Annotated in this window: 51 protein-coding genes and 2 tRNA genes (1 of these 53 running past the window's edge); 39 read left to right on the top strand and 14 right to left on the bottom strand. The window is 68.1% G+C overall.

The window, feature by feature from the left end; all coding sequences use genetic code 11:
- Positions 1-120, bottom strand: the beginning of a protein-coding gene (locus L3V18_RS15510; RefSeq protein ID WP_237056072.1) for a helicase HerA-like domain-containing protein. It extends 1,407 nt beyond the left edge of the window; the window shows 120 of its 1,527 coding nt (coding positions 1-120); it begins with the start codon at positions 118-120; its stop codon lies beyond the left edge, outside the window.
- A 144-nt stretch (positions 121-264) separates the two neighbouring features.
- Here L3V18_RS15510 and L3V18_RS15505 point away from each other — a divergent pair, with 144 nt between their 5' ends.
- Together L3V18_RS15505 and L3V18_RS15500 are read left to right on the top strand one after the other, a co-directional pair.
- Entirely contained in the window at positions 265-1,818 is a 1,554-nt protein-coding gene (locus L3V18_RS15505) for a transglycosylase SLT domain-containing protein (protein ID WP_237056070.1), read from the top strand.
- Positions 1,815-2,522 carry a lysoplasmalogenase gene (locus L3V18_RS15500; RefSeq protein ID WP_343226348.1) on the top strand — a complete coding sequence of 236 codons (708 nt, stop codon included), beginning with the start codon at positions 1,815-1,817 and terminating at the stop codon, positions 2,520-2,522. The genes L3V18_RS15505 and L3V18_RS15500 overlap by 4 nt, the downstream gene beginning before the upstream one ends.
- Positions 2,523-2,580: 58 nt before the next feature.
- On the opposite strand, the gene asd is transcribed toward L3V18_RS15500, so the two are convergent.
- Positions 2,581-3,432 (bottom strand): archaetidylserine decarboxylase, encoded by an 852-nt coding sequence (gene asd, locus L3V18_RS15495; protein WP_237056068.1) that lies wholly within the window; start codon positions 3,430-3,432, stop codon positions 2,581-2,583.
- On the bottom strand, positions 3,429-4,073 hold the full coding sequence (locus L3V18_RS15490) for an SCO family protein (RefSeq protein ID WP_237056067.1): 645 nt from the start codon (positions 4,071-4,073) through the stop codon (positions 3,429-3,431). Before L3V18_RS15490 ends, asd begins: the two co-directional genes overlap by 4 nt.
- Before the next feature lie 93 nt (positions 4,074-4,166).
- On the opposite strand from L3V18_RS15490, the gene prmB reads away from it, so the two are divergent.
- The 12 genes from prmB (at position 4,167) to L3V18_RS15430 (ending at position 18,086) form a co-directional block, all read left to right on the top strand.
- Positions 4,167-5,138 (top strand): 50S ribosomal protein L3 N(5)-glutamine methyltransferase, encoded by a 972-nt coding sequence (prmB, locus tag L3V18_RS15485; protein WP_255784041.1) that lies wholly within the window; start codon positions 4,167-4,169, stop codon positions 5,136-5,138.
- A 92-nt stretch (positions 5,139-5,230) separates the two neighbouring features.
- Positions 5,231-6,343 (top strand): chorismate synthase, encoded by a 1,113-nt coding sequence (gene aroC / locus L3V18_RS15480; RefSeq protein WP_237056065.1) that lies wholly within the window; start codon positions 5,231-5,233, stop codon positions 6,341-6,343.
- Complete coding sequence (locus L3V18_RS15475) at positions 6,336-7,358, top strand: 2-hydroxyacid dehydrogenase (RefSeq protein WP_237056064.1); 1,023 nt, start codon at positions 6,336-6,338, stop codon at positions 7,356-7,358. Before aroC ends, L3V18_RS15475 begins: the two co-directional genes overlap by 8 nt.
- Before the next feature lie 117 nt (positions 7,359-7,475).
- The gene (locus L3V18_RS15470) at positions 7,476-8,531 is read left to right on the top strand and encodes an aspartate-semialdehyde dehydrogenase (protein ID WP_237056063.1); all 1,056 of its coding nucleotides are present in this window, start codon (positions 7,476-7,478) and stop codon (positions 8,529-8,531) included.
- 80 nt (positions 8,532-8,611) lie between these two features.
- On the top strand, positions 8,612-10,414 hold the full coding sequence (locus tag L3V18_RS15465) for a FimV/HubP family polar landmark protein (protein ID WP_237056062.1): 1,803 nt from the start codon (positions 8,612-8,614) through the stop codon (positions 10,412-10,414).
- 51 nt (positions 10,415-10,465) lie between these two features.
- Positions 10,466-11,299 (top strand): tRNA pseudouridine(38-40) synthase TruA, encoded by an 834-nt coding sequence (gene truA, locus L3V18_RS15460; protein ID WP_237056124.1) that lies wholly within the window; start codon positions 10,466-10,468, stop codon positions 11,297-11,299.
- Position 11,300: 1 nt separating this feature from the next.
- Positions 11,301-11,951: a phosphoribosylanthranilate isomerase gene (locus tag L3V18_RS15455; protein ID WP_237056061.1), complete on the top strand. Its 651-nt coding sequence runs from the start codon at positions 11,301-11,303 to the stop codon at positions 11,949-11,951.
- A 241-nt stretch (positions 11,952-12,192) separates the two neighbouring features.
- Positions 12,193-13,392 carry a tryptophan synthase subunit beta gene (gene trpB, locus L3V18_RS15450; RefSeq protein ID WP_237056122.1) on the top strand — a complete coding sequence of 400 codons (1,200 nt, stop codon included), beginning with the start codon at positions 12,193-12,195 and terminating at the stop codon, positions 13,390-13,392.
- Positions 13,389-14,183, top strand: a complete 795-nt coding sequence (trpA, locus tag L3V18_RS15445; protein ID WP_237056060.1) for a tryptophan synthase subunit alpha — start codon at positions 13,389-13,391, stop codon at positions 14,181-14,183. Before trpB ends, trpA begins: the two co-directional genes overlap by 4 nt.
- A gap of 611 nt (positions 14,184-14,794) precedes the next feature.
- Positions 14,795-15,682: an acetyl-CoA carboxylase, carboxyltransferase subunit beta gene (accD, locus tag L3V18_RS15440; protein ID WP_237056058.1), complete on the top strand. Its 888-nt coding sequence runs from the start codon at positions 14,795-14,797 to the stop codon at positions 15,680-15,682.
- 69 nt (positions 15,683-15,751) lie between these two features.
- Positions 15,752-17,101 carry a phosphoglucosamine mutase gene (gene glmM / locus L3V18_RS15435; RefSeq protein WP_237056057.1) on the top strand — a complete coding sequence of 450 codons (1,350 nt, stop codon included), beginning with the start codon at positions 15,752-15,754 and terminating at the stop codon, positions 17,099-17,101.
- A gap of 31 nt (positions 17,102-17,132) precedes the next feature.
- The gene (locus L3V18_RS15430; protein WP_237056056.1) at positions 17,133-18,086 is read left to right on the top strand and encodes an isopenicillin N synthase family dioxygenase; all 954 of its coding nucleotides are present in this window, start codon (positions 17,133-17,135) and stop codon (positions 18,084-18,086) included.
- A 110-nt stretch (positions 18,087-18,196) separates the two neighbouring features.
- Here L3V18_RS15430 and L3V18_RS15425 read toward each other — a convergent pair whose 3' ends face one another.
- A complete protein-coding gene (locus tag L3V18_RS15425; protein ID WP_237056054.1) occupies positions 18,197-18,757 on the bottom strand; it encodes a DNA-deoxyinosine glycosylase in 561 nt (186 codons plus the stop codon).
- 200 nt (positions 18,758-18,957) lie between these two features.
- Between L3V18_RS15425 and tpiA the strand changes: the two genes are divergently transcribed.
- The 25 genes from tpiA (at position 18,958) to pnp (ending at position 45,250) form a co-directional block, all read left to right on the top strand.
- On the top strand, positions 18,958-19,716 hold the full coding sequence (gene tpiA / locus L3V18_RS15420; RefSeq protein WP_237056053.1) for a triose-phosphate isomerase: 759 nt from the start codon (positions 18,958-18,960) through the stop codon (positions 19,714-19,716).
- A gap of 47 nt (positions 19,717-19,763) precedes the next feature.
- Entirely contained in the window at positions 19,764-20,225 is a 462-nt protein-coding gene (gene secG, locus L3V18_RS15415) for a preprotein translocase subunit SecG (protein WP_237056050.1), read from the top strand.
- 115 nt (positions 20,226-20,340) lie between these two features.
- Positions 20,341-20,425, top strand: a tRNA-Leu gene (locus tag L3V18_RS15410).
- 110 nt (positions 20,426-20,535) lie between these two features.
- Positions 20,536-20,892 carry an NADH-quinone oxidoreductase subunit A gene (locus L3V18_RS15405; RefSeq protein WP_237056048.1) on the top strand — a complete coding sequence of 119 codons (357 nt, stop codon included), beginning with the start codon at positions 20,536-20,538 and terminating at the stop codon, positions 20,890-20,892.
- An 85-nt stretch (positions 20,893-20,977) separates the two neighbouring features.
- Entirely contained in the window at positions 20,978-21,532 is a 555-nt protein-coding gene (locus L3V18_RS15400) for a NuoB/complex I 20 kDa subunit family protein (protein WP_237056120.1), read from the top strand.
- Positions 21,529-22,254 carry an NADH-quinone oxidoreductase subunit C gene (locus L3V18_RS15395; protein WP_237056046.1) on the top strand — a complete coding sequence of 242 codons (726 nt, stop codon included), beginning with the start codon at positions 21,529-21,531 and terminating at the stop codon, positions 22,252-22,254. The genes L3V18_RS15400 and L3V18_RS15395 overlap by 4 nt, the downstream gene beginning before the upstream one ends.
- 20 nt (positions 22,255-22,274) lie before the next feature.
- A complete protein-coding gene (locus L3V18_RS15390) occupies positions 22,275-23,570 on the top strand; it encodes an NADH-quinone oxidoreductase subunit D (protein WP_237056118.1) in 1,296 nt (431 codons plus the stop codon).
- A 121-nt stretch (positions 23,571-23,691) separates the two neighbouring features.
- Positions 23,692-24,219, top strand: coding sequence for an NADH-quinone oxidoreductase subunit NuoE (nuoE, locus tag L3V18_RS15385; protein ID WP_237056044.1), 528 nt, complete (start codon positions 23,692-23,694; stop codon positions 24,217-24,219).
- 8 nt (positions 24,220-24,227) lie between these two features.
- A complete protein-coding gene (gene nuoF, locus L3V18_RS15380; protein ID WP_237056042.1) occupies positions 24,228-25,592 on the top strand; it encodes an NADH-quinone oxidoreductase subunit NuoF in 1,365 nt (454 codons plus the stop codon).
- Positions 25,589-27,838, top strand: a complete 2,250-nt coding sequence (gene nuoG / locus L3V18_RS15375) for an NADH-quinone oxidoreductase subunit NuoG (protein ID WP_237056040.1) — start codon at positions 25,589-25,591, stop codon at positions 27,836-27,838. Before nuoF ends, nuoG begins: the two co-directional genes overlap by 4 nt.
- Before the next feature lies 1 nt (position 27,839).
- Positions 27,840-28,901 (top strand): NADH-quinone oxidoreductase subunit NuoH, encoded by a 1,062-nt coding sequence (gene nuoH, locus L3V18_RS15370; protein WP_237056039.1) that lies wholly within the window; start codon positions 27,840-27,842, stop codon positions 28,899-28,901.
- Positions 28,902-28,910: 9 nt separating this feature from the next.
- Entirely contained in the window at positions 28,911-29,399 is a 489-nt protein-coding gene (gene nuoI / locus L3V18_RS15365; RefSeq protein WP_237056038.1) for an NADH-quinone oxidoreductase subunit NuoI, read from the top strand.
- A gap of 6 nt (positions 29,400-29,405) precedes the next feature.
- Positions 29,406-30,056, top strand: coding sequence for an NADH-quinone oxidoreductase subunit J (locus tag L3V18_RS15360; RefSeq protein WP_237056037.1), 651 nt, complete (start codon positions 29,406-29,408; stop codon positions 30,054-30,056).
- Positions 30,053-30,403, top strand: coding sequence for an NADH-quinone oxidoreductase subunit NuoK (gene nuoK / locus L3V18_RS15355; protein WP_237056036.1), 351 nt, complete (start codon positions 30,053-30,055; stop codon positions 30,401-30,403). The genes L3V18_RS15360 and nuoK overlap by 4 nt, the downstream gene beginning before the upstream one ends.
- A gap of 13 nt (positions 30,404-30,416) precedes the next feature.
- Complete coding sequence (gene nuoL, locus L3V18_RS15350) at positions 30,417-32,480, top strand: NADH-quinone oxidoreductase subunit L (protein WP_237056116.1); 2,064 nt, start codon at positions 30,417-30,419, stop codon at positions 32,478-32,480.
- Between the two features lie 67 nt (positions 32,481-32,547).
- Positions 32,548-34,068 (top strand): NADH-quinone oxidoreductase subunit M, encoded by a 1,521-nt coding sequence (locus tag L3V18_RS15345; RefSeq protein ID WP_237056114.1) that lies wholly within the window; start codon positions 32,548-32,550, stop codon positions 34,066-34,068.
- 16 nt (positions 34,069-34,084) lie between these two features.
- On the top strand, positions 34,085-35,545 hold the full coding sequence (gene nuoN, locus L3V18_RS15340) for an NADH-quinone oxidoreductase subunit NuoN (RefSeq protein WP_237056035.1): 1,461 nt from the start codon (positions 34,085-34,087) through the stop codon (positions 35,543-35,545).
- A gap of 128 nt (positions 35,546-35,673) precedes the next feature.
- A tRNA-Met gene (locus tag L3V18_RS15335) sits at positions 35,674-35,750 on the top strand.
- 228 nt (positions 35,751-35,978) lie between these two features.
- Complete coding sequence (rimP, locus tag L3V18_RS15330) at positions 35,979-36,527, top strand: ribosome maturation factor RimP (protein ID WP_237056112.1); 549 nt, start codon at positions 35,979-35,981, stop codon at positions 36,525-36,527.
- Positions 36,528-36,794: 267 nt separating this feature from the next.
- Positions 36,795-38,282: a transcription termination factor NusA gene (nusA, locus tag L3V18_RS15325; protein WP_237056033.1), complete on the top strand. Its 1,488-nt coding sequence runs from the start codon at positions 36,795-36,797 to the stop codon at positions 38,280-38,282.
- Positions 38,283-38,462: 180 nt separating this feature from the next.
- Complete coding sequence (gene infB / locus L3V18_RS15320; RefSeq protein WP_237056032.1) at positions 38,463-41,048, top strand: translation initiation factor IF-2; 2,586 nt, start codon at positions 38,463-38,465, stop codon at positions 41,046-41,048.
- Between the two features lie 5 nt (positions 41,049-41,053).
- Complete coding sequence (gene rbfA / locus L3V18_RS15315) at positions 41,054-41,434, top strand: 30S ribosome-binding factor RbfA (protein ID WP_237056031.1); 381 nt, start codon at positions 41,054-41,056, stop codon at positions 41,432-41,434.
- An 84-nt stretch (positions 41,435-41,518) separates the two neighbouring features.
- A complete protein-coding gene (gene truB, locus L3V18_RS15310; RefSeq protein ID WP_237056030.1) occupies positions 41,519-42,451 on the top strand; it encodes a tRNA pseudouridine(55) synthase TruB in 933 nt (310 codons plus the stop codon).
- Between the two features lie 280 nt (positions 42,452-42,731).
- Positions 42,732-42,992, top strand: a complete 261-nt coding sequence (gene rpsO, locus L3V18_RS15305; protein ID WP_237056029.1) for a 30S ribosomal protein S15 — start codon at positions 42,732-42,734, stop codon at positions 42,990-42,992.
- 149 nt (positions 42,993-43,141) lie between these two features.
- On the top strand, positions 43,142-45,250 hold the full coding sequence (pnp, locus tag L3V18_RS15300) for a polyribonucleotide nucleotidyltransferase (protein ID WP_237056028.1): 2,109 nt from the start codon (positions 43,142-43,144) through the stop codon (positions 45,248-45,250).
- A 513-nt stretch (positions 45,251-45,763) separates the two neighbouring features.
- Here pnp and L3V18_RS15295 read toward each other — a convergent pair.
- The 10 genes from L3V18_RS15295 to L3V18_RS15250 all read right to left on the bottom strand — a co-directional run bounded on the left by L3V18_RS15295 (position 45,764) and on the right by L3V18_RS15250 (position 57,286).
- Positions 45,764-46,882, bottom strand: coding sequence for an MvdC/MvdD family ATP grasp protein (locus L3V18_RS15295; protein ID WP_237056027.1), 1,119 nt, complete (start codon positions 46,880-46,882; stop codon positions 45,764-45,766).
- A gap of 180 nt (positions 46,883-47,062) precedes the next feature.
- Positions 47,063-47,239: a hypothetical protein gene (locus tag L3V18_RS15290; protein WP_237056026.1), complete on the bottom strand. Its 177-nt coding sequence runs from the start codon at positions 47,237-47,239 to the stop codon at positions 47,063-47,065.
- Between the two features lie 136 nt (positions 47,240-47,375).
- Positions 47,376-47,537 (bottom strand): hypothetical protein, encoded by a 162-nt coding sequence (locus L3V18_RS15285; protein WP_237056024.1) that lies wholly within the window; start codon positions 47,535-47,537, stop codon positions 47,376-47,378.
- A 107-nt stretch (positions 47,538-47,644) separates the two neighbouring features.
- A complete protein-coding gene (locus L3V18_RS15280) occupies positions 47,645-49,804 on the bottom strand; it encodes a peptidase domain-containing ABC transporter (protein ID WP_237056023.1) in 2,160 nt (719 codons plus the stop codon).
- The gene (locus tag L3V18_RS15275) at positions 49,801-51,090 is read right to left on the bottom strand and encodes an HlyD family secretion protein (RefSeq protein ID WP_237056022.1); all 1,290 of its coding nucleotides are present in this window, start codon (positions 51,088-51,090) and stop codon (positions 49,801-49,803) included. Before L3V18_RS15275 ends, L3V18_RS15280 begins: the two co-directional genes overlap by 4 nt.
- 415 nt (positions 51,091-51,505) lie before the next feature.
- The gene (locus L3V18_RS15270; protein ID WP_237056021.1) at positions 51,506-52,828 is read right to left on the bottom strand and encodes an APC family permease; all 1,323 of its coding nucleotides are present in this window, start codon (positions 52,826-52,828) and stop codon (positions 51,506-51,508) included.
- Positions 52,821-53,681, bottom strand: coding sequence for a L,D-transpeptidase family protein (locus L3V18_RS15265; RefSeq protein ID WP_425493543.1), 861 nt, complete (start codon positions 53,679-53,681; stop codon positions 52,821-52,823). Before L3V18_RS15265 ends, L3V18_RS15270 begins: the two co-directional genes overlap by 8 nt.
- A 28-nt stretch (positions 53,682-53,709) precedes the next feature.
- The gene (locus L3V18_RS15260; protein WP_237056020.1) at positions 53,710-54,558 is read right to left on the bottom strand and encodes a MurR/RpiR family transcriptional regulator; all 849 of its coding nucleotides are present in this window, start codon (positions 54,556-54,558) and stop codon (positions 53,710-53,712) included.
- A 52-nt stretch (positions 54,559-54,610) separates the two neighbouring features.
- Positions 54,611-55,708 (bottom strand): dipeptide epimerase, encoded by a 1,098-nt coding sequence (locus L3V18_RS15255; protein ID WP_237056019.1) that lies wholly within the window; start codon positions 55,706-55,708, stop codon positions 54,611-54,613.
- Between the two features lie 129 nt (positions 55,709-55,837).
- The gene (locus L3V18_RS15250) at positions 55,838-57,286 is read right to left on the bottom strand and encodes a C40 family peptidase (protein ID WP_237056018.1); all 1,449 of its coding nucleotides are present in this window, start codon (positions 57,284-57,286) and stop codon (positions 55,838-55,840) included.
- Positions 57,287-57,671: the final 385 nt, after the last annotated feature.

Here is a 57,671-nt window from a genome sequence, read left to right as displayed (position 1 = left end):
GGTCGCGCCGGCGATCAGGCCGTGGCGATTGCCGAGTCGCGGCTGCAGCACCACGTGGCCGCGGTTGTCCGCGAGTGCGTCGGGGGTGGTGATGGCCTTGCCGATGAGGATAGGGTCCATGCTCGACTCCGTTCAGGTTGATCGCGATTCTAGAGCCTGTTCATGCACTCTGCGCAGTTGGGCGAAGCCATGGGTCTAGGAGCGGTTGTGGTCTCGAACGCGCTGAGGCTACCCTGCGCGTTCGTTTTTCATTCATCGTCATTCATGTCCCTGTCCGCTTTCCTGCCTGGCCGCGTGTCCGCCCGCGCCATCCTTCCGGCGCTGTCGCCGGCCGTCTTCATCGCCCTGCTGCTGCCGGTCGATGCCGCCGCGTTGTCGCGTCGTGACCAGGCAGCGGTCGATGGCATCGGCCAGCGCATGCTGGCGGCCGAGGCGAAATACCGTGAGGCGATGGTGATGGCCGGCAATGCCGATCCGGAAGGCACTCGCCTCGGCGACGAGGCGCTGGAGGACATGGAGGATGCGATGGCCGACTGCGCGAAGCAGCGCGGCTGCTCGCCGACCACGCTGCTGGCGACCTACAAGCGCCTGCTCAAGCTCAACACCGACGCGCAGGAACCGTTCGCGGGCGAGCACGGTCCGGATGACGCCGATCCCGATCATGTCGACCTGGCCCAGGGCGAATCCGATCCGTTCGCCGCCGACGTGCCGGAAGCCGCCCGTGCCGCCGCGCTGCTCGATGACCGCCGTCACCGCTTCGACGAGATGGTCAAGTACAACCCGGCGGTGCAGGCCGGCATCCGCCGTTGGCTGACCGACATGCGGCCGTCGCTGATGAACAGCTACGAGAACTACCAGTACATGCGCCACCTGATGTGGCCGCACTACGAGCGCGCCGGCCTGCCCGAGGCGCTGTTGTTCGGGATCATGGCCAAGGAATCCAACGGCAAGGTGCATGCGCGTTCGCGCGCGGGTGCGGCCGGGCCGATGCAGTTCATGTACGCGACCGGCCAGCGCTTCGGCCTGGGCAAGGACAGTCACGGCTTCGACACCCGCTTCGATCCATATGCGGCATCCGAGGCGAGCGTCCGGTACCTGAACGAGCGCATGGGCGAGCTCAACCGCAACATCGAGCTGGCGCTGGCCGCCTACAACGGCGGCGAGGGGCGCGCACGCCGGATCCATCAGGCGCATCCCGGCAAGGACTTCTGGGACGAGGCGGTCTACAACGAGTTTCCTGCCGAGACCCGCGACTACGTGCCGATGGTGATCGCGGCGGCCTGGCTGTTCCTGCACCCGAAGCAGTACGGCATCGAGTTCCCCAAGGTCGATCCACGGCCGGCGGCGCTGACGCTGTCGCAGCCGAGTTCGATCTACCAGTTGACGATCTGCCTCGGCAACGGCGGCACCCGCGATGGCTACATGCGGGCGCTGCGCAACCTGAATCCACGCTACGAGGCCGACAGCGTGCTGCCGTCCGGAACCGTCCTCAATGCCACCACCCGCATCGCCGGCCTGTACAACCGCTGGTGCAGCCGCGGCGCCCGGGCCGAACTGGCCCGCACCCTGGTGCTCAGCGATCCCGACCGCGCGATCGTGCGTACCGGCGCGGTGACTCCCGTTGCAGCGGCGCCGGCCGCCTCGGACGGGGGCGTACGCCCCCGCGTTTACAAAGTGCAGCGCGGCGAGACCCTGACCTCGATCGCGCGCAAGTTCTCGTGCGGCACCGGCCAGCTGGCGCGCACGAACAACATCCGCCCGCCGCGCTACACGATCCGTCCCGGACAGCAGCTGAGCCTGGAGGGTTGCGACGGGTGAACGCCGCTGCGGGACAGGATGTCCGCCGGTCGCGCTCCGTCGTTCCCCTGCCGGTCTGGGCGGCGGTCGCCGGCAGCGCCGCCCTCGCGATGGCCGGTGCCGCGACCGGCGAGCCCGCGCTGCACTATCTGTTCAAGCCGTTGACGACCCTTCTGATCGCCGCCTGCCTGTGGCGTTGCCGCGCTGCTGCGGGCGATGGGTATCCGCGCCGCCTGCTGGCGGGATTGCTGATGTCGGCCGTCGGCGACGTCTTCCTGATGTTCTCCGGCGACGCCTGCTTCATCGCAGGGCTGGGGGCTTTCCTGCTCGCGCACCTGGCCTACTGGTCGGCGTTCCGGCTCCGCCTGGTGGCCGGCAGCCGCGGCCCGATCTGGCCCTGGCCGGCCTATGCCGCCGTCGCCATGGCAATGCTGGTAACGCTGTGGCCGCACCTGCCGACGGCGATGCGGATTCCCGTCGTGGCCTATGTCGCGGTGCTGGTCGCGATGGCGTCGACCGCGGCGGTCGCGTGGCGACGGGGCTGCGGCCCCGCGGCCGGTTTCGCCGCGCTGGGCGGCCTGTGTTTCGTGGTCTCGGACGCGACCCTGGCGTTCGATCGCTTCGTCGCGCCACTTCCGGCGTCGACCGTCGCGGTGCTGGCCAGCTACTGGCTTGCGCAGGCGCTGATAGCGCGTTCCGGCATGGCCGCGCAAGGCGTCCACTGAGTGCGGCGCCAGCGCATGCAACGCCTCTTGCCGGGTGGCGGGGGCAGCCGCGGGCCGGTCAGGTCCGGCTCGCCAGGCGCTGGCCCAGCCGCACCGGCGTTTCCGCCGCCAGGCCGGGCGCCAGCTCGGCCACACCGGGCGGCAGCAGCACGATCACCGTCGAACCGTAGTTGAAGCGGGCCATCTCCTCGAAGCGTTCGAGGCGGATGTCGTGCCCGCGGTAGTCCTTGCGGGTGACGATATCGGCGTAGGCCGGGATCTCTTCGCCGCTCCAGACCGTCTCCACGCCGGAGACCAGCAGCGCGCCGACCATCACCGAGGCCATCGGCCCGAAGTCGGTGTCGAAGTGGCAGACCAGCCGTTCGTTGCGGGCGAACAGCCGCGGCACGTTGCGGACCGCGGCCGGCCCGACGCTGAACAGCCGCCCCGGCACGTGCACGGTTTCGCGCAGCGTGCCGGTCCACGGCATGTGCACGCGGTGATAGTCGCGCGGCGACAGGTAGACAGTCGCGAAGGTCCCACCATTGAAGGCGGCCGCGGCCGCGGCGGCGTCGCTGGCGAGCAGTTCGGCTGCGGTGAAGGACTGCCCCTTGGCCTGGAAGATGCGGCCCTCGCCGTCGATCTTGCCGCACTGGCTGATGCGGCCGTCGGCCGGCATCAGCAGCGCATCCGGATCCGGATCGGGCATGCGCGCGCCAGGGCGGAGCGCGCGGGTGAAGAAGCTGTTGAAGGTCGGGTAGACGGTCGGATCCGGCTGCGCGGCTTCGGACAGGTCGACGCCGAACTTGCGCGTGACCGTGTCGATCAGCCACTGCTTGAGGCGCGGGTTGTCCGAGTACGCCAGCGCCCGCGCGAGCGACGACAGCAGGCGGTGCGGCAGGACGTAGGTCAGCGCGGTGGCCAGGCTCATGGAGCGGAGGCCCCGCTCAGCGCCTGCAGGTCGGCGGCGATCTTCTCCGGTTCCAGTGGCGGACGGATCAGGCCGGCCATCCGGCCCTGGGGATCGAGTACCGCGATCGTCGCGCTGTGCTCGATCAGGTACCGGTCGGCGGGCACACCCTCCGGCGGCGGCACCTTCGCAAACACCATGCTCAGCGACTTGGCGAAGGATTCCAGCGCCGGCAGGCTGCCGGTCGCGGCCAGCGTGTCCTTGTGGAAGGCATGGGCATACCGGCCGATCAGTTCGGGCGTATCGCGCTCCGGGTCGACCGAGACGAACAGCACCCGTGGCCGGCTCGCCTCGGGAATCGTTTCCCAGCGCTTCTGCGCGCGTGCCAGCTCGGCCAGCGTGGTCGGGCAGACGTCGGGGCAGTGGGTGAAGCCGAGGAACACCGCGGTCCAGTGGCCCCGGAGCTCGGAGGCTTCCAGCGCGGTGCCATCGGACTGGGTCAGCTCGAAGTCCGGCAGCGCACGCGCGGGCTGGAACAGCCGCACGCTCTGCAGCTCCGGCACCGGCGCTTCGTGGGGGCCGAAGAAGCGCATCGCCGCCCACAGGCCGAGACCGGCGGCGAGGGCGATGACCAGGATGTAGGCGGTGGTACGGTTGAACATGATCGATCCGGCTGGCGGTTGCGGTGCATGATACCGGCCATGCGCGCACGGCGGCGGCTATAATCCCCGGCCTCCCCACGACCCGCCGTGAACATGCCCGCAAGCCCGCCCCTGAGCGCCGACCCGGCGAGCGCCGGCCCCGAAGCGGCCACGTTCGAGCAGCTGACGATCGTCGACCTGATCCGCCACGGCGGCAGCCTGTTCGCCGAGGCGGGCCTGACCTTCGGGCACAGCTACGACAATGCGCTCGACGAGGCGACCCAGCTGGTGCTGCACGCGCTGCACATGCCGCACGACCTCAGCCCGGTCTACGGCCAGTCGCGGGTGACCACGGCCGAGAAGGCGAAGGTGCTGGCACTGTTCGGGCGCCGCATCCGCGAACGCATCCCGGCGGCCTACCTGACCGGCGAAGCATGGTTCGCGGGCCTGAGCTTCAAGTCCGACCCGCGCGCGCTGGTGCCGCGCTCGCCGATCGCCGAGCTGATCGAGGCCGGCTTCGAGCCCTGGCTCGGCGGTCGCGAGGTCCGTCGCGCACTCGACCTGTGCACCGGCTCGGGCTGCATTGCCATCGCGACCGGCCATTACCATCCGGACTGGGAAGTGCATGGCATCGACATCAGCGACGACGCGCTGTCGCTGGCCGCCGAGAACAAGGCGCGGCTGCGCGCGGACAATGTCGAGTTCCGCAGGTCCGACCTGTTCTCCACGCTCGACGGCGAGATCTACGACCTGATCGTCACCAACCCCCCTTACGTCACCAACGACGAGACCGACGCGTTGCCGGAGGAGTATGCGCACGAGCCCGAGCTCGGCCTGCGCGCCGGCCACGACGGTCTCGACCTGGCACTGAAGATCATGCGCGACGCGCCCGCCCACCTGAGCGGGCAGGGCCTGCTGATCTGCGAGGTCGGCGAGGCGGAGCGTGCGCTGGTCGAACTGCTGCCGGAGCTGCCGATGGCCTGGGTCGAGTTCAAGGTCGGGCAGATGGGCATCTTCGTGGTCGAGCGGGCCGACCTGGTCGAGCACCACGAGCGGATCAAGGCACTGGCCGATGAGCGCGGATGAGTGGCGCCGATCCGTGGCCAAGGAAGTTCCTGCAGCAACCAGTTGGCATTGATAGAGTCCTGCTCCTTCCTCCATCCCGGTAACCCGATCCCGTGTCCAGCAACAGCTTCGGCAAGCTCCTGACGGTCACCACCTTCGGTGAGAGCCATGGGCCGGCCATCGGCTGCGTGATCGACGGCCTGCCGCCGGGCATCGCGATCGCGCCGGAGGATTTCCGTCAGGACCTGGAGCGACGCGCCACGGGACGCACCCGGCACACGTCGGCGCGCCGCGAGGCCGACGAGGTCGAGATCCTGTCCGGCGTCTACGAAGGCATGACCACCGGTACGCCGGTGGCGTTGTTGATCCGCAACACCGACGCGCGCAGCAAGGACTATGGCCGGATCGCCGATCAGTTCCGCCCAGGCCATGCCGATTACGTCTATTGGCAGAAATACGGCGTGCGCGATCCGCGCGGCGGCGGCCGGTCCTCGGCGCGCGAGACCACGATGCGGGTGGCGGCCGGTGTGATCGCGAAGAAGTGGCTGGCCGAGCGCCACGGCATCCGTGTCCGGGGCTGGCTGTCGCAGCTGGGCGAGGTCACTCCGGAAGGTTGCGACCTGTCGGTGGTCGAGGACAACCCGTTCTTCTGGCCGCACGCCGCACAGGTGCCCGCGCTGGAGGCCTACATGGACGCGCTGCGCAAGTCCGGCGACTCGGTCGGCGCGCGCGTGGACGTGATCGCCGAGGGCGTGCCGCCGGGCTGGGGCGCGCCGATCTACGGCAAGCTCGACGGCATGCTGGCCGCGGCGTTGATGAGCATCAACGCGGTCAAGGGCGTGGAGGTCGGTGACGGTTTCGCCTCGGTCGCGCAACGCGGCAGCGAGCACCGCGACGTGATGAGGCCGGACGGCTTCGAGTCCAATCACGCCGGCGGCGTGCTCGGTGGGATCAGTACCGGACAGGCCGTGCGCTGCTCGGTCGCGTTCAAGCCGACCTCGAGCCTGCGCATTCCGGTCGACGGGCTCGACATCCATGGCGAAGTCGTCGAGGTGGTCACCACCGGCCGCCACGACCCCTGCGTCGGCATCCGTGCGACTCCGATCTGCGAGGCGATGGTCGCGCTGGTGCTGATGGACCAGGCCCTGATCCACCGCGCCCAGTGCGGCGACATCGGCGAAGTCACGCCGCGCATTCCGCCCGGCCCGGTCGAAGGCGATGGCTGAGCCGCGACCTCGGGTATGGCTGTCGCGTCCACTGTTCGAGGACGTCACCGACCGCCTGGACGAGCACTTCGATGTGCTGCGCACGGCCGTGCCCGAGGCCGGTGTCTACGCGCCCGGGCAGGTCGCATCGAATCTGCGCGATGTGGACGGTGCGCTCGTCACCCTGGTCGAACGGATTGGCGCGACCGAGATCGCCGGCGCCGCGCGCCTGCGCGCGGTCGCCAACGTCGGCGTCGGTTACGACAACCTCGACGTGCCCGTGCTGGGTTCGGCCGGCGTGCTGGTCACCAACACGCCGGACGTGCTGACCGAGACCACCGCCGACTTCGGCTTCGCCCTGCTGATGGCGGCCGCGCGCCGCGTCACCGAGGCCGAGCGCTGGCTGCGCGAAGGCCAGTGGCAGCGCTGGTCGTTCGACACCCTGCTGGGCGCCGACCTGCATGGCAGTACCCTGGGCATCCTCGGCATGGGCCGGATCGGACAGGGCATCGCTCGCCGCGCGCTCGGCTTCGGCATGCGTGTGCTGTACCACAACCGCAGCCGCCTGCCCGAGGCAACCGAGCGCGAGTGCCGCGCCGAGCATGTCGACTTCGACGCGCTGCTGGCGAACTCGGACCACCTGGTGCTGGTGCTGCCGTATTCGCCGGTCACCCATCACATTATCGACGCCGCCGCGCTGGCGAAGATGAAGCCGACCGCGACCCTGGTGAACGTCGCCCGCGGCGGCGTGGTCGACGAGCTGGCCCTGGCCGATGCACTCGCCAATGGCCGCCTCGCCGCGGCCGGGCTGGACGTGTACGAGGGCGAGCCGCGGGTGCGCCCGGAACTGCTGGCGCTGCGCAACGTGGTGTTGGCCCCGCATATCGCCAGCGCCAGCCGCGCCACCCGGCGCGCGATGGTGGCGCTGGCGGTGGACAACCTGATTGCCGCGCTGGGGTATGGTCCGCGTGCCGGCGACCCGCCGACGCCGGTCAACGCCGATGCGGTCGCCGGAAAAATCACGGTTAAACGATAGGGAACCTTCGCGACCCCGCCACGGGCAGCCCGGTGGCGGAGAATCCCGGAAGTTCCCCGAATCCAGCCCGCACGCGAACGTTTCCATTCCAGACCCCACATCCGAAGAATCCATCCCATGAGCAACGCGTCCACAAGCAACACGTCCGTTGGCGGCGCACAACGTCGCTTCAACGTCGCCGTCGTCGGCGCCACCGGTGCGGTCGGCGAGGCCATGCTGGCGATCCTCGCCGAGCGTCGCTTCCCGGTCGGGCAACTGCACGTGCTCGCCAGCGAGCGCTCGGCCGGCGGAACCATCGAGTACCGCGGCGAAGAGCATGTCGTCCAGGACCTGGCGAACTTTGATCCCGCCGGCGTCGACATCGCGCTGTTCTCCGCCGGTGGCGGCGTGTCGAAGGAATACGCACCGAAGTTCGCCGCTGCCGGTGCGGTGGTGATCGACAACTCCTCGGCGTTCCGCTACGACGACGACGTGCCGCTGGTGGTGTCCGAGGTCAACCCGGAGCAGGTCGCCAACCGCCCGCGCGGGATCATCGCCAACCCGAACTGCTCGACGATGCAGATGCTGGTCGCGCTGGCGCCGCTGCATCGCCATTCGAAGATCGAGCGCATCAATGTCGCCACCTACCAGTCGGTGTCCGGCGGCGGACGTTCGGCGATGGAGGAGCTCGGCCGCCAGACCGGCGCGCTGCTGAACTTCAAGGATCCGGAGCCGGAGCGCTTCCCGGTGCAGATCGCCTTCAACCTGATCCCGCACATCGACGACTTCCAGGAAAACGGCTTCACCAAGGAGGAGATGAAGCTGGTGTGGGAGACCCGCAAGATCCTCGGTGACGACTCGATCATGGTGAACCCGACAGCGGTCCGGGTGCCGGTGTTCTACGGCCACTCCGAGGCGGTGGCGATAGAGACCGTCGAGAAGATCACACCCGAGCTGGCGCGCGAACTGCTGGCGGCGGCGCCGGGCGTCGAGGTCGTCGACGAACGCAAGCCAGGCGGTTACCCGACCCCGGTCACCCATGCTTCGGGCAACGACGCGGTCTACGTCGGCCGCATCCGCGAGGACCTGTCGCATCCGCGCGGACTCAACCTGTGGATCGTGTCCGACAACATCCGCAAGGGCGCGGCGCTGAACGCGGTGCAACTGGCCGAGCTGGTCGCGGCGGAGAGCTGAACGGTTCCACCGCCGCATTGCATGGCAAGGGCGGCGGCGGCTAGAGTCGGCAGTCCGGGGGAGACGAAACAGGTGCTCTTGTGAAGCAGTTCGCGCGTTGTGCGTTGGCACGCAGTGCATTGGCGCTCGCGCTGGTCGTGGCCAGCGGTTCGGCGGCGGCGCTGGGTCTGGGCGAGATCGTGGTGCGGTCGCGCGTGGATCAGCCGTTGCTGGCCGAGATCCCGATCATTTCCAGCGACCCGGCCGAACTGGAGCGTCTGCAGGCGCGACTGGCGTCTCCGGAGACCTTCGCCCGGGTCGGCCTGGAGCCGCCGCAGGGCGTGGTGTCGGACCTGCGCTTCATGGTCGGTCTCGACAATGCCGGCAATCCCGTGGTACGGGTCACCAGCGCGCAGCCGGTCAACCAGGCCGCGCTGACTTTCCTGGTCGAGGTCGACTGGGGGCAGGGACGGCTGGTCCGAGAGTATTCGGCGCTGCTGGATACGCCGCGCACCGTGTCGGCGCCGGCGCAGCCGCCGATCGAGGCGCCGGTTGCCGCGCCGTCGAACGCGATCGTTCGCGAGCCGGTGGTCCCCGCGAACGAAAACCCTGCCGGCACGGCATCCGCTCCCTCCGCGTCCGGCGACGCCGTCCCGACGGAGGGGACGGTCGCCGAAGATCAGGTCCCGGCCGAGCCGCGGCCGGTCGCGGTTGCGCGTCCGGTGCGCCGGATCGACGGCGACAGCTACGAGGTGGGTAGCGGCGATACGCTGTCGCAGATCGCCAGCCGGATCGACGGCGCCCGCGGGCTCAGCCTCAACCAGCGGATGGCGGCGTTGCTGCAGGCCAATCCGGAGGCGTTCATCGGCGGCAACATCCATCGGGTCAAGTCCGGTGCGGTGCTGCGGATCCCCGATGCGGCGGCGATGGCCGCGTTCGATCCTGCCGACGCCAACGCGCTGGTCCGCGAGCAGACCCGCCAATGGCGGCAGCCGGCGGCGACCGTGCCGCAGCCGGCGGATGCGGGTCGCGTCGGCGAGCCGGCGCCCGCGTCGGCAGCGGCGCAGAACGCAGCGGTGGCCGATGCACGGCTCGAGATCGTGCCGCCGGGTGCGAGCGACGCGGCCCAGGCAGGCAACCAGTCCGGCATCAGCGCCGGAGGCGAGGGGAACATGCTTCGACAGGATACCCAGCAGGCGCAGGAAACCCTCGCGGCCCGCGAGGCCGAACTGGCCGAGATGAAGGCGCGGCTCGCGGAGCTGGAGCAACTGCAGCAACAGCAGCAGAAGCTGCTCGAACTGAAGGACAGCGAACTGGCCGAAGTGCAGCAGCGGCTTGCGCAGTCGGCGCAGGCGCAGCCCGCGACCGAGCAGGGAACGGCGATGCCGTGGCTGTTCGGTGGCTTCGGCCTGCTGCTGGCGGCGCTTGCCGGCGGTTGGGCGCTGCGCCAGCGCAATGCCCGGCCGGTGTTCCGTGCGCCAGACGAGAGCCGTGGCGAGCGGCGGCCGTCGCTTGCGGATGCGTTCGCCGGTGGCGCCGTCGCTGCACCGGCCGCGAGCGGAGACGAGGACGAAGCCGGGCCGGTCTCCCCGCAAGCGGCAGGACCGGTCGACGACGGGATCGACGAGGCCGTTCCGGCCGTGGTCATTGCCGACGGCGATGCGGGCGATCGGCCTCCGGCCTGGCATACCGCCTCGTCCGAAAGCCAGGCTGCGCACGCGCCGGTGGTCACGGCCGCCGACGGGGCCGGAACCGGCGGTGGCAACGAGCGTCTCGAACTGGCCCGCGCGTACATCGCGCTCGGCGATCGCGATAGCGCGCGTCAGTTGCTGGCCGAGGTGCGCCTGCATGGTGACCTGGCCGCGCGCCAGCAGGCGATGCAGATGCTGCGCGAGCTGGAATGAGCGGCCTGCGGTACCGCGGCCGTGGATGAGGGTGGGCAGGCGCCGGCCCGGATCGAGCGGCTGGCGTTGGCGATCGAGTACGACGGCTCGGCGTTCTCCGGGTGGCAGCGGCTGACCCGTGCCGGCGAAGAGGGCGCGCGCCCGGAGCGGACCGTGCAGGAAACGGTCGAGGACGCACTCGGTTTCGTTGCCGGGCAACCGGTTGCGACCGTATGCGCGGGCCGCACCGATGCCGGGGTCCATGCTCAGGCGCAGGTGATCCATTTCGACGCGCCGGTCAGGCGCGATCCGCGAGGGTGGGTACTCGGCACCACGACCCGATTGCCGCCGGAGGTCTGTGTCCGCTGGTGCGTACCGGTGGCCCCGGACTTCCATGCCCGCTTCTCGGCGCGCGCGCGTCGCTATCGCTACCGGCTGGTCAACCGGCCGGTGCGTCCGGCACTGATGCGCGACTATCTGGGCTGGGAGCGGCGCCCGCTGGACGCCGCGGCGATGCACCGCGCGGCCCAGGCGCTGCTCGGCGAGCACGACTTTTCCGCGTTCCGCACCGTCCACTGCCAGGCGCCGCATGCGCGCCGCAACCTGCACGAGATCAGCGTGCGCCGGGATGGCGAGATCGTCGACATTGAGGTGCAGGCCAATGCGTTCCTGCACCATCAGGTCCGCAACATCGTCGGCAGCCTGCTGGTGGTTGGCCGTGGCGAGAAACCGGAGGGCTGGATCGCCGAACTGCTGGCGGGGCGCGACCGCACCGTCGCCGGGCCGACCGCGCCTCCCAGCGGCCTGATGTTCCTGCGCCCGTTGTATTCCCCCGGATGCGGTCTGCCGGCCGAGGTGACCCTCACCGGTCCGGCACCGGGGCCGGCGGATACGGACGAGGCCTGAAATGCGCGGCGACAACGGCCGTACACGGATAAAGTTCTGCGGCCTGACCCGACGGGAGGACGTCGAGCTCGCAGTTGGCCTCGGCGTCGATTTCATCGGCCTGGTGTTCGCTGCGCGCAGTCCGCGCCGGCTGGAGCCGGCCACGGGGGCGTCGTTGCGCGCGTGGATTCCGGCCCAGGTGGCCACCGTCGCACTGGTGATGGATGCGACCGCCGCGGAGGTCGCATCCATCGTCGATGCGGTCCGCCCCGACATCCTGCAGTTCCACGGTGCCGAGTCCGATGCGTTCTGTGCCGGGTTTGGTCTGCCGTTCTGGAAGGCGATCGCCATGGGGGGGAGTCCGCAGGGCGCACTGACGGGGCTGGCCGGGTTTCCGCACGCTTCGGCCTTCCTGTTCGACGGTCACGCAGCGGGAGAGCCGGGCGGTGGCGGCCAGCGCTTCGACTGGACGCGGCTGCCGGCCACGCTGGACCGTCCGTTCCTGCTGGCCGGCGGACTCGATGCCGGCAACGTCGCCCGTGCGGTCGGCACCGCGCGGCCCTGGGGCGTCGATGTCTCCAGCGGCATCGAGCAGTCGCCCGGGCTGAAAGACCCGACGCGGATGCGCGCCTTCGTCGAGGCGGTCCGGCAGGCGGACGCCGTTTCCCCGTAAAACATGTAGGATTGGGCTCGTCATGAAACGCCGCCGTCCGCCCGCTCCATTCGGCCGTTCGCTTCGCCGCTGGCGACGCGTGCCTGCTGCCGCGGTCCGATAGCCAGCGCATGCGCGGCCGGCGTCCGGCCGGCACTTCCGCTGTGACACGTCCCCGCCGCGACACGGCTCGCGGCCGCTTCCCGGTTCCGGAGAAACTCCCGTGGTGACCCCCGACCCCCATGCCGCGCCTGGCGCGGCGATCGACTACACATGCTACCCGGACGCGAACGGCCATTTCGGCCGTTTCGGCGGCCGTTTCGTCGCCGAGACCCTGATCGGCCCGTTGCAGGAGCTGGCCGGGGCCTACGACCTGGCCCGCACCGATCCGGAGTTCATCGCCGCCTTCGAACGCGACCTGGCCCATTACGTCGGCCGCCCCAGCCCGATCTACTTCGCCGAGCGGCTCAGCCGCGAGGTCGGCGGCGCGCGCATCCTGCTCAAGCGCGAGGATCTGAACCACACCGGCGCGCACAAGATCAACAACACGATCGGCCAGGCCCTGCTCGCCAGCCGCATGGGCAAGACCCGGATCATCGCCGAGACCGGCGCCGGCCAGCATGGCGTGGCGTCGGCGACCGTCGCCGCACGGCTCGGCCTGGAGTGCGTGGTCTACATGGGCGCAACCGACATCGAGCGGCAGAAGATCAACGTCTACCGGATGACCCTGCTCGGGGCGAAGGTGGTACCCGTGTCCAGCGGCTCGGCGACGCTGAAGGATGCGCTCAACGAAGCGATGCGCGACTGGGTCACCCACGTCCACGACACCTTCTACATCATCGGCACCGTCGCCGGCCCCGATCCGTACCCGCGGATGGTGCGCGACTTCAACGCGGTGGTCGGGCGCGAGGCGCGCGCGCAGATGCTGGCCGAGTACGGACGGTTGCCGGATGCGGTTACCGCCTGCGTCGGCGGCGGCAGCAACGCGATCGGCGTCTTCCATGCCTTCCTCAACGATCCGGGTGTGCGCCTCGTCGGCGCCGAAGCCGCCGGCGACGGCATCGACACCCCGCGCCATGCCGCCTCGCTCTCGGCCGGCCGGCCGGGCGTGCTGCACGGCAACCGTACCTACGTGCTGTGCGATGACGACGGCCAGATCACCGAGACCCACTCGGTGTCGGCCGGCCTCGATTACCCGGGCGTCGGTCCCGAACACGCCTTCCTCAAGGACACCGGCCGTGCCGAGTACGTCGGCGTCACCGACGAGGAGGCGCTGGCGGCATTCCACCGGCTGACCCGCAGCGAGGGCATCCTGCCGGCACTGGAGTCCAGCCACGCGATCGCACAGGCGATCAAGCTGGCCCGCGACCTGCCAAGGGACGCCCTGGTGCTGTGCAACCTGTCAGGTCGCGGCGACAAGGACGTGCACACGATTGCGGCGCGCGAGGGGATCGAACTGTGAACCGCATCGACCGCAAGTTCGAGGCCCTGAAGTCCACCGGCCGCAAGGCCCTGATTCCCTTTGTCACCGGCGGCGATCCATCGCTGGAGGCCACGGTGCCGGTGATGCATGCGCTGGTCGAGGCCGGTGCCGACGTGATCGAGCTGGGCGTGCCGTTCTCCGACCCGATGGCCGACGGGCCGACCATACAGCGCAGTTCGGAGCGTGCGATCGCGCGTGGCGCCGGCTTGTCGTGGGTGCTGGAGGTGGTGCGCGAGTTCCGCCAACGTGATGCCGGCACTCCCGTGGTGTTGATGGGGTACCTGAACCCGGTGGAGATCCGCGGCGCCGAGCCGTTCGCGCGCGTGGCGACGGAGGCCGGTGTCGACGGCGTGCTGCTGGTCGACCTGCCGCCGGAGGAGGCGGCCGACTTCCGTACCGGTTTCGACGCGCATGGGCTCGCGCTCGTGCTGCTGGCCTCGCCGACGACCTCCGAAGCCCGCATCGGCCAGCTCTGCGATGAGGGGCAGGGGTATCTGTACTACGTCAGCTACGTCGGCGTGACGGGAGCCGATCGCCTCGACACCGGCGCCGCCAACGATCGCCTGCAGGCGATCCGCGCGCGCAGCCGGGTTCCGGTGGTGGCCGGGTTCGGGATCAAGGACGCGCGCAGTGCCGCGGCGATGGCCAAGGAGGCCGACGGGGTGGTCGTCGGCAGCGCCCTGGTTGCGGCGCTGGCGGATGCCGCTGATCCGGCCGTCGCCGCCCGAGCCTTCCTGGCCCCGCTGCGCAAGGCCCTCAACGCCGTGTAGCTCATGTAGCCATAGCCCCCTGAGTCAGGGGGCGATTCGCGCCCCAGGCGCGAATGGGGGTGTGGGAGCGCATTGACGGGGCCCGAAACCTGCGCAGCAGGTTTTGGGGTTTACCAAGCGGAGCTTGGTGAACGTCCCCCCTGAGTCAGGGGGCGATTCGCGCCGCAGGCGCGGATGGGGGTGTGGGAGCGCATTGACGGGGCCCGAAACCTGCGCAGCAGGTTTTGGGGTTTACCAAGCGGAGCTTGGTGAACGTCCCCCCTGAGTCAGGGGGCGATTCGCGCCCCAGGCGCGAATGGGGGTGTGGGAGCGCATTGACGGGGCCCGAAACCTGCGCAGCAGGTTTTGGGGTTTACCAAGCGGAGCTTGGTGAACGTCCCCCTGAGTCAGGGGGCGATTCGCGCCCCAGGCGCGAATTGAAGGAAAGCATGTAGCGCCGCAGGCGCGAATGGGATGTGGCAGTGCGCGGCGGGCCCAAGGTTTGCGCCGCAAACTTCGGCGATTCCCGGGCTCGTCCCGGGAATCGCGGCTTGCGCCCCTCCTACAGTAAACTGACCCGCTCGGCCGGAACCGTCCGGCTTCCAACCTGGCTGAACGGGAAGTAGCAACGCATGTCCTGGCTCAAGAAACTCATGCCGTCCGGCATTCGCACCGAATCGGGCAACGCCAAGCGGCGCAGCGTGCCGGAGGGACTCTGGGAGAAGTGCGACCAGTGCGGAGCGGTGCTGTACCGGCCGGAGCTGGAAGAGAACCTGGAGGTCTGCCCCAAGTGCAGCCACCACATGCCGATCCGGGCCCGGGTCCGGCTGACCGCTCTCTTCGACGCCGACAGCACGACCGAGATCGCCGCCCAACTCGGCCCGACCGACGTGCTCAAGTTCAAGGACCAGAAGAAGTATTCCGACCGGATCAAGTCCGCCCAGCGTTCGACCGGCGAACGCGATGCGATGGTCGCGATGTCAGGCACGCTGAAGTCGCGCCCGCTGGTCGCCTGCGCGATGGACTTCGCGTTCATGGGTGGCTCGATGGGTTCGGTGGTCGGCGAGCGCTTCGCACTGGCGGCCGAAGCCGCGCTGGAGCGGGGATGTCCGTTCGTCTGTTTCTCCGCCACTGGTGGCGCGCGGATGCAGGAAAGCCTGTTCTCGCTGATGCAGATGGCCAAGACCTCGGCGGCGCTGGCGCGCCTGCGGGCGAAGGGACTGCCGTTCATTTCGGTGCTGACGCATCCGACATTCGGCGGCGTGTCGGCGTCGTTCGCGATGCTGGGCGACATCAACATCGCCGAGCCACAGGCCCTGATCGGCTTCGCCGGTCCGCGCGTGATCGAGCAGACCGTGCGCGAGACCCTGCCGGAGGGCTTCCAGCGTTCCGAGTTCCTGCTCGATCACGGCGCGCTCGACCAGATCTGCGACCGTCGCGAGCTGCGTGACCGCCTCGCCCGGCTGCTGGCCCTGTTGATGAAGCAAGCGGCGCCGGAGGACGATGTCGAGGCCGCCTGAGCCCGGCCCTGGGCTCGTGCGATTCCGCCTGCCTTCCGCAGGCGCCCGTTCCGGACTGATGGATATCCAATGACCCGCAAGTATTTCGGCACCGATGGCATCCGCGGCCGCGTCGGCCAGGGCCCGATTTCCGCCGACTTCGTGCTGCGCCTGGGCAATGCCTATGGTCACGCGTTGATCGAGAACAGTAGAAACCATAAGCCACTGGTGGTGATCGGCAAGGACACCCGCATCTCCAACTACATGTTCGAGGCCGCGCTCGAGGCCGGTCTGGTCGCCGCCGGGGTCGACGTGCAGCTGATGGGGCCGATGCCGACGCCTGCGGTCGCGCATCTGACCCGTTCGCTGCGTGCCGATGGCGGCATCGTCATCTCCGCCTCGCACAATCCGCATCACGACAACGGCATCAAGTTCTTCTCCGCCGAGGGCGAGAAGCTCGACGACGCCACCGAGCTGGCGATCGAGGCGGCGCTCGAGCAGCCATTCCGCACCGTCGACTCCGAGGCGCTGGGCAAGGCGGTGCGTACCCGCGATGCGATCGGCCGTTACGTGGAGGCCTGCAAGAACTCCGTGCCGCGCGGCTTCGACCTCAAGGGCATGCGCATCGTGATGGACTGCGCGCACGGCGCGACCTACCAGATCGGCCCACTGGTGTTGCGTGAGCTTGGCGCACGCGTCGACGCGATCGGCGTCGACCCCAACGGCACCAACATCAACGACGGCGTCGGTTCCACCCATCCCGAGGCGCTGGCCGCCGAGGTGATGGCACGTGGGGCCGACCTGGGCATCGCCTTCGATGGCGACGGCGATCGCGTGCTGCTGGTCGACGAGGCCGGCCAGGTACGAGACGGCGACGACCTGCTGTTCCTGCTGGCCACCGACTGGCGGCAGAACGGCCGCTTGCAGGGACCGGTGGTCGGTACATTGATGACCAATTTCGGCCTCGAACGGGCCTTCGAACAGCGCGGGATCGGCTTCATCCGCGCCAGGGTCGGCGACCGCTACGTGCATCAGCAACTGGTCGCCCACGGCGGCATCCTCGGCGGCGAGACCTCCGGTCACCTGCTGTGCCTGGACCGGACCAGTACCGGCGATGGCATCGTCAGCGCACTTCAGGCGCTGGAAGTGCTCAGGCGTCGGGGGCTGAAGCTCGGCGAGGCACTGGGCGATCTGGCCAAGGTCCCACAGAAGACCGTCAACGTCCGCTACGAAGCCGGCAAGGGGCAGCCCGCCGAGGCCGCCGCCGTCAAGGCCGCGCTGGCCGAAGCGCAGGCCGCGGTGGCCGGACGCGGGCGTGCGTTCCTGCGGCCCTCGGGCACCGAGCCGGTGGTGCGGGTGACGGTCGAAGCCGAGTCGCCGGAACTGATGCAATCCACCCTCGACGCCCTTTCCGAAGCGGTCCGTCGGGCCGCTGCCTGACGGCACCCTTCACATGGAGTGATCCGATCCAATGAGTCCGCAGATTCCGACCCTCGACATCCGCCGCTTCACCCATCCGGCGTCCTCTGCCGATCGTGACGCCTTCGTCGCCGAGCTGGGCGCCGCCTATCGCGAGTGGGGCTTTGCCGGCATCCGTGGCCACGGCATCGGCGACGACCGGATCCGCGCCGCCTACGAGGTGTTCGAGCGCTTCTTCGCGCTGCCCGAGGAGGTGAAGATGCGCTATCACGTGCCGGGCTCCGGCGGCGCGCGCGGCTACACTCCGTTCGGAGTGGAAACCGCCAAGGACTCCAAGCACCACGACCTCAAGGAGTTCTGGCACGTCGGCCGCGAGATCGCGGAGGACTCCAGGTACCGCGACGTGATGCCGCCGAACCTGTGGCCCACCGAGATCGAAGGCTTCCGCGAGCATGCGTACGGCTTGTACCAGGCGCTGGACGCGCTCGGCAGTTCGGTGCTGGCGGCGCTGGCGCTGCACATCGGTCTGCCGGAGAACTGGTTCGCCGACAAGACCGACAGCGGCAACTCGATCCTGCGTCCGATCCACTATCCGCCGATCACCGCGGACGACATCCCGAACGTACGGGCTGGCGCGCACGAGGACATCAACCTGATCACCCTGCTGGTCGGCGCCAGCGCCGAAGGGCTGGAAGTGCTGTCGCGCAGGGGCGAGTGGGTGCCGTTCACCGCAGATGCCGACACCATCGTGGTCAACATCGGCGACATGCTGCAGCGCCTGACCAACCACGTGTATCCGTCGACCACCCACCGCGTGGTCAATCCGAAGGGCGAGAAGGCGCGCCAGCCGCGCTATTCGACGCCGTTCTTCCTGCACCCGAACCCGGATTTCCTGATCGACGTGCTGCCGGGGTGCATCACGCCCGACAATCCGAACCGCTATCCGGAGGCGATCACCGCCCAGGGCTACCTGGACGAGAGGCTGCGCGAGATCAAGCTCAAGTAGGATCGGCGGGAGCCGCGACCTGATCCGCTCCAGGGCCTCCATATACGGCTCACGCCAATCCTGTGCCGGGCCGGGTGGGGGCGGGCGGGAACCTTCCTTGTGCGGACTGTCTAGCCGACGCAGGCGACCCCCGATTCCGCCAGCGCGGCCCGCCACGCCTCCAGCTTCACCGTTCGCGGTTGCGCGGCATTGGCCGGGCTGGTGGAGGGCAGCCGCCGGTAGCGCAGGCGGTCCGACAGTCCATGCTCCGAAAGGGCCGGTTCGACCAGCCGCATGAAGGTCGCCTCGGCCATCGCGCCGTTGAACAGCACGCTGCCGATCGTCGCATGTTCGGCGAGGAAGGCTGGAAAGTCGTTCGGCTGGATGTCGCGGATCGCGCTGTCCAGGCTGCCACGGCGCCGGCAACTCGCGATCACGTCCCATACGGCGATACCCGCAGCCGCGAGCCGGGCTGTTCGTTCCGGATAAGTCAGCCCGGGGGAGGCGCCCACCAGCGTGCCCATGAACGGCCAGAAGGAATTGCGCGGGTGCGCGTAGTACTGTCCTGCGTCCAGCGACGCCGCTCCTGGCATGCTGCCGAGCACCAGTGCGCGAGGGGCGTCGCCGACGACGGGCGCGAGACCTGCCAGCCGTGGTGAGGCAACCGGCGATGGGCGTGCGCTTGCATTCATGGGTGCAGTCTAGGGCCTGTGCGGCCGCGTCGCTGTTTCATCGCCCGGCCGTGCATCGCATGCGCACCCGGATTCCTCGTGATCGCGCGTGGTACGGCGGCCCGCCGGCGAATGGACAACGGGCCCTGGCCGTGCAATTTCGCGCCCCTGCGTTAGAATGCCGCGCCTCGAACCACGCGCCTCAAACCAGGGAAGCCCGCATGCGTCGCAGAATCGTTGCCGGAAACTGGAAGCTGCACGGAGATCGCCGGTTCGCGTCGGCGTTGCTCGATGCGGTGGCGGCGGTGGCGGCGCCGGAAGGCGTGGAGCGCGTCATCCTCCCGCCGATGCCGTACCTGCAGGCTCTGGTCCAGGCCTATGGCGACAAGGGCCTGGCGTTCGGCGCCCAGGACGTGAGTTCGAACGAGAAGGGCGCCTACACCGGCGAGGTCTCGGCCGCGATGCTGGTAGACGTCGGTGCGCGCTATGGTCTGGTCGGCCATTCCGAGCGGCGCCAGTATCACGGCGAGAGCAGTGCCCTGGTGGCGCGCAAGTTCCTCGCCGCCAAGGCCGCCGGGCTGGTGCCGGTGCTGTGCGTAGGCGAGAGCCTGGACGAACGTGAACGCGACCAGACCCGGTGGCGCATCCAGGAGCAGCTGGCGCCGCTGTTCGAACTGGGCGGCGCGCAGGTTTTCGACGGTGCGGTGGTGGCCTACGAGCCGGTCTGGGCGATCGGCACCGGCAAGACCGCCACCCCGGAGCAGGCTCAGGAGGTCCACGCATTCATCCGTAGCGAAATCGCCGGACACGATGCTAGAATTGCGGGCTCGCTGCCGATCCTTTACGGGGGCAGCGTGAAGGCCGACAACGCCGCCGAGCTGTTTACCCGGCCGGATGTGGACGGCGGCCTGGTCGGAGGCGCCTCGCTGGTGGCCGACGACTTCAACGCCATCGCTGCCGCGGCGGCGCCTCGGGGGTGATCGGGCCTGCCCGGACCCTCATGAACGAATGAAGAGCTTTTGAACCGATGCTGCTGATCCTCAATGTCATCTTCGTGTTGGTCGCGATCGCGATGATCGTGCTCATCCTGATGCAGCGCGGTGCGGGCGCCCAGGCCGGCTCCGGCTTCGGCGGTGGCGCCTCGGCGACGGTGTTCGGTGCGCGCGGCTCGGCCAGCTTCCTGACCAAGGCCACCAAGTGGCTGGCCGTGGTCTTCTTCCTGATCACTTTCTTCATGGCGTGGCAGGCCACGCATGGTGCGCGGGTGGTCGATGCCCCCGATGGCGATCTGGGGCTGATGACGGAAGTTCCGGCCGCATCGCCGGCCGATGCCGGTGCGCCGGCGGCGTCCGCTCCGGCCATTCCGGAGGCCCCGTCGAGTGCGGCGGTTCCGGAGGCCGCGCCCCCCGCTGCGGAGGCGTCCGCGCCAGCCGAAGCCGCTCCGGCTCCGCAGCCGGAGGTGCCCGAGGCCCCGGCCGAAGGCAACTGAGGGTACGCTGCAACACGAGTTTGACGTCCGGCCGGGAAGGCGGGGCGGCGATCGGTCATAATCGCAACGGCAATCGGTCGGCATGCACGGTTGTCAACGTCAGGACGACGAACTTGCCCAGGTGGCGGAATTGGTAGACGCACTACCTTGAGGTGGTAGCGACGAGAGTCGTGGGGGTTCGAGTCCCCCCTTGGGCACCATACATTTCGAGTTCTCCCGCAGGTCGCGCCCGACGCGGCCGGGGAGGGCCCGGTGGCGCTGAGGCGCCGAGCCAAGCCGCGCTTGCGCGGCCATAGCCGAGAGAACACACGTGCTGGCCGAATACCTGCCGACCCTGCTGTTCCTGATCGTCGCCAGCGGTATTGGCGTCGCCCTGCTGATCGTAGGCAATGTCCTCGGGCCCAAGCGTCCGAGCGCGGAGAAGCTCTCTCCCTACGAGTGCGGCTTCGAGGCGTTCGAGGACGCGCGCATGCAGTTCGATGTGCGCTACTACCTCATCGCCATCCAGTTCATCATCTTCGACCTGGAAATCATCTTCATCGTGCCCTGGGCCACGGTTTTCCGTGAGCTGGGGGTCGTCGGTCTGATCGAGATGGGCCTGTTCGCCGGCATGCTGCTGCTCGGCTTCGTCTACGTGTGGAAGAAGGGAGCCCTGGAATGGGAATGATCCTGAACGCAGGGCCGGCTGGCGCGGCACATCCAGCGGCCGGGGGAGAGAACCGGTGAGTTTTTCCTCGACCATCGCGGGAGTGATGAACAACCCGCTGCCCGAGGGGCGACTGGACGACATCCTGCGCCCGGAGGCCGACAACCCGGTGATGCAGCAGGGCTACGTCACCACCAGTCTCGATGCATTGTGGAACTGGGCCCGTACCGGCTCGATGTGGCCGATGACCTTCGGTCTGGCCTGCTGCGCGGTCGAGATGATGCACGCCGGTGCCGCACGCCTGGACCTGGACCGTTACGGCGTCGTGTTCCGCCCGTCGCCGCGCCAGTCCGACGTGATGATCGTCGCCGGCACCCTGGTCAACAAGATGGCCCCGGCGCTGCGCAAGGTCTATGACCAGATGCCCGACCCGAAGTGGGTGATCTCGATGGGCAGCTGCGCCAACGGTGGCGGCTACTACCATTACTCCTATTCGGTGGTGCGTGGCTGCGATCGCATCGTGCCGGTCGACATCTACGTGCCGGGCTGTCCGCCGACCGCCGAGGCGCTGGTCTACGGCATCCTGCAGTTGCAGAAGAAGATCCGCCGCAGCGGGCAGAACCCGCTCGTCGGCGCCGGTCGCGAGGGCGCGACGGCATGAACGCGACGCACGAGCTCGCCGGGCGCCTGCGCGCACGCTTCGCCGATGCGATCGTCGACATCGCCGAGCCGCGCGGCGAGGTCACTCTCGATGTCGGGGCCGATGCCTGGTTCGCCACCGCGGTCGCGCTGCGCGACGAGTTCGGTTTCGAGCAACTGGTCGATGTCAGCGGCGTCGACTACCTGAGCTACGGCAGCGACGAGTGGGACACCGACGTGTCCTCCGAGGGCTTTTCGCGTGGCGTCGAAGGCAAGAGCGCCGGCCGCTTCGCCTGGGGCGAGCAGCCCAATGGCGCCGCCGCCGCGCCGGAGCGCCGCTTCGCCGCGGTCGCCCATCTGCTGTCGGTGCAGCACAACCTGCGCGTGCGCCTGCGCACCTTCGCCGAGAGCGACGATCTGCCGGTGGTCGCTTCGCTGACTCCGGTCTGGCCGGGTGCTAACTGGTTCGAGCGCGAGGCCTTCGACCTGTACGGGATCGTCTTCGAGGGCCATCCGGACCTGCGCCGGATCCTGACCGACTATGGCTTCGTCGGCCATCCGTTCCGCAAGGATTTCCCGTTGATCGGCAATGTCGAGGTCCGCTACGACGCCGAGCGCAAGCGCGTGGTGTACGAGCCGGTCTCGATCGATCCGCGTGTCGCCGTGCCGCGCGTGATCCGTGACGACGCGCGCTATCAGACCGCGCGGGGCGAGGCCGCACAGCGCGCCGAGGTGCAGAAGTGAACTCCGTTTCGCCTTCCCGGGTGGCAGCGTCCCAGCCGAGCAGCACTTCCGGCCTAGGCCGCGGTGCCGAGATCCGCAACTACACGCTGAACTTCGGTCCACAGCATCCGGCCGCGCACGGGGTGCTGCGCCTGATCCTGGAAATGGACGGCGAGGTCGTGCAGCGCGCCGATCCCCACATCGGGCTGCTTCACCGCGGCACCGAAAAGCTGGCCGAATCCAAGCCGTTCAACCAGTCGATCGGCTACATGGACCGCCTCGACTACGTATCGATGATGTGCAACGAGCACGCCTACGTGCGCGCGATCGAGACCCTGCTCGGGATCGAGGCGCCGGAGCGTGCCCAGTACATCCGTACGATGTTCGACGAGATCACCCGCATCCTGAACCATCTGATGTGGGTCGGGTCGAACGCGCTCGATCTGGGCGCGATGGCGGTGTTCCTGTACGCGTTCCGCGAGCGCGAGGAGCTGATGGACTGCTACGAGGCGGTTTCCGGCGCGCGCATGCACGCGACCTACTACCGTCCCGGCGGCGTCTATCGCGACCTTCCGGACCGGATGCCGCGCTACAAGGAGTCGCCGTGGCGCAAGGGCGGCAAGCTCGACCGCTTCAACGAGTGGCGCGAGGGTTCGCTGCTCGACTATCTCGATGCATTCGCCGACGACTTCCCGAAGCGCGTCGACGAGTACGAGACGCTGCTGACGGACAATCGCATCTGGAAGCAGCGCACCGTCGGCGTCGGCGTGGTCTCGCCCGAGCAGGCGCTGGCCTGGGGCATGACCGGTCCGATGATCCGGGGTTCGGGAATCGCCTGGGACCTGCGCAAGAAGCAGCCGTACGCCAAGTACGCCGAGGTCGACTTCGACATCCCGGTGGGCGTCAACGGCGACTGCTACGACCGCTACCTGGTGCGTGTCGCCGAGATGCGCGAATCCACCCGCATCGTCAAGCAATGCGTGAAGTGGCTGAAGGCCAACCCGGGTCCCGTGATCGTCGACAACTTCAAGGTCGCCCCGCCGAAGCGCGAGGAGATGAAGGACGACATGGAAGCGCTGATCCACCACTTCAAGCTGTTCTCGGAAGGCTACTGCGTGCCCGCCGGGGAGACCTATGCGGCGGTCGAGGCGCCGAAGGGCGAGTTCGGCTGCTATCTGGTATCGGATGGTGCCAACAAGCCGTTCCGCGTGAAGCTGCGCGCCCCCGGCTTCGCCCACCTGTCGTCGATGGACGAGATCGTCAAGGGCCACATGCTGGCCGACGTGGTGGCGATGATCGGCACCTACGACATCGTGTTCGGCGAGATCGACCGATGAGTTGCCGGGACTCGAGGTCCGGGATCCGCTCGGTACGACCGATTCCCGCCATGCGGGGCGTATCGGCGTCCGCATTCCGCTCCTGCGAGTCCCCAATCCCCACTTCCGAATCCCAGCTGCCATGAAAGCGACCGGAAATTTCGAGGCTTGCCGCAACGTCGACCCGATGGTCGCGTTGTCCGACAGGACCCGGGCCCATATCGACCACTGGCTGGCCAAGTTCCCGCCGGACCGCAAGCGCTCGGCCGTGCTGCAGGGACTGCATGCGGCGCAGGAGCAGAACGAAGGCTGGCTGAGCGACGAGCTGATCGCCGCCGTTGCGAAGTACCTCGAGATCCCGCCGGTGTGGGCGTACGAGGTCGCGTCGTTCTATTCGATGTTCGAGACCGAGAAGGTCGGCCGCAACAACGTCGCCTTCTGCACCAACATCAGTTGCTGGCTCAACGGCGCCGAAGATCTGGTCCGGCACGCCGAGAAGAAGCTGGGCTGCAGGTTGGGCGAGTCGACCGCGGACGGCCGCGTCTTCCTCAAGCGCGAGGAGGAATGCCTGGCCGCGTGTTGCGGCGCGCCGGTCGTCGTGATCAACGGCCATTACCACGAGAAGCTCGACGCCGCGAAGGTCGACGAGCTGCTGGACGGTTTGGAGTGAGGCGATAGATGGCGCATCACGATTACAGCAAGGGCTACGGCCCGGTCGGGCCGGCCCCGCAGGAGCACAGTGTCGTCTACACGACGCTGCACTACGACACGCCCTGGTCGTACGAGAACTACCTGAAGACGGGCGGTTACGCGGCGCTGCGCAAGATCCTGACCGAGAAGATCCCGCCGGCGGACGTAATCGAGATGGTCAAGCAGTCCGGCCTGCGCGGCCGCGGCGGCGCGGGCTTCCCGACCGGCCTGAAGTGGAGCTTCATGCCCAAGGGCAGCGAGACCCAGAAGTACATCCTGTGCAACTCGGACGAGTCCGAGCCGGGCACAGCCAAGGATCGCGACATCCTGCGCTACAACCCGCATTCGGTGGTCGAGGGCATGGCGATCGCCTGCTACGCGACCGGTTCGACCGTCGCCTACAACTACCTGCGCGGCGAGTTCCACCACGAGCCGTTCGAGCACTTCGAGCAGGCGCTGAAGGAAGCCTACGAGCACGGCTGGCTGGGCAGGAACGTGCTGGGCAGCGGCGTCGACATCGACATTTACGGTGCGCTCGGCGCCGGCGCCTACATCTGCGGCGAGGAAACCGCGCTGATGGAGTCGCTGGAGGGCAAGAAGGGCCAGCCGCGCTTCAAGCCGCCGTTTCCCGCGAACTTCGGCCTGTTCGGCAAGCCGACCACGATCAACAACACCGAGACCTACGCCTCGGTACCGGCGATCGTCCGCAACGGTCCGGAGTGGTTCCTCAACCTGGGCAAGCCGAACAACGGCGGCGCCAAGGTGTTCTCGGTGTCCGGCCACGTTGCCCGCCCCGGCAACTACGAGATCCGCCTCGGTACCCCGTTCGCCGATCTGCTCGAGCTGGCCGGCGGCATGCGTCCTGGCCGCACGATCAAGGCGGTGATCCCGGGTGGTTCGTCGATGCCGGTGCTGCCGGGAGAGACGATGATGGGCCTGACGATGGATTACGATTCGATCCAGAAGGCCGGTTCCGGCCTCGGTTCGGGCGCGGTCATCGTGATGGACGACACCGCCTGCATGGTGCGTGCGTGCCAGCGCATCGCGCGCTTCTACTTCAAGGAAAGCTGTGGCCAGTGCACGCCGTGCCGCGAAGGCACCGGCTGGATGTACCGCATGCTGACCCGGATCGTCGAGAAGCAGGCGACCCTGGAAGACCTGCGGATGCTGCGCGCGGCCGCAGGTCAGATCGAAGGCCACACCATCTGCGCGTTCGGCGAAGCCGCCGCGTGGCCGGTGCAGGGCTTCCTGCGTCATTTCTGGGACGAGTTCGAGTACGCGATCGTGAACAGGCGTTTCCTGGTCGACGACCAGCTCGCCGGCACGGTGGCGCCGAAGGAGGCCGCGGCATGAGCGCCCAACCCGCCAATCCGAACGTGCCGCCGGATCACGTCACCATCGAGATCGATGGCGTCGAGATGTACGCGCCGAAGGGCTCGATGATCATCCAGGCCGCCGACAGGGCCGGCATCCCGATCCCGCGTTTCTGCTATCACGACAAGCTGTCGATCGCGGCGAACTGCCGCATGTGCCTGGTCGACGCGGAAATGGGCGGACGTCCGTCTCCGAAGCCGTTGCCGGCATGCGCGACCCCGGTCGCCGATGGCATGAAGGTGTTCACCCGCAGCGAGAAGGCGCTGAAGTCGCAGCGCAACGTGATGGAGTTCCTGCTTATCAACCATCCGCTCGACTGTCCGGTCTGCGACCAGGGCGGCGAGTGCGAGCTGCAGGACCTCTCGCTCGGCTACGGCCGCTCGGTCAGCCGCTTCGCCGAGCGCAAGCGCGTGGTGCCGGACGAGGACATCGGCCCGCTGGTCGCGACCGAGATGACGCGCTGCATCCAGTGCACGCGCTGCGTGCGCTTCACCTCGGAGATCGCCGGCACCTACGAGCTCGGCGGCATGTATCGCGGCGAGAACCTGCAGATCGGCACCTACGACGGCAAGCCGCTGACCACGGAGTTGTCGGGCAACGTCATCGATGTCTGTCCGGTCGGCGCGCTGACCAACAAGGTGTTCCAGTTCAAGGCCCGTCCGTGGGAGCTGACCGCGCGCGAGTCGCTGGGCTACCACGATGCGCTGGGCAGCAATCTCTACCTGCACGTGCGCCGCGGCGACGTGTTGCGTGCGGTTCCCCGCGACAACGACGATGTCAACGAATGCTGGCTGTCCGACCGTGACCGCTATTCGCACCAGGGGCTGTATGCCGCGGACCGCGCCACGGTCCCGATGCTCAAGGACGACAGCGGCGAGTGGCGCGAGGCGTCGTGGGACGAGGCGCTGGCGCGCGCCGCCACGATCCTGCGCGAGAACGCCGCCGACAACCTGGGCATCCTGGTGCATCCGGCGACCTCGAACGAGGAGGGGGCGCTGCTGGCGCGACTGGCCGCCGCCCTGGGCACCGGAAATCTCGATCATCGCATCTCGCAGAACGACCTGACCGATGCGGCGATCGCCCGGACCTTCGAGATGCCGGTTGCGGATTTCGACGAGGCCGATGTCGTCGTCATCGTCGGCTCCAACCTGCGTCATGAGCTTCCGCTGCTGCACCAGCGCGTGCGCAAGGCATGGCGCAACAACGACGCGAAGGTGCACGTCGTCAATCCAGTCGACTTCGACTTCGCGTTCGACATCGTGGGGCGCCAGATCGTCGCACCATCGGCGATGGAGGCGGCGATCGCGAACGGCGAGCTGGCCGGCGCGCTGGCCGGCGCCCGCCACGCCGCGGTGATCGTCGGCGGCATCGCCGAGAACAGCCTGCATGCAGCGGCCATCCGCCGCGCGGCGCGTGAGCTGTGCGATGCGACCGGGGCGAAGCTGTGCCGGATACCTCAGGGCGCCAACGCGATCGGCCTGGCCGATGTCGGCGTGCTGCCGGTCTCGCGCGACGCCCGGACGATGCTGGCCGAGCCGCGGGCGGCCTACGTGATCTATGGCATCGAGCCGGGCCTGGACTTCGCCTCGGCCGGCAATGCCAACAAGGCGCTGGCGTCGGCACAGGTGGTCGCGTTCAGCCAGTTCGCCTGCGCCTCGACCCGCGCCGTCGCCGACGTGATCCTGCCGATCGGCGCGCTGCCCGAAATCGAAGCCACTCTGACCAATCTCGACGGGCGCGAGCAACCGGCCCAGGCCGCCGGCAGGCTGCCGGGCGAGGCGCGCGCCGGCTGGCGCGTGCTGCGCGCCCTTGGCGGTGCGCTGCAGGCCGCGGGCTTCGACTTTGCCGATCTGGCAGGGCTGCGCTCGGGCGTTGCCGCCCGGGAAGTCGCCCCGGTCGCCGGCCTGGCGCCGTATCTGGCCTCAGAGGGCCTGGAGGTGGTGGCGGTGCCGGGTATCTACCGCGTCGACGCGGTGGTACGACGCGCCGGAGCGCTGCAGAGCCATCCACTCAATTCCGGTCCCAGGGCGGCGCTGAATCCGAAGGACGCGTCCGAGCTCGGACTGCAGGACGGTGCGATGGGCAAGTTCACCGCGACCGCGGGTACCGCGACGCTGCCGGTGGCGGTCGACGCACGCGTGGCCCAGGGCACGGTGCTGATCGAGACCGGCCATGCTGCGACCGCGCCGCTCGGCCAGGGCCGCGTCAACGCGGGGAGGGCCTGAGATGCTGGCGACGTTCGTTGACCCGATCCACGACTGGTTCATGTCGCTGGGCACGTTCGGCGCGATCCTGTGGATCGTGCTGAAGATCCTGCTGATCGCGATGCCGGTGATCGTCACCGTCGCGTTCTACGTGGTCTGGGAGCGCAAGCTGATCGGCTGGATGCACGTGCGCCACGGACCGATGTACGTGGGCAAGGGCATCCTCCAGGCCTTCGCCGACGTGTTCAAGCTGCTGTTCAAGGAAGTCATCCAGCCGACCCGGGCGGAGCCGTTCCTGTACAAGCTGGCGCCGCTGCTGGCGCTGGCGCCGGCATTCGCGGCGTGGGCGGTGGTGCCGTTCGATGCCAGGCTGGTGCTGTCGAACGCCAATGCAGGCCTGCTGTACCTGCTGGCGATGACCTCGATGGGGGTGTACGGCATCATCCTCGCCGGCTGGGCGTCGAACTCGAAGTACGCGTTCCTCGGCGCGATGCGCGCCGCCGCCCAGGTGGTCTCCTACGAGATCGCGATGGGCTTCGCGATGGTCGGCGTGATGGTCTCGGCCGGCAGCCTGAACCTCAGCGAGATCGTGATGGCGCAGTCGGGCAACGCGGGCCTGTTCGAGTGGTTCTGGCTGCCGCTGCTGCCGTTGTTCGTCATCTATTTCATCTCCGGCGTCGCCGAGACCAACCGCGCGCCGTTCGACGTCGTCGAAGGCGAGTCGGAGATCGTCGCCGGCCACATGGTCGAGTACTCGGGGTCGGCGTTCGCGCTGTTCTTCCTAGCCGAATACGCGAACATGATCCTGATCAGCTTCCTGGCCTCGATCTTCTTCGTCGGCGGCTGGCTGAGCCCGTTCCAGGGGCTGGGCATCCCGCTGCTGTCGGTTGACGGCTGGTGGTGGCTGCTGGCCAAGGTCTTCTTCTTCGCCAGCTGCTTCATCTGGTTCCGCGCGTCGTTCCCGCGCTACCGCTACGACCAGATCATGCGGCTGGGCTGGAAGGTCTTCATTCCGATCACGATCGCCTGGATCTGCGTCGTCGCGTTGATGGCGTACTACGGCGTGTTCGAGCCGGGGCAATAAGGCAGAGGCATGAACAAGATCGTTTCCTACTTCAAGAGCCTGCTGCTCATCGAACTGGCGCAGGGACTCTGGCTGACCTTCAAGTACCTGTGGCGGCCGAAGTACACGCTGATGTATCCGATGGAGAAGACGCCGCAGTCGCCGCGCTTCCGCGGTATCCACGCGCTGCGCCGCTATCCGAACGGAGAGGAGCGCTGCATCGCCTGCAAGTTGTGCGAGGCGGTCTGCCCGGCGCTGGCGATCACCATCGATTCGGACAGGCGCGAGGACGGCACCCGCCGCACCACGCGCTACGACATCGACCTGTTCAAGTGCATCTACTGCGGTTTCTGCGAGGAGTCGTGCCCGGTGGACTCGATCGTCGAGACCCACATCCACGAGTACCACTTCGACCAGCGCGGACAGAACATCGTCACCAAGCCGCAGCTGCTGGCGATCGGCGACCGGCTCGAGGCCGAGATCGCCGAGCGCCGCGCGGCCGATGCGCCTTTCCGGTAAATGCCCATGGATTTCGCAACGATTGCCTTCTTCGTCTTCGCAGCCGCGGCCGTCGCTTCCGGCATCGCGGTGATCAGCGTGAGGAATCCGGTGCACGCGGCGCTGTCGCTGGTGCTGACGTTCTTCTCGGTTGCCTGCGTCTGGATCATCGCCGGCGCCGAGTTCCTCGGCGTGGCGCTGATCCTGGTCTACGTCGGTGCGGTGATGGTGCTGTTCCTGTTCGTGGTGATGATGCTCGACATCGACGTCGCCCCCTTGCGCGAAGGCTTCGTCCGTTATCTGCCGGTCGGACTGCTGGTCGCGGTGGTGATGCTGGTCGAGATGCTGATACTGATCGGCGCGAAGGTGCAGTCGACCATTCCGCTCGCCGCCGACGCCGCCGAGGCCGAGGGTGTTTCCAACACGGCATGGCTGGCGCGTGCGCTGTTCACGGAGTTCTTGCTGCCGTTCGAGATCGCCGCGGTGATCCTGACCGTGGCGGTGATCGCCGCGGTGATGCTGACCCTGCGACGCCGCGAGGGCGTCCGTCACCAGAATCCCGGTGAGCAGACGCGGGTACGCGCGGCCGATCGTGTCCGCATGGTCAGGATGGACGCCGTGCGTCCGGCGCCGCCGGCCGGCGGCGACGCGTCCGCGGCAGAGGAGGGCAAGGCATGAGCGCGCTGGCAACCGGTCTGATCGGCACGGGGCTGTTCTCGGGCCTCACCCCGGGACACTTCCTGACCCTTGGCGCGGCACTGTTCTGCATCAGCGTCGCCGGCATCTTCCTCAACCGCAAGAACGTGATCGTGCTGCTGATGTGCATCGAGCTGATGCTGCTCGCGGTGAACATCAATTTCATCACGTTCTCGCGGCAGCTTGGCGACCAGGCCGGTCAGGTGTTCGTGTTCTTCATCCTGACCGTGGCCGCGGCCGAAGCCGCGATCGGTCTCGCGATCCTGGTCACCCTGTTCCGCAACCGGCGCACGATCAACGTCGCCGAAATCGATTCGATGAAGGGCTGATCCCATGCCGGGTATGGATGTCGTCATTTCCAAGTCGGTGCTGCTGGCGATCGTGCTCGCACCGCTGCTGGGTTCGATCGTCGCCGGCCTGTTCGGTCGTCAGGTCGGTCGCGCCGGTGCCCACTGGATCACCATCCTCGGCGTGGCGGTCAGCTGCGCACTGTCCGGCCACGTGCTGTGGCAACTGGTGGGGCAGGGCGCGGCGCCGTTCAACGAGAACGTCTACACCTGGTTCCAGATCGGCGGCTACGAGGCCCACGTCGGCTTCATGGTCGACAGGCTGACCGCGATGATGATGGTCGTGGTCACCTTCGTTTCGCTGCTCGTGCACGTGTACACGATCGGCTACATGGAGGAAGACCCGGGTTACCAGCGCTTCTTCAGCTACATCTCGCTGTTCACCTTCTCGATGTTGATGCTCGTGATGAGCAACAACTTCCTGCAGCTGTTCTTCGGCTGGGAGGCGGTGGGCCTGGTCTCCTACCTGCTGATCGGCTTCTGGTTCAAGAAGCCGACGGCGGTGTTCGCGAACCTGAAGGCGTTCCTGGTCAACCGCGTCGGCGACTTCGGTTTCCTGCTCGGTATCGGCGGCATCCTGCTGATGTTCGGATCGCTGGACTACGGCGTGGTGTTCGCCAATGCGCCGAACGTACTCGATGGCGCGACGATCAGCATCATCGCCGGCCACGAATGGCTGGTCGCGACGGTGATCTGCATCTGTCTGTTCATCGGCGCGATGGGCAAGTCGGCACAGGTGCCGTTGCACGTCTGGCTGCCCGATTCGATGGAAGGTCCGACCCCGATCTCGGCACTGATCCACGCCGCGACGATGGTGACCGCGGGCATCTTCATGGTTGCGCGCATGTCGCCGCTGTTCGAGATGAGCGAGACCGCGCTGAACATGGTGCTGTTCGTCGGTGCGACGACGGCGTTCTTCACAGGCCTGATCGGCATCGTGCAGAACGACATCAAGCGCGTGGTCGCGTACTCGACCCTGTCGCAGCTCGGTTACATGACCGTGGCCCTGGGCGTGTCGGCCTACAGCGCCGCGGTGTTCCACCTGATGACGCATGCCTTCTTCAAGGCGCTGCTGTTCCTGGCCGCCGGCTCGGTGATCATCGGCATGCACCACGAGCAGGACATGCGCCGCATGGGCGGCCTGCGCAGGTACATGCCGGTCACCTACTGGACCAGCCTGCTCGGCACCCTGGCCCTGGTCGGTACGCCATTCTTCAGCGGCTTCTATTCCAAGGACACGATCATCGAGGCGGCCCACCATGCCGCTACCGGCGAGCATGCGAGCTGGATCACCCAGTACGCGTACTGGGCGGTGCTGCTGGGCGCGTTCGTCACCGCGTTCTACAGCTTCCGCCTGCTGTACCTGACCTTCCACGGCAAGGAGCGCTTCCGCGACGCGCACGGCCATGACGACCATGCCCATGATGAGCACGGCCATCATGGCCCGGCCGAGCCGCACGAGTCGCCGTGGGTGGTGACCGTTCCGCTGGTCCTGCTGGCGATCCCGTCGGTCCTGATTGGCATCTTCACCGCCGGTCCGATGCTGTTCGGCACCGACTGGGCCGGGCACCACGAACAGCTGCCGTTCTTCCTGGGTGCGATCGACCTGCAGACGGCGCGCGACACCGTCGCCGCGATCGGGACGGAGATGTGGCACGGTCCGTTCAAGTTCGCGCTGCACGGCTTCCAGGCGCCCGCGTTCTGGCTCGCCTTCTCCGGCTTCGCGCTGGCCACGCTGATGTACCTGATCAAGCCCGAGCTGCCGGCGAAGGCGCGTCGTGCGCTGGCCTTGCCGGTGCGGGTGCTGGAGAACAAGTACGGCTTCGACAACCTGTGGATCGATGGCTTTGCCGGCGGCGGCGTGCTGCTGGGCCGCATCTCGCGCGCGATCGACAGCAAGCTCATCGATGGCGTCATCGTCAACGGCAGCGCCCGGGTCGTGGACCTGGTGGCACAGCTGTCCCGACGCGTCCAATCCGGCTATCTCTATCACTACGCTTTCGCGATGATCATCGGCCTGATCGTGCTTCTGGCCGTGCTCATCCGGACCCTGACCTGACAAGGACCGCGACGTGACCCCCGAGCCCTTGAACGGCCTACCTGTGGACAACCTGCCCCTGGACAGCATGCCCTTGGACAGCGCATTTCCGCTGTTGAGCCTCCTGATCTGGCTGCCGATCCTCGGCGGTCTGGTCACCCTCGCATTCGGCAACGAGCGCGCCAACGCGGCACGCTGGTTCGCCACCCTGACCGCGCTGGCGACCCTGGTCCTGAGCGTGTTCCTGTTCACCGGTTTCGACATGGCCAGCCCGGCGATGCAGTTCGTCGAGGCCCATGAGTGGATTCCGGCCTACGACATCCGCTACAGCCTCGGTGCCGACGGCATTTCCGCCGCCCTGATCGGGCTGACCACGCTGACCTCCCTGCTGGTGCTGATCAGCGCCTGGGGCTCGGTCGACAAGCGGGTCAACCAGTACTACGCCGCCTTCCTCGTGCTCGAGGGCCTGATGATCGGCGTGTTCAGCGCGCTCGACGCGATGCTGTTCTACGTGTTCTTCGAGGGCATGCTGATCCCGATGTTCATCATCATCGGCGTCTGGGGCGGCCCGCGCCGGGTGTACGCATCGGTGAAGTTCTTCCTGTACACCTTCCTCGGCTCGGTGTTCATGCTGATCGGGCTGATCTACCTGTACCTGAAGGGCGGCAGCTGGCAGCTGGCCGACATGTACCAGCTGCGGCTGAACGCGACCGAGCAGATGTGGCTGTTCTTCGCCTTCCTCGCAGCGTTCGCGGTCAAGGTGCCGATGTTTCCGGTCCACACCTGGTTGCCGGACGCGCACGTCGAGGCGCCGACCGCCGGCTCGGTGATCCTGGCCGCGATCATGCTGAAGATCGGCGGCTACGGCTTCCTGCGCTTCACCCTGCCGATCGTTCCGGATGCGGGGCAGGAGTGGGCCTGGCTGGTGATCGCGCTCAGCCTGATCGCGGTGATCTACGTCGGCCTGGTCGCGCTGGTGCAGGACGACATGAAGAAGCTGATCGCGTACTCGTCGGTCTCGCACATGGGCTTCGTCACCATCGGCACCTTCATCGCGTTCGGCCTGGTCCGCGACTTCGGCAACTTCGACGCGGCGCGTCTCGGCCTGCAGGGCGCGATGGTGCAGATGATCAGCCACGGCTTCGTGTCCGGCGCGATGTTCACCTGCGTGGGCGTTCTCTACGACCGCATGCACAGCCGCATGATCAAGGACTACGGCGGCGTGGTGAACGTCATGCCGTGGTTCGCCGCGTTCGTTGTGCTGTTCGCGATGGCCAACTCGGGTCTGCCGGGTACTTCGGGCTTCGTCGGCGAGTTCATGGTGATCCTGGCGAGCTTCCAGAAGCATCCGCTGATCGCGTTCGCCGCCGCCACCACCCTGGTGATCGGCGCCGCCTACACGTTGTGGCTGGTCAAGCGCACGATCTGGGGCGAGGTCGGCAACGCACACGTCGCCGAGCTGAAGGACATCAATGCCCGCGAGGCTTTCGTGCTCGGCGTGTTCGCCGCCGGCGTCCTGCTGCTGGGCGTGTGGCCAAAACCGCTGACGGACCTGATGGAACCGTCGATCGCGAATCTGGCGATGCAGATCGCCACGTCGAAGCTGTGAGGTTGAGGTCCGCCACATGATCATGCCCGTACGCACCGCTGCCGATCTGCTGCCGCTGCTGCCCGAACTGGTGGTGGCCGGCGGCGCCTTCGCGCTGCTGATGCTCGATCTGTTCGTCGGCGAGCGCCGGCGCTTCCTCACCCATCTGCTCGGCATCGCCCTGCTGGTCGCCGTCGTCGCGATGGTCGCCGCCGGCGTCGGCGGCCATGGCACCGTGCTGAGCGGAATGTTCGTCCGCGACGCGGCGGCCGACGTGCTCAAGCTGGCGATCTGTGCCGTCTCGGCGCTGGCGCTGATCTACACCTGGCCGTACCTGCGCGAGCGTGGGCTGTACAAGGGCGAGGTTACGGTGCTGATGTTGTTCGCCGTGCTCGGCATGATGCTGCTGGTGTCGGCCAACTCGCTGGTGATGGTCTACGTCGCGCTGGAAATGCTGTCGCTGTGCTCGTACGCCCTGGTCGTGACCGATCGCGACAGTCCGTGGGGTTCGGAGTCGGGCATCAAGTACTTCGTGCTCGGTTCGCTGGCATCGGGCCTGCTGCTGTACGGTCTGTCGCTGATCTACGGCGCCACCGGCACTCTGGATCTGGCTTCGATCGCGGCCGCCGCGCGCGAATCCTCCTCGCCGCTGATGCTGGTCACCGGCCTTGTCTTCGTGGTTGCCGGAATCGCGTTCAAGTTCGGCGCCGCGCCGTTCCACATGTGGTTGCCCGACGTCTACCAGGGGGCGCCGACTCCGATCACGCTGTTCATCGGTTCGGCCCCGAAGCTGGCCGCGTTCGGCATGACCTACCGGCTGCTCGAGGTCGCCGCCGGTCCGCTGGAGGACCATTGGCGGATGATGCTGGCGGCGCTGGCGGTGTTGTCGCTGGCGCTGGGCAACCTCGGGGCGCTGGTGCAGAGCAATCTGAAGCGCCTGCTCGCGTACTCGACCGTGTCGCACGTCGGCTTCCTGTTCATCGGCTTCGCGGGCGGCGGCGCGCAGGGTTTCTCCGCGGCGATGTTCTATGCGATCAGTTATGCGCTGATGTCGGCCGCGGCGTTCGGTGCGATCGTGGTGCTGTCAAGTTGCTCGCCAACGGCAGGTGGCTTCGAGGCCGACAGGATCGACGACTACAAGGGCCTCAACGCGCGCAGTCCATGGCTGGCCGGCCTGATCCTGTGCATCATGGCCTCGCTGGCCGGCGTGCCGCCGTTCCTCGGTTTCTGGGCCAAGCTGGCGGTGTTGCGCGCGGCGCTTGACGGCGGCCTGATGTGGTTGGCGATCGTGGGCGTGGTGTTCGCGGTGATCGGCGCCTTCTACTACCTGCGCGTGATCAAGGCGATGTACTTCGACGCGCCGGAAGGGCAGATGCCCGAGGCAAAGGCGAACCGGCCGTTGCGGATCGTGTTCGGCGTCAATGCGCTGGCGCTGCTGGCCCTGGGCCTGGCCTGGAATCCGATCATGGCCTGGTGCCAGAAGGCATTCGCAGGCTGAACGCATGCCGCGGCCGGGGCGCGATACGCGTCCCGGCATGCGGCTGGAGTGTGTGGAAGGTTCTACCGTTCATTGGCGTGAATTGAGGGTTGCACAGAAACACTTCACTGCTATAATGAGCGGCCTGATGCGGGGTGGAGCAGTCTGGCAGCTCGTCGGGCTCATAACCCGAAGGTCGCAGGTTCAAATCCTGCCCCCGCTACCAACTTTCAGTCCTTCAGGTCCGCGATGCGGCGGATCTGATGAGAGCCTCAAACGAGGCTTTCTTTTTGGACTAGGGCTTGGGCTTTGTGATCGCGCTCTGCTCGTGCGATCACGCCGAAATCCAGCAGTGCCGGACAAGGGGCCCAATCGGGCCCTTTGTCGTTTCCAGCGCCGCCTCCGGGCGGCCCGGGATCCGTGGCAGGTCGTAATCGCAGGCGAGGTCGAGCGCGTGATGGACAAGGCAACCGAAATCTCAGCTTTGCTGGCCCCGACGGTGGCCTCGCTCGGCGTCGAGCTGCTCGGCGTGGAGTACCTGCCTTCGCCCGGTGGTGCGGTGCTGCGGCTGTACATCGACGTGCCCGAGGCCGAGGCGACCGGCGAGAACGCACGTGCTATCGGGATCGAGGACTGCGAGGCGGTAAGCCGCGAGGTTTCGGCACAGCTCGACGTCGAGGATCCGATCAGTGGCAATTACACCCTCGAGGTGTCGTCGCCCGGGCTGGACCGCCCGCTGTTCGCGCCCGCGCACTTCGCCCGTTTCCGCGGGCAGGAAGCCAAGGTCGTGCTGAAACTGCCGCAGGACGGTCGCCGCCGGCTGCAGGGCGGAATCCTCGAGATCGACGGCGACAGCGTCGCGTTCGATGTCGACGGCAACCGTTTCACGGTATCCGTCGACAATATCGAGAAGGCGCGCCTGGTTCCCGACTGGGCCGCGCTGGGCCTGGCTCCCTCCAAGCCCGGGAAGGGCCCGGCGGGACGTGGAGGGAAGACGAAATGATCGATGCAGCGATCAGGGCGGAAGGCGGGAAGTCGAACGCCGCGATTGTTTCCGGCGCCTCCCTTGAGTCGAGGGGCGGCGGAGGATATCGGGGCATGGCCCCGGCATCCGAAACTGAATAGTTCCACGGTTTTTAAGGTTCATCCGTTTTTTGAGCCCCTGGAGTCGAAGGGGGCGGCCAGCCCCGGAGGGGCTGGCGGGGGATGCGGAGGCATGGCCTCCTGCATCCGAAGCCGAGTAACCCAAAGTTTTCAAAGGTCTATCCGAATGAGCAAGGATCTGTTGCTGGTCGTCGACGCGGTCGCCAACGAGAAGGGCGTTCCCCGCGACGTGATCTTCGAGGCGATCGAGGCTGCGCTGGCTTCGGCTGCGAAGAAGCGCTACCACGATCAGGACGTGCTGGTGCGCGTGTCGATCGACCCGAAGGACGGCGACTACGAGACCTTCCGTCGCTGGGAGGTGGTGGCCGACGACGTGGTCATGGAGTCGCCCGATCGCCAGATCCGCATGATGGATGCGGTCGACGAGGCCGAAGGCGTCGAGGTCGGCGACTTCATCGAGGAGCAGATCGAGAATCCTGACTTCGGCCGCATCGCCGCGCAGGCCGCCAAGCAGGTGATCGTGCAGCGCGTGCGCGAAGCCGAGCGCCAGCAGGTCGTCGACGCATGGAAGGACCGCGTCGGCGAGCTCGTGACCGGCATCGTCAAGCGGGTGGAGCGCGGCAACATCTTCGTCGACCTGGGCGGCAACGCCGAGGCGATCATCCAGAAGGACAAGGGCATTCCGCGCGACGTGTTGCGCGCCGGCGACCGTGTCCGCGGCTATCTGTTCGACGTGCGTTCGGAGCCGCGCGGCCCGCAGCTGTTCATCAGCCGCGCCGCGCCCGAGTTCATGATGGAGCTGTTCAAGCTCGAGGTGCCGGAAGTCGGCCAGGGCCTGGTCTCGATCAAGGCCTGCGCCCGCGATCCCGGCGACCGCGCCAAGATCGCGGTGGAGGCCCACGACAACCGTACCGATCCGATCGGTGCCTGCATCGGCATGCGCGGTTCGCGCGTGCAGGCGGTGAGCAACGAGCTCAACGGCGAGCGCGTCGACATCGTGCTGTGGTCGGACAATCCGGCGCAGTTCGTGATCAACGCGATGGCGCCTGCGGAAGTGCAGTCGATCATCGTCGACGAGGAGAAGCACTCGATGGACCTCGCCGTCGCCGAGGACCGCCTCGCCCAGGCGATCGGCAAGGGCGGCCAGAACGTGCGCCTGGCCAGCCGCCTGACCGGCTGGCAGCTCAACGTGATGACCCAGGACCAGGTCACCGCGAAGTCGGAGGCCGAGCAGACCGCCGCGCGCGAGCTGTTCCAGGAGAAGCTCGAGGTCGACGAGGAGATCGCCGGCATCCTGGTCGCCGAGGGCTTCACGACCGTCGAGGAAATCGCCTACGTTCCGGTCGGCGAGCTGCTGGCGGTCGAGGGCTTCGACGAGGACATCGTCGAGGAGCTGCGTGCCCGCGCCCGCGACGCGCTGCTCAACGACGCGCTGGCGGCCGAAGAAGAGCTCGACGAGCATCAGCCCGCCGCCGACCTGCTGTCGCTGGACGGGATGGACGAGGCGACCGCGTTCGCGCTGGCGTCGCAGGGCATCGTCACCCGCGACGATCTCGCCGATGCCGCGACCGACGAGATCATCGGTATCGAGGGGATCGACGAGGCCCGTGCGGCCGCGCTGATCATGGAAGCGCGCAAGCACTGGTTCGAGTAAGCCATTGACGGCCGGCGCGGTCCGAAAGGGTCGCGACCGGCTTCGCAGCCGCGGTTCGCGCCGGGCTGTGGACGGGCCGTTCAGGTCCCGCACGACGCCGACTTGTCCGGGCGGGATGCGGGACTAGAATGGCGACACCCCGCGCGGGACGCGTCCCGCGCCACAAGACACGGAAACCGAATGTCGCAACAAACCACCATTCGCAAGCTGGCCGCACTGGTGAACACGCCGGTCGATAAGTTGCTGGAACAGCTGGCCGAAGCCGGCATGGCGTTCAGCGACCCCGACCAGGTCGTGACCAGTACCGAGAAGGTCAAGCTGCTCGGATTCCTGCGTCGCACCCACGGCAAGGACGAGAAGTCCGTCGAGGGCGGTTCGTCGCCGAAGAAGATCACGCTCAACCGCAGTCGAAAGCAGGAGTTGACCGTCGGCGGCGGCAAGAGCCGCTCCACCGTCGACGTGGTCGTGCGCAAGAAGGTCACCCTGGTCCGTCCCGAGGCATCCGGAGGCGAGGCGGCCGGCGGCGACGGCGAGCGCGCCGAGATCCTGCGCAAGCTCGAGGAGTCGCGCCAGCGCAACCTCGAGGAGCAGAAGCGCCTTGCCGAGACCGACAAGCGCCGCGCCGAGGAGGCCGAGCGCGCGAAACGCGAAGCCGAGGCGGCCGAGGAAGCCGAACGGCTCAAGGCCGCGGAGGAGGCGCTGGCGGCGGCCGAGCCCGAGACCGAGGTCGCGCCGCGCAAGGCCGGCGCCCACGGCCACCCGAAGGCACCGGCGCATCGCGAGGGCGACGACCGCGGGGCCGGCCATCGCCACAAGCCGCGTACCGCGCATGCGGCGGCGCCCGACGACGACGAGAGCGCCAAGCGCTTCGCGGGACAGATGCACCTGAGCGCATCCGAACGTGCGCGTCGCTCGTCCAGCGCCCGCGGCAAGCCGAAGCGTCGCCAGGCCGAGCAGGCCCGCACCGGCGCGGGCCCGCACGGATTCTCCAAGCCGACCGCGCCGGTCGTGCGCGAGATCGAGATCGGCGACACGATCACGGTGGCCGACCTGGCGCAGAAGCTCGCGCTGAAGGGCGGCGAGGTGGTCAAGGCGCTGTTCAAGATGGGCGTGATGGCGACCATCACCCAGAGCATCGACCACGACACCGCGGTGCTGGTGACCGAGGAGCTCGGCCACAGGGCGGTTCGCGCCAGCGAAGACAGCGCCGAGGACGCGCTGCTGGCCCACGTCGAGGAAGCGCGGGGCGACAAGCAGTCGCGGCCGCCGGTGGTCACCATCATGGGCCACGTCGATCACGGCAAGACCTCGCTGCTGGACTACATCCGCCGCACCAAGGTCGCCACCGGCGAAGCCGGCGGCATCACCCAGCACATCGGCGCCTACCATGTCGAGACCGACAAGGGCGTGATCAGCTTCCTCGACACCCCGGGCCATGCGGCGTTCTCGTCGATGCGCGCCCGTGGCGCCAGGCTGACCGACATCGTGGTGCTGGTCGTCGCCGCCGACGACGGCGTCAAGCCGCAGACCATCGAGGCGGTCCAGCATGCCCGCGCGGCGAACGTGCCGCTGGTGGTCGCGATCAACAAGATCGACAAGGCCGACGCCGACCCGACCCGGGTCAAGACCGAACTGATGGCGCAGGAAGTCGTGGCCGAGGAATTCGGCGGCGATGTCCAGTTCGTCGAGCTGTCGGCCAAGACCGGCCAGAACATCGACGCGCTGTTGGACGCGATCTCGCTGCAGGCGGAAGTGCTGGAGCTCAGCGCCGTCGTCGAAGGCCGCGCGACCGGCGTGGTGATCGAGTCCGCGCTCGACAAGGGCCGCGGCCCGGTCGCGACCGTGCTGGTCCAGCAGGGCACCCTGGAGAAGGGCGACTATCTGGTCTGCGGCGTGCAGTACGGCCGTGTCCGGGCACTGTTCGACGAGACCGGCTCGCAGGTCGACAAGGCGACTCCGTCGATCCCGGTGCAGGTGCTGGGCCTGTCGGGCGTTCCGGATGCCGGCGACGACTTCGTCGTCGTCGACGACGAGCGCCTGGCCAAGGACGTCGCCCAGCAGCGCGACGCCAAGCGCCGCGAGTCGCGCCTGGTCGCCCAGGCCGGCAACCGGATGGAGGACATCCTCGCCCAGATGGGCAGCGGCGAAGGCCAGCAGACGCTCAACCTGGTCGTGAAGGCCGACGTGCAGGGCTCCGTGCAGGCGCTGCGCGACGCGCTGACCGCGCTGTCGACCGACGACATCCGCATCAACGTGATCGGCGGCGGCGTAGGCGGCATCACCGAGTCCGACGCGACCCTGGCGGCGACCTCCAAGGCCACGATCATCGGCTTCAACGTCCGTGCCGACGCCTCCGCGCGCAAGGTCATCGAGACCCACGGCGTCGACCTGCGCTACTTCTCGATCATCTATGACGTGATCGACCAGGTGAAGCAGGTGGCGTCGGGTCTGCTCGGCGTGGAGATCCGCGAGGAGATCATCGGCACCGCCGAGGTCCGCGACGTGTTCCGCAGCTCGAAGTTCGGCGCGGTCGCCGGCTGCATGGTGGTCGAGGGCGTGGTCAAGCGCCACAAGCCGATCCGCGTGCTGCGCGACAACACGGTGATCTTCGAGGGCGAGCTGGAGTCGCTGCGCCGTTTCAAGGAGAACGTCGACGAAGTGCGCAACGGCACCGAGTGCGGCATCGGCGTCAAGGAGTACAACGACGTCAAGCCGGGCGACCAGATCGAGTGCTTCGAACGCATCGAGGTCCAGCGCACGCTCTGACCGCCATGCCGACGAAGTCCTTTCATCGCACCGACCGCGTATCGGCCCAGCTCCGCCGGGAGCTGGGCACGATCGTGCACGAAGCCGTGCGCGAGCACGGCCTGCCGTCGGTGAGCGTGTCCGACGTCGAGGTCACCCGCGACCTCGCGCACGCCAAGGTCTTCGTGACCGCGCTGCAGGAAGAGCGTTCCGCGGAAGCGGTCAAGGCGCTGCGCGAACTGTCGCGCGAGCTGCGCTACAAGCTCGGCCGGGCGGTCAAGCTGCGCCATGTTCCCGAGCTGCACTTCCACTATGACGACTCTGTCGACCGCGGCGAGCGGATCGACAACCTCCTGCGTGATCTGCCGCCGCCGGCCGATCCCGAAGACGGGCCGGATCGCAGCTGATCTTCGTTCGCGACGGCGTTGTGGGCGTCAGGCTCGCCGCCATCGCGATTCCACCGCGACCGCGCACGTCCTTACGATTCCCGCATGAACCGCCGAGCCCGCACCCGTTTCCGCCCGCTCGACGGCATCCTGTTGCTCGACAAGCCTGCCGGGCTGAGTTCGAACCAGGCCCTGCAGCGGGTCCGCCATCTGTTCCGGGCCGGGAAGGCCGGCCATACCGGCAGCCTCGATCCGCTGGCGACCGGTCTGTTGCCGGTCTGCTTCGGCGAAGCGACCAAGATCGCGGGCCTGCTGCTGGGTTCGCGCAAGGCGTATGCGGCGGAGGCGGTACTTGGCGTCACCACCGACAGCGACGATGCCGACGGCCAGGTGCTGCGGCAGCGGCCGGTGCCCGGAATCGACGCCGTGCGGCTGGAGTCGGCGCTGGCACCGCTGCGTGGCACGATCCGGCAGCGGGCCCCGATCTACTCGGCGCTCAAGCAGGGCGGCGAACCGCTGTACGCAAAGGCCAGGCGGGGCGAACCGATCGAGGCGCCCGAGCGCGAAGTCGTGGTCGAGCGCCTGCAGGTGACCGGACGCGACGGAGACCGCCTGCGGCTCCACGTCGAATGCGGCTCGGGGACCTATATCCGCAGCCTGGTCCGCGACCTGGGCGAGGCGCTGGGTTGCGGCGCTCACGTATCGATGCTGCGTCGGCTCTGGGTCGAGCCGTTCGTCGAGCCGGTGATGCATACCCTGGAGCAGTTGCAGGCGCTTGCCGGGCAGGGCGACGAGGCGCTGCTGCCGTGCCTGCTGCCGATCGAGACCGGGCTGGCCGGGCTGCCGGCGGTGAGCGTGGACGCCGCCGGCGAAAGGCGGCTCGCGCACGGGCAGCCGGCGGTACTGGCGCAGCCGGCCCCGACGGCCGAGATTGTCGCGATCTTCGACCAGGGCGGCCGCTGTCTCGGCATCGGCCGCCCCGACGGCGCCGGAGTCGCGCCCACCAGGATGTTCCGCTGGGCGGTCGCGGGACAGTGAACACGACCGCCACCACCTCCGGCCGGCGATCCTGAACGGGGAAAGCCCCCGGCTTCCGCGGGGCCCGTGCCCGTCTTCGGCCGGGTCGCATTCCGGGACCCGTGCCCGTCTTCGGCCGGGTCGCATTCCGGGAGGGGAAACTGTTACAATTCCGCCGCTTTCAGCACGAAGCAACCCATCCAGTCATTCCATTCAACGGCGGGCCACGCGGTGCGCCGGTTCGGTGTTTCCATCGTCCCGGTGATTCCTGCGGGCCTCGCGTCAAAGAGGCAATAAACCGATGTCCATCGACACCAGCAAGATCATCCAGGAACACGCCCGCGGCACCAACGACACCGGCTCCCCGGAAGTCCAGGTCGCCCTGCTGACCGCCCGCATCGAGACGCTCACCGAGCACTTCAAGCAGCACAAGCAGGATCACCACAGCCGTCGCGGCCTGCTGATGATGGTCAACCGCCGTCGCAGCCTGCTCGACTACCTCAAGCGCAAGGACAATGCGCGCTACAAGGCCCTGATCGAGAAGCTCGGTCTGCGCCGCTGATCCAGACACCCGCCGCGGCGCACTAGCGCCGCGGTTTGTTTTTGCGGGTCGTGCGAAACGGACATGACCTGCAGGGCTGCGATCCTGCAGCCAACCGGCCGGGGCAGGGGCTCCGCACGGGTCGCAATGAAAATCGATAGGAACCCAACGTGGCAAAAATCACCAAGACCTTCCAGTACGGCAACCATCAGGTGACACTGGAAACCGGCGAGATCGCCCGCCAGGCTGGCGGCGCGGTCATCGTCAAGATGGATGACACCGTGCTGCTGGTCTCCGCGGTCGCCAACAAGACCGCGCGCGAAGGCCAGGACTTCTTCCCGCTGACCGTCGACTACCAGGAGAAGTTCTACGCCGGCGGCCGCATCCCGGGTGGCTTCTTCAAGCGCGAAGGCCGCGCCACGGAGAAGGAAACCTTGATCTCGCGCCTGATCGACCGTCCGATCCGCCCGCTGTTCCCGGAAGACTTCAAGAACGAGGTCCAGATCATCGCCACGGTGATGTCGCTGAACCCCGAGATCGATGGCGACATCCCGGCCCTGATCGGCGCCTCGGCGGCGATGGCCCTGACCGGCGCCCCATTCCAGGGCCCGATTGGCGCGGCCAAGGTCGGCTACAGGAACGGCCAGTACCTGCTGAACCCGACCGTCAGCGAACTGGTCGATTCCGAGCTCGAACTGGTCGTCGCCGGCACCGAGCAAGCCGTGTTGATGGTGGAGTCCGAGGCCAAGGGCCTGTCGGAAGAGGTCATGCTGGGCGCGGTGGTATTCGGCCACAAGCAGATGCAGACCGCGATCCAGGCGATCAACGAGCTGGTCGCCGAGGCAGGCAAACCGAAGTGGGACTGGCAGCCGCCGGCGAAGGACGAGGCGATGATCGCCGCGCTCAAGGCCGCCGTGGGCAACCGTCTGGCCGATGCCTTCCAGATCCGCGACAAGCTGGAGCGCCGCGACGCGATCTCCGCGTTGAAGAAGGACGTGCTGGCCGGGCTGGAATCGCGGATCGAGGCCAACGGCTGGAACGTCGGCGAGATCTCGAAGGAGTTCGGCGAACTCGAATACCAGACCATGCGTGGCGCCGTGCTGAGCACCAAGGTCCGTATCGACGGCCGTGCGCTCGACACCGTGCGTCCGATCAGCTCCCAGGTCAGCGTGCTGCCGCGCACTCACGGCTCGGCGCTGTTCACCCGTGGCGAGACCCAGGCGATCGTGGTCGCCACCCTCGGCACCGCGCGCGATGGCCAGATCATCGACGCCGTCTCGGGCGAGTACAAGGAGCACTTCCTGTTCCACTACAACTTCCCGCCGTATTCGGTGGGCGAAGCCGGCCGCATGATGGGCCCGAAGCGCCGCGAGATCGGCCACGGCCGCCTCGCCAAGCGTGGCGTGCTGGCGGTGATGCCGACGATGGAGGAGTTCCCGTACACCATCCGCGTCGTCTCGGAGATCACCGAGTCGAACGGCTCCTCGTCGATGGCGTCGGTCTGCGGTTCCTCGCTGGCGCTGATGGATGCCGGCGTGCCGATCAAGGCGCCGGTCGCCGGCATCGCGATGGGCCTGGTCAAGGAAGGCGACGACTTCGTCGTGCTGAGCGACATCCTTGGTGACGAGGATCACCTCGGCGACATGGACTTCAAGGTCGCCGGCACCGAGAACGGCGTGACCGCCCTGCAGATGGACATCAAGATCCAGGGCATCACCGAGGAGATCATGAAGACCGCGCTGGCCCAGGCCAAGGCCGGGCGCCTGCACATCCTCGGCGAGATGGCCAAGGCGCTCACCGCGCCGCGCGGCGAGCTGAGCGAGTTCGCGCCGCGTCTGCTGACCCTGAAGATCCATCCGGACAAGATCCGCGAGGTGATCGGCAAGGGCGGCTCGACGATCCAGGCGATCACCAAGGAGACCGGTACCCAGATCGACATCCAGGACGACGGCACCATCGTCATCGCCTCGGTCAATGCCGCTGCCGCGCAGGCCGCCAAGGCGCGCATCGAGCAGATCACCTCGGACGTCGAGCCGGGCCGCATCTACGAGGGCAAGGTCGCCAAGATCATGGACTTCGGCGCCTTCGTGACGATCCTGCCGGGCAAGGACGGTCTGGTCCACGTTTCGCAGATTTCCAACGAGCGCGTCGAGAAGGTGTCCGACAAGCTCAAGGAAGGCGACGTGGTCAAGGTCAAGGTGCTGGAAGTCGACAAGCAGGGCCGTATCCGCCTGTCGATGAAGGCCGTCGAGGAAGGCGAGGGCGTCACCGCCGAGTGACCCCCGGTTTCATCGCAATAACAGCAAAAAGCGGGCTTCGGCCCGCTTTTTGTTTGGTTCTTCGCCCAAGAGAGCGGGAGCTCACCCTTCAGCGAAGGTGTAGCCGCTGGAGCTTGCGTTCGATCGCCGGTTCTCGCCGCTACCGGGGTGCCCCGCGGCGCCCTGCCGGCCTGGCCGCCTAAGGGCCCCCGGCCGCCGCCCGGGGCGGCGGCCTCCTCCTTGATTTCGCCGTCAAGGCCGGCAGGCCACGTCGGGTCGCGCGGCCACGCTGGAACGCGAAGCCGGTCCTCCCCGGAATTCTGCTTCTGGAACTACCGCTCATGTCCGAACGCCGGGGGTGAAGGCCCTTGGGTGCGAAATCAAGGCGGAGGCGCCGGCCCTGGCCGGTGCCGGGGGACATTCGCACCCAAGGGCCTTCGCCCCCGGCGCCCCGGCTGTCCAACAGACCTGGCGCTTCCCCTTTGTGTGTGTGGTGCCTGCTGTTCCGGCCGGAAGCGAGCAGCCGCGGTTCGGTTACTCGACACTGACGCCTGGAATCGCGCCGTCCGTGCCCTTGATGCCGTCGCGCACGCTTTCCCACCATGCGCCATGCTCGTCGCTGGCCAGGTAGTCGGCGTAGGAAACATCGGACAATGCGTCGATCGAGTAGTCGCTGCGGCCCTGCGCCAGCAGCGCGCACATCGCGCGCAGGATCGGCATCGCAGGAGCCGCCTGCTCCAGGAACAGGAACTGGCCTGCCTGGTTGACCTCCAGGAAGTGCGGATGGCCATCGCCATCGATCGCCAGATCGACGCAACCGAAGACAATGCCGAGCTCCCGCATCAGGCGATGCAGCATGTCCGGAAAGCCCGACGGCAGCTCCGTCGGCCGGGCACGCATGGTGTCGGCGAGCGAGCCGATCCGCCAGTCGACGAAGTCGCCTTGCAGCGGCGTGTCGAGGCGGATCGGGAAGAGGTGATCGCCGATGATCGTCACCCGCACGTCGTGGTGCTTGTCCACCACCTGCTGGTAGATGCCGGGACACTGGCGGAGGCTGGCGTCGTCGTGAAGCATGTCCGCGTCGACGATCCGCGCGTAGGTGCTGAACATCTTGCCGCTGCTGGCGTCCTGCCAGGTGTGCGTCTGGAATGGCTTGTACACGACGCGGCGGTGCGTGCCGACGAAGCGTCTGATCTCGACAGGGTCCGAAGACATCAGCGTGGCGGGGAACGGCAGGCCCGCGCGCCTGGCGGCGTGCAGCTGGACGAGCTTGTTCTCGGCATTGGCGGCCGCCGCGGGACGGTTGACCCACAGTGCGTCCGTGAGTTCGGCGTCCAGCGCGTGGATGTTGTTGATGAACCGTCCCCACTCGTTGCGCAGGAACGGCAGGTCCGCTTCATGCGCATGCGGGAACGTCTCGGGATTGCGTGGCCTGCGGAACCAGACGCTGCCGATCCCTGCGCCGATGGATGCGTAACGGGCGCGGACACCGGACTGCGGGTCGCAGTACATCGACATCGGAGGCATCGTGGAATCCGCCCAGGAACGGATCCAGAGCGGTGAAAGCCCCTGTTGCTGCAGACCCCAGATGACAGCGGCGGCATGGATGTCGTGGGCGAGGCCCGAAAGGATCAGCGGGTGTCGGTCTGCCATGGGCCAGTGGTGTCGGGAGGGTGGGAGCGCATGCGGGATTCCGCAGGCGGACGAACACGCGCCCCGCGGCAGCGGGGCGCGCATCGTTCAACATCGCGAGGCAGTGAGCCATTCCGCGCCCTGGATGACAGGGCGGACAGGGGCCTGCGCCGGAGCGTCGCTCGCGATGAGGCGATCCGGTCAGATGCCGGGATCGGCAGGGTCGTCGCCGTTGGGACCGGTGGCGTGCGTCGTATCGGCCTTGCCGCCTGCGATCGCGTCGATTTCCGTGGCGGTGAGCTCACGCGCCACCTGGCGTGCAAGCGGGCGTGCGGTGTCGGTGTCCGGAGCGGCGGGGGTGTCGGAATGCTGCTTCATGGGGTTCTCCTGATGGCACTCGGTTTCATGTGGAAGCCGATGGATGCGAAGCAGGAAACGCGCGGCTTCCAATGAACGCGCTTCCTGCGCAATCCCGGGCCGGAGCACTGCAACCGAACCGGAAGGGGATGTTGGATCAGACGACGTCGCCCGGATCGGACGGGTCGTCTCCATTGGGTCCGGTTGCATGCGTGTGATCGGGGCCGCCTCCCGCGATGGCCGCGATCTCTTCCTCGGTCAGTTCGCGTGCGCTCGTGCGGGCGAACGGGCGGACTTCCTTTTCTTCCTGCTGTCTCATCGATGTCTCCGATGACGGGTCCGGAAATCGTCTCGCCGTTCCGGATTCGGCGTAATGCCCGATGCCCGATCCTAGCGAATTGGTCGCGCAGAACTGTTATTGGCGTCTTAGTTCCGACCTGCGACGACGGACGATTCACGTGTTGCGATCCGTTCACGATCTTCATCGCTCGCGTCGACGCGGCCGTCCCGCAATGCGATGACGCGATCGGCGCTGCGGATCGTCTCCGGACGGTGCGCGATCACGATCCGCGTCATCGGAAGCGCGGAGATGTTGTGGTTGATCTCGCGCTCGCGTTGCACGTCGAGATGGCTGGTGGCCTCGTCCAGCAGCAGGATCGCGGGCTTGCGATACAGTGCCCGCGCCAGCAGCACGCGCTGTTTCTGGCCCCCGGACAGCGACGAGCCCATGTCGCCGACCAGCGACTCGTATCCCATCGGCATCGCCGCGATGTCGTCGTGGATCTGCGCGGCGCGGGCTGCGGTCTCGATCGCCTCCATGGAGGCATCGCTGTCGAAGAACGAGATGTTGTCGGCGATCGAGCCGGCGAACAGCGCGTCGTCCTGCATCACCGCACCGAGCAGGTCGCGGTAGGCGGACAGGCCGAAGTGTTCGATGTCGACACCGCCGATGCGGACCGTACCGGCATTGGGACGCAGCAGTCCGAGCAGGATCTTGGCCAGCGTGGTCTTGCCGCCGCCGGACGGCCCGACGATGGCCACGCACTCGCCGGCCTCGATCCTGAGCGAGCAGTCGTGCAGCACCCAGGGATCGTCCTCGGCATAGCGGAAGCTGACGTTTTCCACTTCGATCCGCGGTTCCGGTGGAGGGCCGGCGTAGGTGCTGGCCACATGGGCTTCCGGCGGCTCCAGCGCGATGTCGGCGATGCGCGCGCCGTGCATGCCGAGCAGGCGGAACTCCACCAGCTTGTCGATCAGGCTGCCGCCGCGGATGGCGAACAGCTCGGCATAGGCCACGAACACCACCAGCATGCCGGCAGTGAACTGCCCGCGCAGCACCAGCCAGGCGCCGATCCAGATCAGGAGAATGCGCTGCGTGCCGAAGATCAGCCGCGACAGCGCCGAGAAGGTGGCAGTCACCCGGTTGATCGACGCCTCGCGGTTCGCTACCTCGATGGTGGCGTTGGCGACCCGCGCGCGGCGCTCGCCCTGCTTGTTGGCGAGCTTGATGGTCTGCACGCCCTCGATCGACTCGATCATCTGGCTCTGCTGCCGGCCCAGGTGGACCAGCTGCTCTTCCTTGAGCTGCTGCAGCCTGCGATAGCTGATCCAGCGTAACGCGGCGTAGAGCGCGAATGCGGCGAGTACCAGCAATGTCAGCGGGCCGCTGTAGATCGCCAGCAGCACCAGTACCAACGCGACGGTCAGGCCGTCGAGGATCGCCTCGATGAAGCTGCCGGTCACCGTCTGCTGGATCGACTGCACCGAGATGAAGCGCGACAGCACGCCGCCGACGCTGCGCTTCTCGAAGTAGTCCAGGGGCAACCGCAGCAGATGGCTGAACAGGTTGCCGATCCATTGCGCGCTGAGCGAAGCGCCGAGCTCGGCCACGATCCAGCCGCGCATCAGCGCGACCGCCGACTGGAATACCACCACGGCCAGGAAGCCGATGCCGATCAGGGCCAGCAGGTCGAGGTCGGCCGAGACCAGCACCAGGTCGATCACCCACTGCAGCGCCAGGGGCAGGGCGAGGGTGAAGATTTCCAGCGCCAACGCCAGCAGCAGGATCTGCGTTGCCGCCCGGCGCACCCCGTGGACCTGCCCGATCAGGCCGCGCAGGGTGATGCGCTGCCGTTCCCTGACCGGGGAGAAACCGGCCGCGGGCGTCAACTCCAGGACCACGCCGGTGAAGTGGCGGCCGAACTCTTCCAGCGGCATGGTCAAGGCGCCGCGCGCGGGGTCGTGGATTTCCGCCTTGCCGCGGTGGATGCGCTTGAGGACGACGAAGTGGTTGAGGTTCCAGTGCAGGATGCACGGCAGCCGCAGATCGGGCAGGTGCTCGGGCTCGGCCCGCAACGGTCGCGCATCGAAGCCGAGGTGTCCGGAGACCGTGATCAGGCGCGACAGGCTGGCGCCCTTGAGCGAAACCGGGAACCGCCGCCGCAGCCCGGCGAGATCGACGTCATGCCCGTGGTAGCGGGCGACCATCGCCAGACAGGCCAGCCCGCATTCGGCGATCTCGTTCTGCTGGATCACCGGCAGGTGCCCGGGCGTGCGTGCACCGCCGAGACCGGTTGCCGGATTCAAGGCGCTTGCTCCTGTGGCGGGGGCTCGGCGGGTGGCGCGGCCCGGAACGTGTCGAGTGGCGCGAACAGCAACCGGTGCAGCCGGCGGCGCTCCAGCAGCAGGTCGGCCTCCAGGGACATGCCGGCGCGCAGCGGCAGCGCACCGTCCGCGCCGTCGATCTGCTGGCCTTGAAGCGCGACCAGTACGCGGAAGGCGGGTTCGCCCGGGTCGATGCCGGTCCGCGCACGCACTTCGTCGGCGGAGAGCGGGCTGTTGGCGATCCCGACGATGCGTCCGTACTGCTGGCCGAAGGTCTGGTAGGGGAACGCGTCAAAGCGCATCGCCACCCGGTTGCCCGGCGCGATCGTGCCGATCGCACGCGACGGTGCCCACAGTTCCGCCTGCAGCTGTGCCCGTGCCGGGACGATCGACAGCAACCGCTGACCCTCACGCACCGCCTGGCCGCGGTCCACCGCGAGGCCGGATGCCACGCCCGCCTCGGGCGCCCGGACCAGCACGGCCTGCCGCGCCAGGTTGCGCGCCGCCGATTGCGCGATCTCGGACAATGCGCCCTCGATGTCGCTGCGCAGCGCGGCGGTTTCCAGTGGCAGCGCCTCGCGCCTTTCGCGTGCTTCGGCGAGCGCGGTTTCGGCATCCAGGCGGTTCCTGGCCGCCAGTTCCAGCTGCGCCTTCGCATTCAGCGCCTGGTCCTGGTACTCCTGCACCTGCAGATCGCTGACGATGCGCTGCTCGCGCAAGGGTTCGATGCGTTCCAGCATGCGTTCCGTCGCGGCGACCTGTCGGCGCCGGAGTGCGAGCTCGGCTTCGGCCGAGGCCAGGTGCCGGCGCTGCGCGTGGATGCGCTGTTGCAGCGCCGCCGCCTGCTGCCGCTGCATGGCTTCCAGATCCTCCAGGTCCTGCCGCAGGCGCTGCCGCTGCTGTTCGAGCTCGATGGCGATGCGTTCGCCGACCGCCCCGCCTGCATCGGGGACATCGATGTCCGGCGAAATCTCGATCAGTGGTTGGCCGGCCTCCACCGTTTCTCCTTCGGTGACCAGCAGCCGCGTCACCACGCCCGGAGCCGCTGCAGCGATGTCCGGCAGGCCGCCGACCGGTACCAGCCGCCCTGACGCCGGAGCCTTGCGGGTATAGCCGCCGAACGCAACGACGAGTGCCGCGGCGAGGATCACCGCGCTGGCCAGAGTCGCCATCGCCCACCCCAGGCGCGTGGTCGACAGATGCACGCTGCCGAGCCAGTCCTGCTTGCGCGCTTCCAGGACCTCGCGCCGGAACAGGTCCCCGGTCACCTCGACCTCGCGCCCGCGGGTGTCGGCGTGCGTAGCACCTGCCGGGAAAGCGCGGCGATGTCTGCTTGGCGGCCGGTCATCGGGATCCGGAAACGGACGAGCGCACCATCATAAGCTCGATGCCCACGCGGCTTGCAGTACGCCCTTCCACCGGGTCGCCTTCAAGATGTGACGGATGTAGCGCTCTCGATCATGCCGGCGCTCGGCTGGACCGCGGGAGTGCTGGTGCCGGCGCGCTCGTCCGCGGGGGCGTCGTCGCGGCCGGGTCGGAGACGGGCGGGATCGGACGAGTCCGGCTTCCCGGGACACCCGGGTGGGACAAGCGGGGCTGAGAAAGCCAACGGCGTCCTGCCGGTCGCGGAAGCGGGCAGGGGATGCGTGATCTGCACAGACGCTTCCCGGGCTTCCGGGGGGTTCACGACCCTTTTCGTCGCAGCAGGTAGATCAGCGCGCCGACCAGCACCGCGATGCCGGCGGCGATGAGGTTGTCGCGGCCGGCGCTGGCGGCCAGAGCCAGCGACAGCAGCAGGGCGGCCAGCGGAATCATGCGCCCGCCGGGCAGCCGTACTGCCTCGTCGCGGCCGCCGTAGCGCTTCTGCAACACGAGCAGCGAAGCCGAGGTGCCGATGTAGGTACACAGGCGCGCCACCGCCGACAGCAGCGCCAACTGCACGAACGATCCGGTCAGCGCCAATGCCAGCGCCAGTGCCGCGGTCACCAGCACGGCGACGGCGGGCGTACGGAAACGCGGGTGGACCCGTGCCAGCGCGCCCGGACCGTAGCCGTCGGCGGCCAGCGCGTAGAGGTAACGCGGGCCGAACAGCATCGTGTTGCTGTTGCTGCCCAGGATCGAGACCGCGGCGCCCACGGTCAGCAGCAGCGCGGCGCCGCCGCCACCAAAGGTCCGGGCCGCGTCGGCGAGCGGGGTTTCCGACCCGGCGAGCCCGGGCAGGGTTCCCTGCGCGACCACCTGCACGGCCAGATAGATCACGGTAACGATCACGATCATCGTCACCAGTGCGAACGGGACGTCGCGGCGCGGATTGCGGAACTCGCCGGCCGCGGCCGGCGTGTTCTCGAAGCCGGCGTAGGCGAACAGCAACAGCAGCGCGCCTTCGCCGAGGTTGTCCATCAGCGGAGCCCCCATCGCGACCGCCCGCGACCAGTCGACGTAGAACATGCCGACGACGATGAAGAACAGCAGCGGCACCAGCTTGGTGATCACCAGGGCGACACCGGTGCGTGCAGCGGCGCGCACGCCCACCACGTTGATTGCGGTCAGCGCCAGCAGGGAGCCGACCACCACCAGCGCCCAGCCCCAGCCTTCCTTCGCCGCGGGCCAGAAATGCGACACCGCCAGCGCCAGACCGTTGCTGAGCGCCGCGGCGGCGGCCACGCGCGTCAGCCAGGTCATCCAGCCGACCTCGAAGCCGATGAAACTGCCGAACGCGTCGCGGGCATACAGATAGCTGCCGCCGGGCTCGTCGTAGTAGCTGCCGGCCTGGGCATAGCACAGCACCAGCAGGGTCACCGCCAGCCCGGCCAGCAGTACCGCCCACAGGCTGGCCGGTCCGAGCAGGGCCGCGGTCGCGGCCGGCAGCAGGTAGATGCCGCTGCCGATCACGTCGTTGATCGACAGCCCCACGATCTGCCAGCGGCTGACCGCCCGCACCATCCCGGTGCTGCTGTCGATGACGGCCGGGTCCGGGGCGTGGGCCGCGGTATGCGGTTCACTCATGCGAAGTGTCCTTGGTCGAAGCGGTGCCGACGATGGCGGGAAGCCGCCATGGTGCCTGCAGGCGGGCATATTCGGAATCGGGCAGCAGCACGAACATCGGTCGCCGCGTCGGCTGCAGCCAGTCCAGCAGCCGTTCCATCGCCGGTTCCGGCATTGCGGTGCAGCCCGCGGTCGGAGTTCCAGCGTCCTTCCACAGGTGGGCGAAGATGCAACTGCCGGCACCGTCGCGGTTGTCCGGGTTGTGGGCGATCACGAAGCCCCACTTGTAGCGCTGGTCGCCGTCGTTGTGCAGGTCCAGCCGCATCGGTTCGGTCGAGCCTTCGACGGCATCGTGTCCGACCTGCGCGGCGTCGACGATGCGGTTGTACAGCGGCGAACCGCGCACGTCGATGCAGTAGTTCGATTCGAGCATCGGCAGGTAGGGCAGGTCGGTCGCGGCCCGGGAGGCATAGCCGAACGCCTCGCCGATGGCGAAGATCCCGGCCGGGCTGCGGCCGTCGCCCTCGCGCTTGACCGGCGCGTCGCCGGCCGGAGGGCGCGGATGCAGGCCCAGTCCCCAGGCGCTGCCGTTGCGGCCGAGTTGCACCGGCACCGCCGGCCCCACCTGGCGCCAGGTTCCGTCGCGGCGTTCGAACCGCCGCAGCCGGCCAGCGCTCGTGTCCCAGTCCGGAGTCGTGACGACGACCGCCTGCCGCGCATCGCCCCATGGCGTCGCCGCCTGCGCGGATGCGGCGATCAGGGAGGTGGCGAGCAGCGCGCCTGTGGACAGCCGGCTCCACCACGCCAGCTTCCGCTGCTGCGGACGCGGAGGGTGCGGGCGAAGCAGGCGGAGAGCCGGGTGGGCGATGGGCATGGGGGGGCGGATTCTCGGCGCGTGACGGTCAGGGATCCAGCAATTGCTGGACATGTTCCAGGCTGCTGCCGTAATGGGCGGCGTAGTCCGGCGAATGCTGGCACACCAGGACCAGGATCAGGTCCAGCATATGCTGCAGCGCCGCCTGGTACAGCAGCGGTTCGACATGCGGATGTTCGTCGTGCGCGGAGATCAACAGCGCCGCGTCGGCGTGCGCGCGCAACGGATTGGCACTGTGGCGGGTGACCGAGATGATGCGGCCGCGCCGGGCCCGGAACTGCCGGCTGATGTGGCACAGCTCCGGCTGCCTGCCGTGTTCGGAGAACACGATCAGCACGTCGTCCGGTCCCGCCGAGCAGGCGCTGGCCGCCATCAGCACCGGGTCGGCGTGCTCGACCGTGGATATGCCGACCAGAGACAGGCGCAGGCCCAGACCGCGGGCATGGATGCCGTCCTGGCCGAGGCCGCAGATGAACACCCGGTCGGCATCGACGATCGCCGTCACGATCGCGTCGATCTGTTCGAGCGGATTGATCAGCCGGGTTTCCTGCTCGGCCAGCGTCTTCGCCCGCCACAGCGATTCGGCGAGGCTGACGTGCGGACTGGCGTCGGGTTCCTGGTCCGGCGGCCGTGGGTCGCCGGCGCCTTCGCGCGCGAGCGCCTCGCCGATGCTGAACTTGAGATCGGGGTAGCCCTTGAAGCCGAGCTTCTGGCTGAACTTGACGACGCTGGACTGGCTGATTCCCAGCGCGCTGGCCAGCTGCTGCGACGAGTAGTCGCGCAGCAGGTGCGCATTGTCGAGCAGGAAGTCCGCGATCCGGCGCTCGATGGCCGACATCCGGTCGCGCTCGGCGCGGATCCTCAGCAGTGGCGACATGTCCAGAAGCATACCCCCCGAAACGCGATCGTAGCCGGGAAACCGGGACGGGTCACTCGGCCAGCATCTCCAGGCCGCGCACCTCGCGGATGCCCAGGCCGGGCGCATCGACGATCGAGATCTCCGATTCGTTGAAGATCACCCCGCCATCGACCGGGTCGTAGCGGCACAGCGAGGGGCCGTCGAGGTCGACCTTGGTGATCACGTCGGCCTTGGCGACCGCCAGGTGCACCGCGGCTGCGACGCTGATGCTGGTCTCGATCATGCAGCCGATCATGCATTCCACGCCATACAGCGAGGCGATGTCGGCGATGCGGATCGCGTTGGACAGGCCGCCGGTCTTCATCAGCTTGATGTTGATGATGTCGGCGGCGTGCATCTTGATCAGGTCGATGACCTCGGTCGGGCCGAACACGCTCTCGTCCGCCATCACCGGCGTGTGCACGCGGTCGGTGACGTATTTCAGGCCGCGGATGTCCTGCGCCTTGACCGGCTGCTCGAGCAGTTCCAGCTGCACGCCGGCGTCCTCCAGCGCCTGCATCGCGTAGACCGCCTGCTTGGCGGTCCAGCCCTGGTTGGCGTCGAGGCGGAGCAGGGCGCGGCCCTCGACCGCGGAGTAGATCGCCTTGACCCGCTCGATGTCCAGCCCGATGTCCTTGCCGACCTTGATCTTCAGCGATTCGAAGCCGCGCTCCACCGCGCTGAGCGAATCGGCGACCATCTTGTCGATGTAGTCGACGCTGATGGTGATGTCGGTGGTGATGACCGGGTCGCCGCCGCCGAGCAGCTTGTACAGCGGTGCGCCGTACAGCTGGCCGAACAGGTCGTACAGCGCGATCTCGACGGCCGCCTTGGCGCTGAAGTTGCGTTCCAGCGCGGTCTGCACGATCCGGGTGTTGCGGTTGAGGTCGGCGACGTCGGCGCCGAGCAGACGTGGGCGGATGCACTTGCGTATCGCCTCGATCATCGAGCCGTGGGTGTCGCCGGTGATCACCGCGGTGGCGGCGGCCTCGCCGTAGCCGACGTGGCCGGTGTCGGTATGGACCATCACCACGATGTCCTCGACCGTATCGACGGTGCGCAGGGCGGTCTTGAACGGGGTCTTCAGCGGCACGCGCAGCATGCCGATCCGGATGTCGGTGACTTTCATTCGGGTGTCCTGATCGGGCTGCAGGTCATTGCGCGGAAGGGTTGGCGGGCATCGCCGGCCACCGTCGTCCGCATCGTCGGTTGCGCTTCACCACGTGTCCCTCCCGGTGGATTGGCCCGGATTCCGGCTTCATGGCCGGAGTTCCGGTGCTCCGTCTTCCGACGGCCTGATTTTCTGGATGCTGTAGATGCGGTCGACGATGGTGGCGTCCTCGCCGGCCTGCAGCGGTTCCAGCGGCGTCACCGACACTCCGTTCAGTGCCACCCGGCGCAGCGAGCCGTCGGCCTCGCGCAGGGTGATGCCGGTGACGTCGTGGATCACGTAGGGCGCGCCCTGGTATTGGCCGATCACCATCATCACGTGGCCTGGGATGTACACCAGGTCCCCGGGCTGCAGCGTGCGCAGCACCGCCAGGCGCGACTCGCGGTCGTCGTCCTCGCCGAAGCGCACGGTGTTGAACGCCGGGCTGACGCCCTGCGCGCTGGTGTTGCGCGGCAGTTGCACGCCGAACGAGCGGTAGACCTCGGAGACGAAGCCGCTGCAGTCGCGGGCGTTGTACGCATGGCCCCAGCCGTAGCGTTCGCCGAGGAACTTGAAACCCTGCCGCAGCAGGTTGGCCTGGGTCAGCGGCAGGTAGTCGGCGGCGACGTCGCGGGTGCGCGGCAGCAGCGCCGGAACGAAGCGCAGGCGGCCGTCGCCATCGCGTACCGGCAGCTCGATCACGTGGCCGGCATAGGCGGCCTGTCCGTTGACCGGACGGTCGGCCGGCCAGTCGGCGAGCAGCGGCACCCGCACCCCCATGTCCAGCTGCAATCCGGATACCCGCGGTTCCTCGGGCGTGTACACCGTCTCCACGGTGGCGCCGGTCACCACCAGGTACGGCGTGCGATGGCGATAGCCGAGCACCTCGTCGCGCCCGCCCAGCGCCACGTACTGCTTGCGGATCCAGGCGCCGTAGCGCGGGCTGACCGCGAACCACCATTCGCCGTCGCGGCTCTCATGCAGGATCGCCAGCGGCGTGCCGGGGAACAGCGCGGTTTCCTGGAACCGGTCGATGTCGGTGTCGCCGGGCGAACTGAAGACGCGGGTCGTCGTCGGATAGCTGCGCATGTCGGCGCGCCGGACGACCAACCCGTGGCGCACGACGACCGGCTCGGGAATGCGTCCCAGCGCCAGCGCCGACTCAAGGGCGTCGATGTCATCGAAACGCTCGCCCTCGGCGTTGAACAGCCCGCGCGTCGGCGGCGAAGAGATCGCGCGGATCCGCTCCGTGGCTTCCGCACGGGTCAGCCTTGCAGGAAACGCATCGAGGTCATGGACCGAGTCGTCCTGCACGAACAGCCGCAGATTCTGGCGTTCGATCGCGGCGCGATCCAGCACCTGGCGATCGGGCGCGGGCAGGCGGCTCACCCAGAACTCGGGATCCAGCTGGCGCACCTGGACGCCGGCGATGCCGGTGGATGCGGAGCCGTCGTCGACAGGGTGGGAGCGGGGGCGTTCGAAAGCCGCGGCCGGAACCTGCGCGAGCATCGTCGCGAGAAAGGCGGTGGATGCGGTGGCGAACAGGAAGGCCCGCATCCGCCGTATCGCGGGCGATGCGGGGCCGGTCCGCGTCAGTGCTGCCGGACGGCTGGGCGGACGGTTCGAATCAGGCACGCATGCGCGCATGAGTGGCACCCCTCTGGATTGTCGCGTCACCGTCCGCTCCCGGGCCACCGATCGCTTTCCCGGGCCGGACGGCATCGCTTCAGAATACTTGTTTCATAAATATGATCAACTCGGAATAAATTATTGACCGGGCCGTGTCGACCGTGTTACACCGAGGGCATGCTCACGCGACAGGGGTGATGTCGTGGCGGATGGGAGGTCCATGGCTGGGGACGGGCGCCGGCGCGCCGGCGCCGCGGCGACCGCGCGCGGGTGGCGGACGCTGGCGCCTGCCCTTACGGCCCGGAGGGTGCTC

The organism is Marilutibacter chinensis (genome assembly GCF_021725675.1).
Lineage (GTDB): Bacteria > Pseudomonadota > Gammaproteobacteria > Xanthomonadales > Xanthomonadaceae > Marilutibacter > Marilutibacter chinensis.
Note: the sequence above shows the minus strand (reverse complement) of the source record. Positions and strands in the feature narration are given on the sequence as shown.

Bases quoted from the DNA above. Each gene is read 5' to 3' on its own strand.
- L3V18_RS15505 (WP_237056070.1), top strand. From the start codon at position 265: ATGTCCCTGTCCGCTTTCCTGCCTGGCCGCGTGTCCGCCCGCGCCATC.
- asd (WP_237056068.1), bottom strand. From the start codon at position 3,432: ATGAGCCTGGCCACCGCGCTGACCTACGTCCTGCCGCACCGCCTGCTG.
- L3V18_RS15490 (WP_237056067.1), bottom strand. From the start codon at position 4,073: ATGTTCAACCGTACCACCGCCTACATCCTGGTCATCGCCCTCGCCGCC.
- prmB (WP_255784041.1), top strand. From the start codon at position 4,167: ATGCCCGCAAGCCCGCCCCTGAGCGCCGACCCGGCGAGCGCCGGCCCC.
- L3V18_RS15475 (WP_237056064.1), top strand. From the start codon at position 6,336: ATGGCTGAGCCGCGACCTCGGGTATGGCTGTCGCGTCCACTGTTCGAG.
- L3V18_RS15470 (WP_237056063.1), top strand. From the start codon at position 7,476: ATGAGCAACGCGTCCACAAGCAACACGTCCGTTGGCGGCGCACAACGT.
- L3V18_RS15455 (WP_237056061.1), top strand. From the start codon at position 11,301: ATGCGCGGCGACAACGGCCGTACACGGATAAAGTTCTGCGGCCTGACC.
- accD (WP_237056058.1), top strand. From the start codon at position 14,795: ATGTCCTGGCTCAAGAAACTCATGCCGTCCGGCATTCGCACCGAATCG.
- glmM (WP_237056057.1), top strand. From the start codon at position 15,752: ATGACCCGCAAGTATTTCGGCACCGATGGCATCCGCGGCCGCGTCGGC.
- L3V18_RS15430 (WP_237056056.1), top strand. From the start codon at position 17,133: ATGAGTCCGCAGATTCCGACCCTCGACATCCGCCGCTTCACCCATCCG.
- L3V18_RS15425 (WP_237056054.1), bottom strand. From the start codon at position 18,757: ATGAATGCAAGCGCACGCCCATCGCCGGTTGCCTCACCACGGCTGGCA.
- tpiA (WP_237056053.1), top strand. From the start codon at position 18,958: ATGCGTCGCAGAATCGTTGCCGGAAACTGGAAGCTGCACGGAGATCGC.
- secG (WP_237056050.1), top strand. From the start codon at position 19,764: ATGCTGCTGATCCTCAATGTCATCTTCGTGTTGGTCGCGATCGCGATG.
- L3V18_RS15400 (WP_237056120.1), top strand. From the start codon at position 20,978: ATGAACAACCCGCTGCCCGAGGGGCGACTGGACGACATCCTGCGCCCG.
- L3V18_RS15395 (WP_237056046.1), top strand. From the start codon at position 21,529: ATGAACGCGACGCACGAGCTCGCCGGGCGCCTGCGCGCACGCTTCGCC.
- nuoE (WP_237056044.1), top strand. From the start codon at position 23,692: ATGAAAGCGACCGGAAATTTCGAGGCTTGCCGCAACGTCGACCCGATG.
- nuoF (WP_237056042.1), top strand. From the start codon at position 24,228: ATGGCGCATCACGATTACAGCAAGGGCTACGGCCCGGTCGGGCCGGCC.
- nuoG (WP_237056040.1), top strand. From the start codon at position 25,589: ATGAGCGCCCAACCCGCCAATCCGAACGTGCCGCCGGATCACGTCACC.
- nuoH (WP_237056039.1), top strand. From the start codon at position 27,840: ATGCTGGCGACGTTCGTTGACCCGATCCACGACTGGTTCATGTCGCTG.
- nuoI (WP_237056038.1), top strand. From the start codon at position 28,911: ATGAACAAGATCGTTTCCTACTTCAAGAGCCTGCTGCTCATCGAACTG.
- L3V18_RS15360 (WP_237056037.1), top strand. From the start codon at position 29,406: ATGGATTTCGCAACGATTGCCTTCTTCGTCTTCGCAGCCGCGGCCGTC.
- nuoK (WP_237056036.1), top strand. From the start codon at position 30,053: ATGAGCGCGCTGGCAACCGGTCTGATCGGCACGGGGCTGTTCTCGGGC.
- nuoL (WP_237056116.1), top strand. From the start codon at position 30,417: ATGGATGTCGTCATTTCCAAGTCGGTGCTGCTGGCGATCGTGCTCGCA.
- L3V18_RS15345 (WP_237056114.1), top strand. From the start codon at position 32,548: ATGCCCTTGGACAGCGCATTTCCGCTGTTGAGCCTCCTGATCTGGCTG.
- nuoN (WP_237056035.1), top strand. From the start codon at position 34,085: ATGATCATGCCCGTACGCACCGCTGCCGATCTGCTGCCGCTGCTGCCC.
- nusA (WP_237056033.1), top strand. From the start codon at position 36,795: ATGAGCAAGGATCTGTTGCTGGTCGTCGACGCGGTCGCCAACGAGAAG.
- infB (WP_237056032.1), top strand. From the start codon at position 38,463: ATGTCGCAACAAACCACCATTCGCAAGCTGGCCGCACTGGTGAACACG.
- rbfA (WP_237056031.1), top strand. From the start codon at position 41,054: ATGCCGACGAAGTCCTTTCATCGCACCGACCGCGTATCGGCCCAGCTC.
- truB (WP_237056030.1), top strand. From the start codon at position 41,519: ATGAACCGCCGAGCCCGCACCCGTTTCCGCCCGCTCGACGGCATCCTG.
- rpsO (WP_237056029.1), top strand. From the start codon at position 42,732: ATGTCCATCGACACCAGCAAGATCATCCAGGAACACGCCCGCGGCACC.
- L3V18_RS15295 (WP_237056027.1), bottom strand. From the start codon at position 46,882: ATGGCAGACCGACACCCGCTGATCCTTTCGGGCCTCGCCCACGACATC.
- L3V18_RS15290 (WP_237056026.1), bottom strand. From the start codon at position 47,239: ATGAAGCAGCATTCCGACACCCCCGCCGCTCCGGACACCGACACCGCA.
- L3V18_RS15285 (WP_237056024.1), bottom strand. From the start codon at position 47,537: ATGAGACAGCAGGAAGAAAAGGAAGTCCGCCCGTTCGCCCGCACGAGC.
- L3V18_RS15270 (WP_237056021.1), bottom strand. From the start codon at position 52,828: ATGAGTGAACCGCATACCGCGGCCCACGCCCCGGACCCGGCCGTCATC.
- L3V18_RS15265 (WP_425493543.1), bottom strand. From the start codon at position 53,681: ATGCCCATCGCCCACCCGGCTCTCCGCCTGCTTCGCCCGCACCCTCCG.
- L3V18_RS15260 (WP_237056020.1), bottom strand. From the start codon at position 54,558: ATGTCGCCACTGCTGAGGATCCGCGCCGAGCGCGACCGGATGTCGGCC.
- L3V18_RS15255 (WP_237056019.1), bottom strand. From the start codon at position 55,708: ATGAAAGTCACCGACATCCGGATCGGCATGCTGCGCGTGCCGCTGAAG.
- L3V18_RS15250 (WP_237056018.1), bottom strand. From the start codon at position 57,286: ATGCGGGCCTTCCTGTTCGCCACCGCATCCACCGCCTTTCTCGCGACG.